This window comes from Enterobacter sp. V87_3, assembly GCF_029967835.1.
GTDB classification, from domain to species: Bacteria; Pseudomonadota; Gammaproteobacteria; order Enterobacterales; family Enterobacteriaceae; genus Enterobacter; species Enterobacter cancerogenus.
This window is the reverse complement of record NZ_JASCAM010000016.1, coordinates 1-57,671: the sequence shown is the minus strand read 5'-3', so window position 1 is coordinate 57,671 and position 57,671 is coordinate 1. Positions and strand designations below refer to the sequence as shown.

Below are 57,671 nucleotides of genomic sequence, written 5' to 3'. Positions count from 1 at the left end.
TCAGCGATCTGGAACAACGCCTTGGCTTTCGTCTGTTTGTGCGTAAGAGCCAGCCGCTGCGCTTTACGCCGCAGGGTGAAATTCTGCTCCAGCTCGCGAATCAGGTGCTGCCGCAGATTGCGAGCGCCCTGCAGTCCTGCAACGAGCCGCAGCAGACCCGGCTGCGTATCGCCATTGAGTGCCATAGCTGTATTCAGTGGCTGACCCCCGCGCTTGAGAACTTCCGCCAGAAGTGGCCGCAGGTGGAGATGGACTTTACCTCCGGCGTGACGTTTGATCCTCAGCCTTCGCTCCAGCAGGGCGAGCTGGATCTGGTGATGACCTCGGACATACTGCCGCGCAGCGGGCTACATTATTCCCCGATGTTTGATTTCGAAGTGCGTCTGGTGCTGGCCCCGGACCATCCGCTGGCCGCCAAAACGCGCATCAGCCCTGAAGACCTGGCCACGGAAACGCTGCTGATTTACCCGGTTCAGCGCAGCCGACTGGATATCTGGCGTCATTTCCTCCAGCCAGCGGGCATCAGCCCACAGCTGAAAAGCGTGGATAACACCCTGCTGTTGATTCAGATGGTTGCCGCCAGAATGGGCATCGCGGCGCTGCCGCACTGGGTGGTGGAGAGTTTTGAACGCCAGGGCCTGGTGGTGACCAAAACCCTGGGTGAAGGACTGTGGAGCCGGCTGTACGCCGCCGTGCGCGATGGCGAGCAGCGTCAGCCGATTACGGAAGCGTTTATTCGCTCAACGCGGAACCACGCGTGCGACCATCTTCCGTTTGTGCGGAGCGCGGAGCGACCCAACGGCGATGCACCCACAGCGAAGCCAGGATCACTGCTCCCCCAATAATGAAGCTCGGCCAGTGCGGCTGCTCCTGCCAGATCGCCAGGTTGACCAGCAGCCCGGCAGGCACATGAACGTTATTCATGATCCCCAGCGTACCGGCGTCGACCTGGGTCGCGCCGTAGTTCCACATGAAGTAACCCAGCCCGGACGCGACCACGCCCAGCCATACCAGAACGCCCCACTGTAGCGACGTGGTCGGCAGCTTCTGCGGATTGCCGAGCATAAACCACGCCGCTACCGCAACGATTGCCGCGCCCATATAGAACCAGGCAAAGGCGTTGTGCTGCGGCATCGGGCGGGTCTCCATCAGGCGCTTGTAGCCCACCATGCCGATGGCAAAGCTGATATTGGCAAGCTGGACGAACATCAGTCCGGTCCAGAAGTGATCGCTTACTTTGTCATAACGAATAATCGCCGCCCCCACGACCGCCAGCGCAGCGCTTAGCAGATATCCCCAGCGCAGACGACGCCTGCTGAGCAGATCGTAGATCAGCGTGATGTACAGCGGCGTAAGCACGGTAAAGAGCAGGAATTCCGAGACGGACAGGTAAACGTAGGCCCGGAAGCTGAACAGATACATGATGCCGAGTTGCATCGCGCCCACCAGCATGTATAGCAGGAGAGTTTTCAGCGTTTGCCCGCGCGTGCGCAGAAACGGCAGGAACACCAGCGCCGCCAGCCCCACGCGCATCAGCACCGAGAAGTAGCTGTCGACCGAACCGGCAAGGTATTCGCCAATCAGGCTAAAGGAGAAGGCCCACAGGATGGTGGTGATAATGAGTAGCGCCACAATGCTTGTCTCTCAGAAAGAAGGACAGGCATTGTAGCGAACTCTTTAGTTGACGACTGAGCAATAAACAACCGAATGAAGATTATTCAAGAAACAGTTTGCGCAGGTACTTCGGCACCGCGTTGTCACCGTTGGTACCGATGACTTCCAGCTCAGGATGCAGATCTTTCAGACGCTGGTGCGCGTTCTCCATGATGCAGCCTTTGCCCGCCATAGAGAGCATCTCAGCATCGTTCATGCCGTCGCCAAAGGCGATACAGTCTTTCAGCCCGAAGCCCAGACGTTTGGCTACCGCTTCCAGCGCATGGCCTTTAGAGACCCCGCCCGCCATCACTTCCAGACAGGTCAGCGTTGAGAAGCTGACGTTCACCCGGTCGCCCCAGCGCGCGTTAATCGCCTGCTCCAGCGGCAGCAGCTCTTCGTGGTTTTCGCAGGTAAAGAACACTTTGCTGATCCCTTCCGGATCCAGCAGCCCCGGTTCGTACAGGGAGTAGTTAAACACGGCTTCCTTGAAGAAACGCATCTCGTCCGGGCGGTGGCGGTTCATAAACCACTCGTCGTCACGGTACACGTTGGTGACGATATTCGGGTTGTTGTTCACCACGCCGAAGAGATCGGTGGCGATGTCGCGGTCGAGGTTATGGGTAAAGATCAGGTTGCCATCGGTGTCGTGCACGCGCGCACCGTTGGAGGTGATCATGTAGGCTTTGATCTCCAGGTTATCGCGGATCTGCCCCACGTCTACGTGGTGGCGGCCAGTGGCGAACACAAAGTTCACGCCACGGGCGGTCAGGAGTTTTAAGGTCTCTTTCGCGTAAGGCGACAGGGTGTGGTCGGGCGAAAGCAGCGTGCCATCTAAATCAGATGCGACAACCTGGTACATAGGGATTTCAACCTCTGGTAAAAAAACAAGAATCAGTTATGCCTGTTGAAAAATTCAACGATGGCGTTAAGCGCGACTGAGCGCATGTCGTCCTTTTCGAAAAGGATCTCATGGTACGCGCCGTTTATGACCAGCGGTTTACCCCCTTCACAAGGGTGTCCGGCGGCGGCGCGCAGTTCACAAAAGCGGTCATGCATGCGGTTATCGACCACACGCTCCTCTTCCGCCTGGATTAACAATGTCGGGGTGGCGTCATTCGCCACGCCTGCCAGCACCTGTTCACCCGCAAGGATACCTTCCCGCACCCAGTGCCAGGTAGGGCCACCGACGCGCAGGCGTGGTTCATCGGCATAAAAACGCAGATTACGGCGATAGCGCTGCCGGCTGTGGGTCAGCACGTTGATGGCAAACGGCAGCGCGCGCCACCGTCCTGTGCCGATGGCATACCCCTCGCGAATGCGCTGATGGCCCTCAGCCCAGTCGAGAATGTGGCGCACCATCCAGTCAGGAAAACGAATGACAATGCCATACATCGGCGCGGTCAGCGCAATGGCATCGCACTGGTGTTCATGGCGTTGCAAAAAGAGCGTAGAGATAGCGCCACCCATAGAGTGCGCCAGGATATAGCGCTTACGCCACGGGCCCGGCTCCACTTCCTGCTGCCAGAAGGCGGCCAAATCGTCGACATAATCGCTGAAATTATCCACGTGGCCGCGATGGGTGTCCGGCAACATGCGCCCGGAAAGCCCCTGCCCGCGGTGATCGATGATCAGAACATCAAAACCGGTGTGAACCAGGTCATAGGCCAGTTCCGCATATTTAACATAGCTCTCGATGCGTCCGGGACAGACGACAACCACACGATCGTTTTTCTCGTTGCGAAAACGCACGAAGCGTACCGGAACATCACCCACGCCCGTAAACTCATCTTCCTCACGCTGACGCCAGAAGTCGGTCAGCGGCCCCATAGAGAAAGCAGCAAATGCGTTTTCTCGAGTTTCCCAGTCCTTTTTCTGCTGAAACATCGGGTTTCCACCCCCGTAAGCCAAGGAATATCGTTTTTTCGTAACCGGTCACAAAATGACTCAACAATAGCGTATTGTGGCATAAAAACAGACGATTCGGGAGCTTCAAATGACCTTCGAGTGGTGGTTCGCGTACCTGCTGACATCCATCATCCTCAGCCTTTCCCCTGGCTCTGGCGCCATCAACACCATGACCACCTCTATTAACCACGGGTATCGCGGCGCGGTTGCCTCTATTGCCGGTTTACAAACCGGGCTGGGCATCCACATCGTACTGGTGGGGATTGGTTTGGGAACGCTGTTCTCCCGCTCGGTGCTGGCATTTGAGGTGCTGAAATGGGCCGGTGCGGCATATCTGATTTGGCTGGGTATTCAGCAGTGGCGCACGGCAGGTTCGATTGACCTGAACATGCTCGCCCAGACGCAAACCCGTGGCCGTCTGTTTAAACGGGCGGTTTTTGTGAACCTGACTAACCCGAAAAGCATCGTTTTTCTTGCCGCCCTGTTCCCGCAGTTTATCGTGCCGCATCAGCCGCAGGTGATGCAGTATGTGGTGCTCGGCGCGACGACCATCATTGTCGATATCATCGTGATGATTGGCTACGCGACGCTGGCCCAGCGGATTGCGGCGTGGATTAAAGGGCCTAAACAGATGAAGGCCCTGAACAAGGTGTTTGGTTCGCTGTTTATGCTGGTGGGCGCGCTGCTTGCGTCAGCGCGTCATGCTTAGCGAGAAATGATAAGGTGGATGCCAAAGCCGGCGAACAGCGCGCCGGCAAAGCCGTCGATCCACTTCGCGATGCGCTGGTAGCCGCGGCGCATGGCCGGTAACGCAAACAGGCTGGCGACCACGGTAAACCACGCAAAAGTTTCTACCACGATCAGCAGGAAGATCCCCCAGCGCGCGCCTGCGCCGACGTTATCGCCCACGAACAGCGAGAACACAGAGCCGAAATAGATAATCGCCTTCGGGTTCGCCAGGTTGGTCAGCAGCCCTTTCACAAAGCTGCGGCCGCCGGTGGCCAGTTCTACCTTCGGCTCTTCCGGCTTTTTCTCTTCTTTCTTCAGCGCACCGCGCAGCATCTGGTAGCCCATCCAGCACAGATACAGGCCGCCGCCGACCATGATGATGTTATGCAGCCAGGCCATTTTCGCCAGAATCAGGTTCAGGCCAAGCAGCGCCACCGCTGCCCACACCATGACACCCATGGTAATGCCGAGTACGCCCATCATCGCCTCTTTGCGGGAGCGGCTGACGGCAGTTTGCGATACGAAGAAAAAGTCAGGGCCGGGGCTCATCAGCGCAACGATGTGCACTAATGCCACGGTGAGAAATAGCATTAACATAATTAGCTCGCGGGGAAATAATACAGTGAGTCATCATACTGGCACTTTTTTGGCCGGCTGACTACTCCTCATCATCACCATCGGCATGAGAGCGAATAAGCGCCATAAACTCCTTGCCGAATCGCTCGAGCTTGCGCGTGCCGACACCGTTAACGCTGAGCATTTCACCGGCGCTGAGCGGCATCTGCTCGGCCATCTCTATCAGCGTTGCGTCGTTAAAGACCACATAAGGCGGAATGTTCTCTTCGTCGGCAATGGCTTTACGCAGCTTACGCAGCTTGGCGAACAGCTTGCGGTCATAGTTGCCGCCGTAGGATTTCTGCATCACACGCGGCTTCAGGGCAATAACGCGCGGCACGGCGAGCTTGAGTTCAATTTCACCGCGCAGCACCGGACGCGCCGCTTCGGTAAGCTGAAGCGCGGAGTGTTGAGCAATGTTTTGCGTGGCGAACCCCATGTGGATCAGCTGGCGGATAATGCTGACCCAGTGCTCGTGGCTCTGGTCTTTGCCAATACCGTAGACAGGCAACTTGTCGTGGCCCATATCACGGATACGCTGGTTATTCGCGCCACGCAGCACTTCCACCACGTAGCCCATCCCGAAGCGCTGATTCACGCGGTAGATGGTTGAGAGCGCCTTGCGCGCGTCCATCAGGCCATCGTACTGCTTCGGCGGATCGAGGCAGATATCGCAGTTGCCGCACGGCTCCTGTCGCCCTTCGCCAAAGTAGTTGAGCAGCACCAGACGACGGCAGGTTTGCGCTTCGGCAAACGCGCCCATCGCATTGAGCTTGTGGCGCTCGATATCCTGCAGCTGGCCCTGGGGCTTCTCTTCCAGACAGCGGCGCAGCCACGCCATATCCGCCGGATCGTAAAACAGCATCGCTTCCGCAGGCAGGCCGTCACGCCCGGCGCGGCCCGTTTCCTGATAGTAGGATTCGATATTGCGCGGAATGTCGAAATGCACCACAAAGCGCACGTTGGGCTTGTTAATCCCCATGCCGAACGCCACCGTGGCAACGACGATTTGCAGATCGTCGCGCTGGAATTTTTCCTGCACGTCGGCGCGGATGTGGTTTTCTAACCCGGCATGATAGGCCGCGGCGCTAAAGCCACGGTTTTGCAGACGCGCGGCGGTGTCTTCCACCTTCGCACGGCTGTTGCAGTAGATGATGCCCGACTTGCCGCGCTGCTCCTGGACGTAGCGTAAGAGCTGATCCAACGGTTTGAACTTCTCCATCAGCATGTAGCGGATGTTCGGGCGGTCGAAGCTGCTGACCTGAATAAACGGATCGTTAAGGCCCAGCAGCCGAACGATATCAAGGCGGGTGGTGTCGTCGGCGGTGGCGGTGAGCGCCATAAACGGCAGCTCGGGGAAGCGCTGACGCAGCTGGCCAAGCGCGGCATATTCCGGACGGAAATCGTGACCCCACTGGGAGATACAGTGCGCTTCATCCACCGCCAGCAGCACCGGATTCCAGTGCGCCAGGTGATCGAGGAAGTTATCCAGCATCAGGCGTTCCGGCGCGATGTACAGCAGGCGGATCTGCCCGTTACGGCAGCCAGCCATGACGTCCTGCTGCTGTTCGCGGGTCTGCGTGGAGTTAAGACAGGCCGCCGCCACGCCGTTGGCAAGCAGCTGGTCAACCTGGTCTTTCATCAGCGAGATAAGGGGCGATACCACCACCGTCAGGCCGTTAAGCACCAGCGCGGGTACCTGATAGCAGAGCGATTTACCGCCGCCGGTCGGCATGACCACCAGACAATCGCGGCCTTCCAGCACGGTTTCAATGATGGTTTCCTGGCCGGGGCGGAACTGCTGGTAGCCAAAGGTTTCATGCAAAACCTGTTTAGCCAGCGACTCCTGATTCAATACTTCCGCCTGCGCCACATTAACCCCATATGCCAGAAATAAAACAGGCGCTATTTTCAGCGCCTGAGAGAGAAACTTCAACGTTTAACGCAAAAACATTCGTGCTGCTTAGAAAATATCGTTCAACATCACGCCCACACCGACGCGGGTCTGGTTGAAGTTGTAATCGATAAGCGACTCGCCGTAACCGCTGTAAACCTGGGTGTAGAGGCGCACGTGTTTGGTCATAGGATAGCTTAAGCCTAGTTCTGCGCCACCGTAGCCGGTGTTCCAGTTGTACTGGCCTTTGGCGCTCAGCACTGCGTCACCGATTTGATAGCCAACTTTAAGCTGATAGTAACCCATATATTTGGTGATATCCGGGTTATCGTCGGTATCGCCCACGACGTACCATGGTTTGACTTCCACCATGAAATTGCCGTTCTGCGCCATCAGGCGCGTATAGGCGCGGTTCCAGCTGCGTGAGGTGGGATCGGAACGGCCGTTGGAATCATGGTTGAAACCGAATTCAACGTCACGCAGGGTCCAGCCGGCAAACTCATAATCGGTTGCGAAGCCGAGGAACAGCTGCGGCTCGTAGTTGGTTTCACGAAACGGCGACGATTCTCCACGGTTAGAGAGCTGCCACCAGGATTTCTGGGTATAAGAGGCACCGAGCACCGAGTTAGGCCCGGCGATGCCGCGCCAGAACGGAAACGCGAGGCTTAGCTGGAACTTCACTTCGTCTTTACGCGCATTATCCGACCAGTTGTAAGAACTTATCGCCTCTTTGTTGAGATCGTTGGTCTGGGTGTAAATGACGTAGTTGGTGTCATACGGATAAAGGGTGAACGGATTATCATGCTCCTGAAGCAGGTTGGCGATGATACTGCCGCGAACGGCTGGCGCATCGTGCACCTTTTTAACCGTGGCTTCCTGCGCATAGGCTGTGAGGGGCAGCGAAACCGCCGCAATTAACCAACCCAGATACGTCCGCATCGGTGGTGTTCTCCTGCAAAGATATAGAATGAGTGAATAGTTATGTGCCGGACATTCTACATACTTCCGCGCCAACTTCCGCCTGTTCGTTTCTGAAAGTGGAATTCCTTATTGCAGAAGCATAAAATCAACATTTTATTAACAATAAGGATGCCGCTTCTCATGTCTGCCACGCTTACCGCCGACGAAGCTTTGAAACTTGTGGGCGAGATTTTTGTTTACCACATGCCGTTTAACCGTGCGCTTGGACTGGAGCTGGAGCGTTATGAGAAAGCCTTTGCCCAGCTGAGCTTCAATAATCAGCCGATGATGGTGGGCAACTGGGCGCAAAGCATATTGCACGGCGGCGTGATTGCTTCCGCGCTGGACGTCGCGGCAGGCCTGGTCTGCGTGGGCAGTACGCTGACGCGCCATGACACCATTAACGAGGATGAACTGCGCCAGCGTTTATCGCGCATGGGAACCATCGATTTACGCGTCGACTACCTGCGTCCGGGGCGCGGAAACCGCTTCACCTGCACCAGCAGCCTGCTCCGTGCGGGCAACAAAGTGGCCGTCGCCCGCGTCGAGTTACATAACGAAGAACAAGTGTATATCGCCAGCGCAACGGCCACTTATATGGTGGGTTGAAACGGCAAAATCGCGTAAAATCGCCTCACTACTTTGTAACGGATTATCCTGATGGATGCTAAACAGACGCGGCAGGGCGTTTTACTCGCCCTTGCCGCTTATTTTATTTGGGGCATCGCGCCTGCTTATTTCAAATTTATCCACTATGTGCCCGCCGATGAGATCCTCACTCACCGCGTGATCTGGTCGTTTTTCTTTATGATCGCGCTGATGAGCGTTAGCCGTCAGTGGTCAGGCGTTAAAACGCTCCTGAAAACGCCGAAGAAGGTCTTTCTGCTGGCGCTGTCTGCCGTACTGATTGGCGGCAACTGGCTGCTGTTTATCTGGGCGGTGAATAACCATCACATGCTCGAAGCCAGCCTCGGCTACTTTATTAACCCGCTGGTGAATATTGTGCTGGGGATGATTTTCCTCGGCGAGCGCTTCCGCCGGATGCAGTGGGTGGCCGTGATTCTGGCCTTCTGCGGCGTGCTGGTTCAACTCTGGACCTTCGGCTCGCTGCCGGTTATCGCCTTAGGCCTGGCGTTCAGCTTTGCGTTCTACGGACTGGTACGTAAGAAAATCGCCGTTGAAGCGCAAACCGGTATGCTGTTCGAAACCCTGTGGCTGCTGCCGGTGGCCGCGATTTACCTGTTTGGCATTGCCGACAGCGCCACCAGCCACATGGGCAATAACCCCTGGACGCTGAACGTGCTGCTGATGGCGGCGGGCGTAGTCACCACGATTCCGCTTCTGTGCTTCACCGGCGCAGCAACGCGCCTGCGCCTCTCGACGCTCGGCTTCTTCCAGTACATCGGCCCGACGCTGATGTTCCTGCTGGCGGTGGTGTTTTACGGCGAAGTGCCGGGTGCGGATAAGATGGTGACGTTCGCCTTCATCTGGGTCGCACTGGCGATTTTCGTGGCGGATGCAATTTATACCCAGCGCAGGGTGCGTAAAGGGTTGTAGCGCCTTTTTGCCGGATGGCAGCTGCGCCTTATCCGGCCTACACGTTCTGTAGGCCCGGTAAGCGTAGCGCCACCGGGCGGATCCTCAAAGCCAGTTCTTCCGTTTAAAGTACAGATACGGCGCCAGCCCGGCGAGGATCATAAAGATAATCGCCCCCGGGTAGCCAAAGCTCCACTTGAGCTCCGGCATAAACTCAAAGTTCATCCCATAACTTGAGGCCACAAGCGTAGGCGGCAGGAACACCACGGATACCACCGAGAAGATCTTGATGATGCGGTTCTGCTCGATGTTGATAAAGCCCATCGCCGCCTGCATCAGGAAGTTGACCTTCTGGAACAGGGATTCGTTGTGCGGCAGAAGGGATTCGATATCGCGCAGGATCTCACGCGCCTGTTCCAGCTGGCCACCCGGCAGGCGCGCTTTACGCACCAAAAAGTTCAGGGCGCGCTGGGTATCCATCAGACACAGGCGCACCTTCCAGCCGATATCCTCCAGCTCCGCGAGCGTTGACAGCGCTTCGTCATATTCATCGCCCTGATGGCCTTCCATGATCACGCGGCTCAGCTTTTCCAGGTCGCTGTAGATGTTTTCAATCTCATCCGCCAGCTGTTCTATTTTGGTTTCGAACAGGTCGAGCAGCAGCTCGTAAGCGTTACCGTCGACCATCGCCTGGCTGCGGGCGCGCATACGGTAAAGACGAAACGCAGGCAGTTCACGCTCGCGCAGGGTAAACAGGCGACCATCGCGGATGGTAAACGCCACGGTGGAGTTCCCCGCGTGATCGTCGGCGTCTTCAAAGAAGAAGAAGGAGTGAATGTGCAGACCGTCTTCGTCTTCAAAAAAACGCGCAGATGCTTCGATATCTTCCAGTTCCGGACGGGTCGCGAGGCTTTGCCCCAGCTCAGATTGTACGCGAAGGCGTTCATCGTCGTCCGGCTCGACCAGATCCACCCATACGGCATCAATGAGGGGCTGTGACTCTTCGGCTTCAAGCCGAGTCAGTCGGTTTTTTTCGAGTTGAAATGCGCTCAACATGACCGGGACTCCCAATGCAAAAAATATCGGACAGTTCGGTGGGCACACAGAAACGATTTGGGTTTCAGACCATTAAACAGCCTGACTCAGCGCGACGGGAATAATGCAGGTCGCTGACAACCACTAAGGCCATCAGCATGAGGAGATAGCCTTAGGAGTTGTTCCTGGATGACAGGGAATTGAGCCAGTATCTACTGGGTGTGTCCAAGGCGAATGTCCTCTTAGCGTAATCGTGCGCGCATGTTACGCCAGCAATAACTGCGGCGTCAACACGCAACGGAACGCGGAAGGGCATTAATTGACCTCCAGCGTATAAGGCTAGCAGATTATTACAAAATAGTGATATTTTTCTGAAAGTTACACAGTTTCCAGCTTCGCATACGCGGCCACCAGCCATTTGATCCCCTGCCCCTGGAACGCCACCTGCAGGCGACTGTGTTCACCGCTGCCTTCAAGATTCACAATAGTGCCTTCCCCGAATTTCGAGTGGCGCACGCGCTGGCCCAGCTTGTACCCGGTGTCGTTTTCGGAGATTGGTGCACCCATACGCTGATGGCTGACCGGACGGCTGATGCTGGCGCGCAGGCGTACCTCCTCCACGCACTCTTCCGGCAGTTCACCGATAAAGCGCGAAGGACGGTGATACACCTCTTTACCGTACAGGCGGCGGGTTTCGGCGTAGGTGAGCGTGAGCTTCTGCATTGCACGCGTCACGCCCACGTAGGCCAGACGACGCTCTTCTTCCAGGCGTCCGCCTTCATCCAGCGACATCTGGCTCGGGAACATCCCCTCTTCCATCCCGACGATAAACACCTGCGGGAACTCCAGGCCTTTCGCGGAGTGCAGGGTCATCAGCTGAACCGCATCCTGCCAGGTGTCCGCCTGCCCTTCGCCTGCTTCCAGCGCGGCGTGGGAGAGGAATGCCTGCAGCGGCATCAGATCTTCGTCTTCTTCGTTGTAGCTGAACTGGCGCGTTGCCGTCACCAGTTCCTCTAAGTTCTCAATACGGGTCTGGCCCTTCTCGCCCTTCTCCTGCTCGTACATCGTTCTCAGGCCGGAGTCTTTAATGACGCGGTCGGTCTGCACGTGCAGCGGCATATCGGCGGTTTCCTGCGCAAGAGCGTCTATCAGCTCAAGGAAGCGTTGCAGCGCGCTGGCCGCACGACCGGCGAGGGCTTTTTCCTGCAGCAGCTCGCGGCACGCCTGCCACAGCGTAAGCTGACGATCGCGCGATGCCTGACGCACCACGTCCAGCGTGCGATCGCCGATGCCGCGCGTTGGCGTATTGACCACGCGTTCAAACGCTGCGTCGTCGTTACGGTTGGCGATCAGGCGCAGATACGACAGCGCATCTTTAATTTCCTGACGTTCGAAGAATCGCATCCCGCCGTAAATACGGTACGGCATACTCACCTGCAATAGCGCCTCTTCCAGCACGCGCGACTGGGCGTTGCTGCGGTAGAGAATGGCGCACTGCTCCAGCGCGCCGCCGTTGTCCTGCCAGGTCTTGATGCGGTTCACCACGAACCGTGCTTCGTCGAGTTCGTTGAACGCACAGTAAAGTGAGATCGGCTCGCCGTCGACGCCGTCGGTCCACAGCTTTTTGCCCAGACGCCCGTTGTTGTTCTCAATCAGGGCGTTAGCCGCGCTCAGAATGTTGCTGGTTGAACGGTAGTTTTGCTCCAGACGAATGGTTTGCGCACCGGGGAAGTCGTTGAGGAAGCGCTGGATGTTTTCCACCTGCGCCCCACGCCAGCCGTAGATAGACTGGTCATCATCGCCGACGATCATTACTTTGCCGGTATCGCCCGCCAGCAGGCGGATCCACGCGTACTGAATGTTGTTGGTATCCTGGAATTCATCCACCAGGATATTGGTGAAGCGCTCGCGGTAGTGCTGGAGAATATGCGGCTTGTTAAGCCACAGCTCGTGCGCGCGCAGCAGCAGCTCGGCAAAATCCACCAGACCGGCGCGATCGCACGCTTCCTGATAGGCCTTGTAAACGTTCTGCCAGGTCTGCTCGACCGGGTTGCCAAAGCTCTGGATATGGTGCGGGCGCAGGCCTTCGTCCTTCTGACCGTTGATGTACCACATTGCCTGACGCGGCGGCCACTGCTTCTCGTCAAGGTTCATCGCCTTGATCAGGCGCTTCAGCAGGCGCAGTTGGTCTTCACTGTCGAGGATCTGAAAATCCTGCGGCAGGTTAGCGTCCATATGGTGTGCGCGCAGCAGACGGTGAGCCAGGCCGTGGAAGGTCCCGACCCACATGCCGCCCTGGCTGGTGCCCATCAGCTGTGCGATACGGTGGCGCATCTCCGCTGCCGCTTTGTTGGTGAACGTCACCGCCATAATGGAGTATGGCGAACAGTTTTCCACGCTCTGCAGCCAGGCGATGCGGTGAACCAGCACGCGCGTCTTACCACTGCCCGCTCCAGCCAGAACCAGCATATTGGTGCGCGTTGCGGCTACCGCATCACGCTGTTTGTCATTAAGGCTGTCGAGCAGGTAAGAAACGTCCATTGGCACCGTCACATAATATTCAGGAACAGAGCAAAACGCCCGGTGGCGCTTCGCTTACCGGGCCTCCAACTGCAAAACCCTGGTAATTTATACAGAACAATTGATGATTATATCAGCGTCGTGAGGGATGCCAACCGCGAAATTTCGATGTGCGGCAGAAGACGACCGTCGGACGCGGTCATCAGATCGGCATTTTCCGGCTTGATCCAGCAGGCCTGCATGCCACAGCGGATCGCCCCCGCCACGTCCGTGGTCAGGTCATCGCCAACGTGCAGGATTTCGCCGAGCGGCAGGTTCAGCTTTTCCGCCGCCAGGTGATACATGTCGTTGAACGGCTTCGAGCGCCCGTGCGGGCCGGCGCGCAGCACGAACTGAAAATACTCTCCAAGCCCAAAGAGTTCGGGCTGGGCATTGCCGTTGGTGATGGCCACCAGCGGCCACTTTTCGGCCAGTTTTGCCAGCGTGTCGTGGGTCTCCTGCGGCACGTCGATGCGGCTGCGCCATTTGGCGAAGTTTGCCATCGAAGCGTCAGCGCCAATCGCCGCGTCGCGCGCGCTCAGCCCGGCGTTGAGCATTGCCTGCTCAACCGCACGGCGTCGCCACTCGGTCACGTCGTGGTAAATATCCGGCTCGGTTTCGCGCAGGGACTGGCGCAGCTGCTGGAAGTCTTTGTTCTGCATCGTTTTCAATGCGGGATGGTAGTTTTGCACAAACGCCAGCGACTCCTGCTCGGTGCGCAAAATCACCGGACGGTTGTCATACAGGGTGTCATCAAGGTCGAACGTGAGTGCTGAAATCTGGCCGAGTGGGCGGTAAAAACGCATTATTTCCCCCGTTTGGCGCGTGGATGCGCCGCGTCATACACCGAGGCAAGGTGCTGAAAGTCTAAGTGGGTATAGATTTGTGTGGTCGATAAATTGGCGTGGCCGAGAAGCTCCTGCACGCCGCGCAGATCGCCGCTCGACTCCAGCATGTGGGTCGCAAACGAGTGGCGCAGCTTGTGTGGATGAACGTGGCTGTTCAACCCCTGTTTGATGCCCCACTCGGCAAAACGCTTCTGCACGTTACGCGCTGAGATGCGCTTGCCGAGCTTCGACAGGAATAGCGCATTTTCTTCCGCGCCAAACAGCCCACGCAGATCCAGCCAGTGTTCAATCCACGAAACCGCGTTGCGGCCAATCGGCAGGCGGCGCTCTTTGCTGCCTTTGCCCATCACCCACACTTCGCCGGATTCAAGATCGAGGTGTTTCAGGTCGAGGTTAACCAGTTCGGACAAACGTAGCCCGGCACCGTACATCACCTCCAGCATCGCGCGGTCACGCACGGCCAGCGGATCGTTAAGATCGATATCCAGCAGACGATTCACATCATCCACATCGATATTTTTAGGCAGATGGCGCGGGGCTTTTGGCGTGGCAATGCCTTTTGCCGGATTGGCTTTTAAGATCCCTTGGCTGACCAGCCAGTCGAAAAAGCTGCGTAACGCAGAGAGGCGCAGCGCCAGGCTCGCAGGGCTTAACTTTTTTTTACGGCTACGCACCACAAACCCGCGCACCGTCGCGGCGTCACATTGTTGCCAGCTTTTCAGGCCGATTTCATCGGCAATCTGCATGATGGCATCAAGCTGACGCTGATAGTTCAGCAGCGTAACAGGGCTAAGCTGGCGTTCTACACCGAGATAGCGCAAAAAGCGCGTGACGTCGGTGGCAAGCAGGGCATCCGTCATATGCGTTCAATCCAGCGCTCCAGCAGCTCGGGCAGCATGAGCGCAATTTCCTGCAGCAGGTGCGTGCCCTGGCCTTGCTCATAGTGATGGGCATCGCGGCTGGTAAACAGGATGACGCCCAGGTCGCCTTCACGGCCCATCAGGGACATCGCCACCGAGCCAATGGCTTTCGCTTCCGGCAGCACCACCAGCAGTTCGGGTCCGTTTAGCGGCCCGAGATAGTGATGTTCATGCCCGAGGCGCTGAATACGTAGCGGTTCAAATGCCTGGCGGCTCAGCGCCAGATGGGTAAACCCGGACGGCGCGCCGATACGCCAGCGGTCGGGGAAAAGACGAATCGTTGCGCCCGCCAGACCCAGCTCGCGCGCCCAGCGATGAAAGCGGCTCAGGAACTCATCAAGGCTGTGCGCCGAGGCCAGACGCGCCTGCAGGTTCAACAGCCGATAGAACAGGCTCTCGTTGTTGTTGGCCTGCTCCATGAGCATCGTCATGTTCTCTTCGAGCTGATGGATGTGGTTGCGCGCACGTGCCATGTGCCATTCGACCAACGACACCGTACCCCGTACCGGATGTGGCACGCGCATCTGTTCGACGACGCGTGCATTGCGAATAAAGAACTCAGGATTGTTCAGCAGATAATCAACAACAGCGCTGTCGTCCAGCTCCGTCACCGTTTCCTGCAGTTCTTCCCCTGGTTGTTTCATAGATGGATAAACCCGTCATAGACATGTGCCGCCGGGCCTGTCATATACAGTGGCTGACCCGGTCCTTTCCAGGCGATATCAAGACGACCGCCCGGTAATTCCACGCGAACCTCTTCTGCCAGTAACCCCTGGGAGATGCCGACGGCAACCGCCGCACAGGCACCGCTTCCGCAGGCCTGGGTTTCGCCCGCGCCGCGTTCGTAAACCCGCAAACGGATGTGCTCGCGCTTCACCACCTGCATAAAACCGATATTGGCCCGCTCAGGAAAACGGTCGTGGCTCTCAAGCACCGGGCCGAGCGTTTCAACCGCAGCGGTTTCAACATCATCCACCTGAATCACGCAGTGCGGGTTACCCATCGAGACGACGCCGCACAATACTGTCTGCTCGGCAGCCCGCATGATATAGGTCTTTTCCGCTTTGTTCGCGCGAAACGGCACGGCGGAAGGCTCGAAGTTTGGCTCGCCCATATTCACGCGCACCAGCTCGTCGTCGGTGACGCTTAACACCATTCGACCGTTTGCCGTGCTGACGCGAATATCGCGTTTGTTGGTCAACCCTTTCAGGCGGACAAAGCGGGCAAAGCAGCGTGCGCCGTTGCCGCACTGTGACACTTCGCTGCCGTCCGCGTTGAAAATGCGATAGTGAAAATCGAGGTCGGGATCGTACGGCGGCTCGACCACCAGCAGCTGATCAAACCCCACGCCCAGATGCCGATCTGCCAGGCGGCGGATCAGCTCCGGGGAGAAAAAGACATTCTGCGTTACCGCGTCGACGACCATAAAATCGTTGCCAAGGCCATGCATTTTAGAGAACTGCATCATCATGCTCCACTGCGCGGGTACAGAACGAAATTGTCAGATATTGACCTGAGTCGGACCGCCATTGTCGCCACGATCGTTCGTATTAGGCGTTGAAGACTCGATGCCACTTTGCACAGGTTTGGTCGGCGGCGGTGCGGTTTTATCCGCAGGCGGGAAGTAAAGCGGCCCTTTCAGCCCGCAGCCGGTCAGGCTGAACAGCGTGATGAGAACAGCAAGCGTTCGGAAGACGTTTTTCATTATAAAGTTGCCCGTAAATTCAAATCTGTTTCTATCATCGCAGGAGAAGACACAAAAGCAAGAGTTTGCCGCTTTCCTGCAACGGGAATTATTTAGCGTTATACTGCCGCCATCACGAAAAACAGGAACAACACCATGAACGACAGTGAATTCCATCGCCTTGCCGACACCCTGTGGATGACCATCGAAGAGCGTCTTGACGACTGGGATGGCGACAGCGATATCGATTGTGAAATCAACGGCGGCATCCTGACCCTAAGCTTTGAGAACGGCAGCAAAATCATTATTAACCGCCAGGAGCCGCTTCACCAGGTCTGGCTGGCGGCCAAACAGGGCGGCTACCATTTCGATCTGAAAGGTGACGAGTGGGTGTGCGACCGCAGCGGCGAAACGTTCTGGGATCTGCTGGAGCAGGCGGCGACGGCGCAGGCGGGTGAGACCGTCAGTTTCAGGTAGTTTTTTTTCGCCGGGTGGCGCTGCGCTTACCCGGCCTACGGGTTCGGGCTGTTGTAGGCCCGGTAAGGCGTAGCCGCCACCGGGCTCACGAAATCAGGAGAAATACTGCTGCAACAGCGGCGCGGTATCCTGATTTGCCGGCACCGGTGTAATAGCCTGGGTGCGGAACGGAATCACCTGCGCGCGCCCGTCCACGTTCACAATCTGGTAGAACTGCGGCAGGTTGAAGTTGATAAAGCTCGAGCCGTAGGTAAAGCGGTCGTGCGAGGATGAATAGAAGCGGCTAACGTCGCGCACCAGCTCCTCTTTACTGCCTTCGCAGTGGTGATACACCTCTGCGCGGTTGGTTTCATCCAGAATATAGATATTGAAACCGGCATCCTCACCTGACTCTTCAAAGAAGAACTGAATAATCCCTTCGCTGGCGAAGCCGTCCACCACCTGCGGCAGTTTGACGTGGTTGGTTTCCACCTGCACCGACAGGCCGTGCAGCTTGTTGTGCGAAATCGCGCCGTAAAACTCAATGGCGTTTTCCAGCTTCTGCACCGACACGTTCAGGCGTTCGAAGAACAGCCCCCACGTCTGGCCCGAAACGCGCAGCGCCTTAAAGCGGCCCGTTTCATGGCGGGTACTGGAGAGGCGCAGTTCGATACATTCAGACACCAGCTGCTGCACCCGGGTACGGATCAAGCCGCGCAGGTGCTGGCTATAGCAGAACACCTCAACGCTGTCCGGCGGCGCGGCGTCCTGGTGCATCTTACCGAGGATCGTTTTCAGCGCTTCAATCATCGCCTGTTCGCCGTTGAAATGCAGGGTACGCACTTCATTCCACGAGTTGCGGTAAAGCAGGTCGACGCTGCCGACCAGGCAGTTTTGCTGCTCGCCAAAGCTAAAGACGTCCAGCTTGCGGAAGTCAAAATGCACCACCTGATTGCGGAAGGCCGCCGTCGGGTCGTATTCCAGATTGACGATGATCGCCAGATGGCGAATCTCACACGGGCTGTAGAGCGCTTTTGGCGTCGGCGCAGGCAGGCGTAGCGGGAAGTGGTGCGAAACATCCGCCACCATCTCCTGCAGCTTGGCGAGATCAACCACCTCGTTGCCTTTGATGAACAAGCGGGTGCGCGAGGTCAGCAGGCCGTTAAACCAGGCCCACGCCACCAGCTTGTTCAGGTAACGGTTATATTCCAGCGGCTGATGGCTGATGATGGAGTCCATGCTTGGCGCACGGTTGTACAGATACCACCCGGTACGGTTCGCGCGGCCCGGCGGCACATAGATAAAGGTCAGGTTAGGTTCTGACAGGTCCGGTGAAATTTGCGGGTTCACCAGGGTGACTTTCCCCGGCAGTGCTTCAAACGCGGCGTACAGTTTACGGGTCAACACCCCGATATCCTGCGGGCTGGCGGAAACGCTGAGGTTGTTACGGCGCGCAAAGCGGATCAGGTTACGGTAGCTTTGCATCATGGCATCGAGCAGTTCGTTGTGCGCTTCACGCACCTGGTCGATTTTCCAGTTGGCGCGGTTGTCGAGCATCGACAGACGCTCTTCGTCCCATCCCCACTCTTTGACTAACTGACTGACCACTTCACGACGCCAGCCAACGCATGCGCGTTCGCGGCTGAGTTTTTCACAGACTTTGAGATAGAAACATCGACGTACCAGGTCAAGGCGCGTGTGGTCGTCGATGGCTTTCAGGTATTCGGTGACGCGTTCGAGCATCATGCAATAAGCATCCAGCCCGTAGGAGACGATTTCTCCGTCGTGCAGACGCTGTTTGATGTCTTTCGCCAGCAGACGCGGCGTAGGGTATTCCCAGGAATAGGCTTCCAGCAGCAGGGTTTTCAGCACGGCTTTATACGGCGAGTCGATGCTTTTATAAAGCTGCCAGAGGCTTGCGCCGAAGTACTCTTCTGCAGAAAGGGAGCTCAGGCCGCCCAGGTCCAGCCACTCGTTTGGCGTCAGGACGCCCTGCGAGTAGAGCGACATCACGTAATCGTCGTAATGCTCTTCTTCATTGCACGGCACCATATTCCACAGAATACGCTTACCGGCCAGGCGAACGGCGGTACGGTAGAACTCATCCAGCAATAAGATGTGCTGCGTGGAGCCGCAGTCTTCACCACCCAGACTGCCGCTTTCATTATGGCGGAAACGGTTTTCATCAATCAGGAAGAAGCTAACTTCCACGCCGAGCGAGGCCGCCCAGCTCTCGAGCAGGCTGCATTTACGCTGCAACAGCTGGCGTTCGTCGTTATCGAGCCAGGCCTGATGACAAACCCAAATATCGAGATCAGACGAACAGCTTTGCCCTACCGATGAGGTACTTCCCATGGAGTAAACGCCGGTAATCGGCAGTTCACCTTTCGGCGATTCCTGGGGCGGCATACCGCGGTAGAGTTCGAGTTCGGTCAGGTAATGCTGTTGGGTTTCATCAGGCGTGAAGAGGCAAATGCCCTGGGGAACGTTACCATCGAGGTAGCCCGGCATCAGCGGATGGTGATAGTGCAATAATGTCGGCAGCAGACTGTAAACCTGTTGGAAAGCAGGTCCCATGGCAGCAAGCGCGCGATCCACACGCAGTTGATTTATGGCATCCAGTCTCTGTTTAAGAGTCTCAATATAGAGGTACAAGACGTATCGCCTGATGTTCCCGGGCGTCACTGGCTATTCCAGAATCGAATAACCGCGGGCCCGCAGTATTTCAAAAAGATAACCGTTACCCTTTTTCGCCCTTATCTTTATGGTGGTACAGACGAAAAAATGGTCTAAAACGTGATCAATTTAACACCTTGCCGGTTGACCGTAAAGAAAGATGCGCTACATACAAGTGTAGCACCGTTCTGTACGTGTAAATTCCTGAATACGGCTGTGGCTGACGCATGCGCAGCCCTGTCCCTCTTCTTACGTCGTCACCGTAAAACTGCCATCCGAGTGTCAACAATGTTAGGATGGTTAGTGATTGATAATGACGGTAACAAGCATGTTAGACAATGTTTTGAGAATTGCCACACGCCAAAGCCCCCTTGCGCTCTGGCAGGCACATTATGTTAAGCAGCGCCTTGAAGCCTGCCATTCCGGATTACGCGTCGAACTGGTGCCAATGGTCACGCGCGGCGACGTTATCCTTGATACACCGCTGGCCAAGGTCGGTGGGAAAGGCTTGTTCGTCAAAGAGCTGGAACTGGCATTGCTTGAAAACCGCGCCGATATCGCCGTGCATTCGATGAAGGATGTGCCCGTTGAGTTCCCGCAAGGGCTGGGGCTGGTGACCATCTGCGAGCGTGACGATCCGCGCGACGCGTTTGTCTCTAACCACTATGATTCGCTTGATGCAATGCCGGTAGGCAGCGTGGTTGGCACGTCCAGTTTACGTCGCCAGTGTCAGCTGGCTGAACGCCGACCGGACCTGGTCATCCGTTCGCTGCGCGGCAACGTTGGCACGCGCCTCGGCAAGCTGGATAACGGCGAATATGATGCGATTATCCTCGCCGTGGCGGGGCTTAAGCGCCTTGACCTGGAATCACGTATCCGCGTGGCGCTGCCGCCCGAGTTTTCCCTTCCGGCCGTGGGCCAGGGTGCCGTGGGCATTGAGTGCCGCCTGGACGATGATCGCACGCGTGCGCTGCTCGCGCCGCTGAACCACGACGACACCGCGATCCGCGTAAAAGCCGAACGCGCAATGAACACCCGCCTCGAAGGGGGATGTCAGGTGCCCATTGGCAGCTATGCTGAATTAAGCAATGGCGAGCTGTGGCTGCGCGCGCTGGTTGGCGCGCCGGACGGCTCGCAGATGGTTCGCGGTGAACGCCGCGGCAAGCCGCAGGACGCCGAGGCGCTTGGCGTGTCGCTGGCAGAAGAGTTGCTCAATAACGGCGCGCGTGAAATTCTGGCCGAGGTCTATAACGGAGAACCCCCAGCATGAGTATTCTTGTCACCCGCCCTTCTCCCGCAGGGGAACAGTTAGTGAGCCGTTTGCGCGCACTGGGGCGGGTGGCGTGGAGTTTTCCGCTGATTGAGTTCTCTCCTGGCCGGCAGCTTTCGATGCTTGCCGACCAGTTACATACCCTTCGGGAAGGCGATTTGCTCTTTGCCTTGTCGCAACACGCCGTGGATTTTGCCCATGCGCAGCTGCAACAGCAGCAGCGCGACTGGCCTGCCGCACCGCGCTATTTCGCCATCGGGCGCACCACCGCCCTGGCCCTGCATACCGTTAGTGGAAGCGAAATTCTCTACCCGTTAGATCGGGAGATCAGCGAAGTCTTGCTACAATTACCTGAATTACAAACTATTGTCGGGAAACGTGCGCTGATACTGCGCGGTAATGGCGGGCGTGAACTGCTGGGTGAAACGCTGCGCGCGCGCGGGGCTGACGTAACGTTTTGCGAATGCTATCAGCGCTGCGCAAAACATTATGACGGCGCGGAAGAGGCCATGCGCTGGCATACGCGCGGCATTAATACCCTGGTGGTGACGAGTGGTGAAATGCTGCAACAGCTTTGGGCACTTATTCCACAATGGTATCGTGAAAACTGGTTACTCCGCTGTCGGCTTCTGGTCGTCAGTGAGCGTCTGGCGAACCAGGCCCGGGAACTGGGCTGGCAAGATATTCGGATCGCTGATAACGCCGACAACGATGCGCTGCTGCGCGCATTACAACAACTCTCATAATGGGAAGCCATAATGACGGAACACGAAAAATCATCCGCCGTGGTTGAAGAGACCAGGGAAACTGTGGATCTGACCCCACAGCCAGAGACGACTGAAAAGGCCGCTGAGAAGAAAACCGGCAGCAACAAAACCAGCCTCGCGCTGAGCGCCATTGCCATCGCGATAGCACTTGCCGCAGGCGTAGGCCTGTATGGACTGGTGAAGCAACAAGGCACTAACCAGACGGCGACCAGCGATGCGCTCGTCAGCCAGTTGACCGCGCTGCAAAAAGCACAGGAAGCGCAAAAAACCGAGCTGGAAGGCGTGATCAAACAGCAGGCCACCGCGCTGGCTGATGCCAATAGCAAGCAACAGGCGTTGACTAAACAGCTGGATGAAGTGCAGCAGAAAGTCGCCACCATCTCCGGTACCGATGCGAAAACCTGGCTGCTTTCACAGGCCGATTTCCTGGTGAAGCTGGCCGGGCGTAAGCTCTGGAGCGATCAGGACGTCACCACCGCAGCCGCGCTGCTGAAAAGCGCCGATGCGAGCCTGGCAGACATGAACGACCCAAGCCTTATTACCGCGCGTCGTGCGATTACCGAAGATATCGCCAGCCTCTCCGCCGTTTCACAGGTGGATTATGACGGCATCATCCTGAAGGTTAATCAGCTCTCCAACCAGATTGATAACCTGCAGCTGGCCGATAACAACGACGACGACTCCCCGATGGACTCCGACGGCACCGAGCTGTCCAGCTCGCTCAGCGAATGGCGCGTGAACCTGCAAAAAAGCTGGCAGAACTTTATGGATAGCTTCATTACTATCCGCCGCCGCGATGAAACTGCCGTCCCGCTGCTTGCGCCGAATCAGGATATCTACCTGCGCGAGAACATTCGCTCCCGCCTGCTGGTTGCCGCACAGGCCGTGCCGCGCCATCAGGAAGAGACCTACAAGCAGGCGCTGGACAACGTCTCCACGTGGGTGCGCGCTTACTACAATACTGACGATGCTACCACCACCGCGTTCCTGGAAGACATCGACACGCTGAGCCAGCAGAACATCACCATGAACGTGCCGGACAAACTGTCCAGCCAGCCGATTCTGGAAAAGCTGATGCAAACGCGCGTGCGCAACCTGCTGGCACAGCCAGGCGTTGCGGCTGAACCGAATACCGCCGCGCCAGCGCCTGAAAGCGCACCACAAGGAGAGTGATCATGTTAAAAGTCCTCTTGCTCTTCTTACTGTTGATCGCCGGGATCGTCCTTGGGCCTATGCTGGCGGGACATCAGGGTTACGTCCTGATCCAGACCGATAACTACAACGTTGAAACCAGTGTGACCGGGTTAGTGATCATCCTGATCCTCGGCGTTGTGGTGCTGTTTGCCGTCGAGTGGATCCTGCGCCGTATTTTCCGCACCGGCGCGCATACGCGCGGCTGGTTCGTTGGCCGCAAGCGTCGTCGTGCGCGTAAGCAAACCGAGCAGGCACTGCTTAAGCTCGCCGAAGGCGATTATCAGCAGGTTGAAAAGCTGATGTCGAAAAACGCCGACCACGCCGAGCAGCCGGTGGTTAACTACCTGCTGGCCGCAGAAGCTGCGCAGCAGCGTGGAGATGAAGCGCGCGCCAACCAGCATCTGGAGCGCGCGTCTGAGCTGTCCACTAAAGACCCTATTCCGGTTGAGATCACCCGCGTTCGCCTGCAGCTGGCCCGTAATGAAAACCATGCGGCACGCCACGGCGTTGACCGACTGCTGGAAATTACGCCGCGCCACCCGGAAGTGCTGCGCCTTGCTGAACAGGCCTACATCCGTACCGGCGCGTGGGGCTCGCTGCTGGATATTATTCCGTCGATGGCGAAAGCCGACGTCGGCGACGATGAGCATCGTGACGAACTTCAGCGTCTGGCGTGGATTGGCCTGATGGATCAGGCGCGTGCCGACCTGGGCAGCGACGGTCTGAAAACCTGGTGGAAGAATCAGAGCCGCAAAACGCGCCAGCAGATCCCTCTGCAGGTGGCGATGGCGGAACACCTGATTGAGTGTGACGACCACGACACCGCTCAGGAGATCCTCCTCGACGGCCTGAAGCGCCAGTACGACGATCGTCTGGTGATGGTGATCCCGCGCCTGAGAACCAATAACCCAGAGCAAATCGAAAAAGTGTTGCGCCAGCAGATCAAAACCGTGGGCGACCGCCCGCTGCTGTGGAGCACGCTGGGTCAATCGCTGATGAAGCACGGTGAATGGCAGGAAGCGAGCCTGGCCTTCCGCGCGGCGCTGAAACAGCGTCCGGACGCGTTTGACTACGCCTGGCTTGCCGATTCGCTGGATAAACAGCATAAGCCGGAAGAGGCCGCAGCCATGCGGCGCGACGGGCTGCTGCTAACGCTGCAGAATAACGGTATACAACCGTAATGAAAAAGGAGGCCAGACGGCCTCCTTTTTTTTGCCCATAAAAAAACGCCTGCTATAAAAGCAGGCGTTAAAACAGGTCTGTAAGACAACATATTTGGTGCTTCACTCAACGTTGTGTCCATGGTGTTTGATGAGGCCGAAGCGACATCTGTCAGTGGACGATAAGCACCGTAAACGGCTCTGCGTCATTCCTGAGTTTATGAGGCACTAAGGCGAACATAAGAGATGGAATGAGCATCTACACGTATATTATTGCACGTAACGTGCCAACGTTACACGAAGAACTTTTACATTGCGCAACATTTTAAGATAAAAGGAATTTTCGGCGATAAGGACCATCTTATCGTGCATCCCACACCTGAAAATGAGCTGAAGTGTCGCTCAAAAACGACAGTAATAGCGTCTAAAAAAATTATTCAGTTATTTCATGAGGTTAGTTGTCGCTGAAACGCGACATTCAGACACGGCGCTGTCGGGAAATGGCTACAGGGGAGAATAAACTGCAGAAAACAAAAAACCCCGCCGAAGCGGGGTTCAAAATTGGTCGGCGAGAGAGGATTCGAACCTCCGACCCACTGGTCCCAAACCAGTTGCGCTACCAAGCTGCGCTACTCGCCGATGTACTGCTTTTTTTGAATTTTTAGTTCAATTCATTTTAAAAGTCGTGGTGCGAGGGGGGGGACTCGAACCCCCACATCCAAAGGACACTAACACCTGAAGCTAGCGCGTCTACCAATTCCGCCACCTTCGCAATTCACAACTCTTTCAAATAATGGGGTGGCTAATGGGATTCGAACCCACGACAACTGGAATCACAATCCAGGGCTCTACCAACTGAGCTATAGCCACCACTGTATTCTTTCACGCGGTACTGACTACTTCTCAGACCACCGCAGCTCCAGCACCGGGTTAATGGTGCGCCCGACAGGATTCGAACCTGAGACCTCTGCCTCCGGAGGGCAGCGCTCTATCCAGCTGAGCTACGGGCGCTTAGCGCCGTTGCGGGGCTGGATATTACGTACCTCCGTCCCCGCTGTCTAGTGCTTTTTTGAAAAATATGCGCGTTTGGTTATGGTTTGCACATTTTGCCGCTTAATCCTCCACTTTCTGCGTGGTCGCGCGGCGTCCCAGGCCAAAAAGCTTATAAGCAACCGTCACGGCGGCAAGGAAGATAATCCCGACAAACAGCGACATGCGGGTATCTTCATTAAAGTACATCCCGATTAATACGCAAATCAGGAAGGCCATCGTCAAATAGTTCGCATACGGGAACAGAATGGAGCGGAACGGATGGCTGGCGATCGCCTTTTTATGCGCCTGACGGAAACGCAGCTGGCTGATCAGAATAACAAACCAAGGTATCATTCCCGGCAGCACGCTGGCGCTGTAGACGTAAACGAACACGCGCTGCGGGTTAGGAATAATGTAGTTCAGGCATGAGCCAATCAGCAGGATACCAATCGAGACTGCCACGCCCGCCACCGGAACGCCCACACGCGACACTTTGGCCATTGCTGCCGGCAGCTGGTTATTTTTAGCCAGCGCGTAAAGCATGCGGCCACAGCTGTACATTCCGCTGTTACAGCCGGACAGCGCCGCGGTCAGAACCACGAAGTTGATGATGCCTGCTGCCGCCGTGATGCCAATCTTCGCGAAGGTTAAGACAAACGGGCTGCCGGTGGTGCCGATTTCATTCCACGGGAAGATGGTCACGATAACGAAAATCGCGCCCACGTAGAAAATGAGAATACGCCATAACACTTTACCGACCGCGCTACGCAGCGTGACCTGCGGGTTTTTCGCTTCACCCGCGGTGATACCGATAAGCTCAACGCCCTGATACGACGCCACAACGATACACAGCGCCGTCAGGAAGCCTTTCCAGCCCCCGGCGAAGAAACCGCCATGCTCGGTCAGGTTGCTAAAGCCGATGGCGTGTCCGCCGTTGCCAAATCCGAAGAAGATCACCCCGAGGCCGACCACAATCATGACGATAATGGTGGTGACTTTGATCATCGCGAACCAAAACTCAATTTCACCGTAAAGCCGCACGGCGGCAAGGTTCGCCAGCGCCACCAGCCCCACGGCGATGAGCGCAGGTATCCACTGCACCATGTCCGGGAACCAGAACTGGACGTAGACCCCTATCGCGGTGATCTCCGAAATACCCACCGCCATCCACATAAACCAGTACGACCACGCCGTCAGGTAGCCGAAGAACGGGCTCATATAACGGTGCGCATAAACGGCGAATGAACCGGTTACCGGCTCCAGAAAGAGCATTTCGCCCATGGAACGCATGATGAAGAAGACGAACAGCCCGGCGATGATGTACGCCAGCAGTACGGAAGGGCCAGCCCATTTGAGCGTACTCGCGGAGCCCATAAAGAGGCCGACGCCGATCGTCCCGCCCAGGGCGATCAATTCAATATGTCGAGCTTCCAGCCCACGCTGTAGCTCCGGTTTTTTCTCTGCCATAAATCCTCGGTTGTGTTTGCTGTTTCCCGGCTTTTTGCCGGTTATTCTTTTTTAGGGGTACTGAAATACGGGCGAATGGTTTCTCAAAATCGGGCAAATGGCAAACGATGCATTAAAAAAATGAATGCATTGCACATAAACGCAGCAGTTTTGCAGGGGAGTTGCAGCGCGACCAGCATATCGCGCTACATTTTGATTACATTTTCCCGGTGTAGTGCCAGGAGAGGTAGCGCAGCAGGCGAATCTGTCGCTTGATGCGCGTCGGCTGTGAGAGCAGGCGATACAGCCACTCCAGCCCGAGGTTTTGCCAGACCTTCGGTGCACGCTTAACGTGGCCGGTAAAGACGTCATAGGTGCCGCCAACGCCCATGTACAACGCATTCGGGCAGACCAGACGACAATCGCGCATCAGGATCTCCTGACGCGGAGAGCCCATCGCCACGGTGACGATTTTCGCCCCGCTGTCCCGCACGCGCTCGAACAGCGCCTGCCGATCGTCCGGTTTGAAGTAACCGTCCTGAAGACCCACAATATTAACATTCCACTGGCTGCGCAGCTTCTGCGCCGTCTGGGCGAGCACCTCTGGCTTACCACCAATCAGGAATACCGGCGTGCCCTCTGCGCCCGCGCGCGCCATCAGCTCTTCCCACAGGTCTGCACCCGCCACGCGCGATACATTAGCACCAGGAAACTTTTTGCGGATGGAGCGCACCACGCTAATACCGTCGGCATATTTAAACTCGGCAGCCTCAATCAGGCTTTTCACTTCCGGGTTATCTTCGACCGCCAGCATTTTTTCTGCGTTAATCGCCACCAGCGTGCCCGATTTCATCTGCCCGTCCGCGAACAGAAAATCCAGCGCATGCTGCATATCGCGCCAGCCAATAAGCTGCAGACCGCGCAGCGCGTAGCGTGGCGCGGAGGTTGTATCCGTCATGACAATCCCTACTCAGACTTCCGACAGCGTTGTGCTGCCCCGTGGCTCGCGTCTGTGTACCAGCCCTGCACTGTCAAACAACCAGTACAGCAGTTTGGCCAGCAGCAGACAGATACCGAAAACGACCATAAAAAAGACGACGCGTGAGACAAACGAATCCAGCCCCTCACGCGCCAGAACGATCATATTGAAAATGGCACCAAAACAGAAACTGTGCAAAATCGCCGCTTTGTAGCGGTTCGTCTCCTCCAGGCCGCGCACATAGAGCCAGTCAAACCATTTGATTATCAGCCCTACCGCAACCGCCCCTGGCAGAATAAACCAGGTTCCCCCCATCACCACCAGCGAACCAATCAGCGTGGGTGAAATAGCCAGCCCGGAATGGTTATTCAGCACTTCCCAGGTAAAGTAGTTCGCCGTGTTAAGCACTACGCCAGGCCGATCCGGCCACAGCCAGGTCGGAATAAAGACGTAGAAGTCACGGACAATGGGCGCTAAGCCCTGGAAATCGATTTTGTCGTAGTTCTGCAGCAGCAGCGCCAGGTTTTCCCATGGCGAGAACGTATCGCGCGTCAGGTACAGGAAGGTGTAGAACGCCTCGTCACCGGCCACGTTCAGGCCGTAGCGTTTAAGCGCCAGCCAGAACATCCCGACAATACCGAACACCCCTGCCGCTGCCAGCATCCATAAGGAGATCCAGCCGCGAATGATGCCGATAAACAGGAAGATGGCGAAGGCGATAATGATATTGGCGCGCGTTCCGCCGACGATCATGTAGGTCAAAATGCCGAACGCCACGGTGCTCACGAGGAAGAAAAGCCAGGCTTTGCTGTCCTGGCGGAGAAAAAAGACCACCAGCATCGCCGGGATGAAGAAGTAGAAGAAGCGCTTAAGCGCAACGCCTGACACTTCTGCCGAAAATATCTGGCTGTAGGATTGCAGCTTGAACAGCAGAAAACCGTTGTGCATGAAGAATATGCCCACGCTCACCAGCGCAATGGTCATCAGCATCACCCACGTCAGGTGCGTCTCTACCCGGTTCATGGTGAATAACGCCCGACGGGGTGCAGTCGCTTTGACCGGGCGCAGGCGCGTTTTATACGTGACGTAATACACCGCGTAGAAACAGGTTGCTGATAACAGCGCCTGAAGCAGGATTTCCGGGGGCGCGACGCCCACATCAAAACGGAAGACCAGAATGCTGGTCAGCGGGAAACCGAAATAGAAGGTCAGCAGAAACAGCAGCGAGAAAAAGACGTTGAAGTTAAAGCGTACGCGACGGAACTCAAACCAGGTCAGCGTGGCGATAAACAGCGTGCTCAGCAGCCAGACCACCAACAAGCCGCTAAATTGCAACTGGCTCATGCGTTATCTCCTGACGCGATACGCAGCGCGCGATGCCACGGCGTGAGGTAGTTCGGGCTGAAGAAGTCGATGGCATTTTTATCCACCAGCGCCAGCTGACGCTGGGCTTCCCGCACCACCTTTTCATTAAGAGTGTCTGTCGTAAACAGTACCGGGATATCTTGTTCCGCCATGTCCTGCCAGAACGGATTCTCGCGGTTGAGCACACACGGGATGCCAGCCTGAATCAGCAGACACAGCGTACCAATCCCCTGCTGACGGGCAAAGATGAAATAGCCTAAATCGCACTTTCTCAACAGCGCAAGATAGTCATCAAACGCCAGCTTATCGCGCAGAATAGTCAGGTTTTCAGCGCTAAAGAGCGCGAGACCCTGCTGGCTCACTTCGTCAATATAAGCATCGTTATTGGCCGGGTAGCCCATCGGCACCACGACGTTGACCGTATCACCAAACTGCTGATGTACCGCCCTGAGCGCCGCCACGTGTTCGTTACTGCGATCGCCGGAGTTACCCACCAGGATGGTCAGCTTGCCGTCGCGCACCGTATCGTTAGCCATCGTGTTGAGCGCCGGGTTCATCCGCGTCGGAAAATAGAGCAGTTCACCGCGCACGCCAGGGTGCTGTTTGGCAAAGTAATTGAGATCGCCGCGGGTAGCGAATACGCAGCCTACGCGCCCTTGCGCCATGCGGCGTAGCGGATAGAAAAGGCGGAATTTCAACCCACGGGACACTTCGTAGAGATCTGCACCCCAGATATGCCAGCTGCACTGAGAGGGCTTGATCCCACCGCTCAGCAGCGCCAGCCACAGACCAGTATTAAACTGTCCGTGAAAGAAGAAGCGCTGCTCGCGATCCGCTTTGGCTTTGGCAACCACCGCCTTCGCCAGCGCCGCTTTGTTCGGCCAGAAGGTCATGTTGAGTGCCGGACACGCCGCGCTCAGGCCGCTATCCTGGCCTGCAACCATAAACTCGCGTGCATCAGGCGTGCCGGGTGCCAGTTCATCATTAAAGAACCGCAGAACGGTCTGGTTATGGTGTGGGATATCTGACCCCAGTATGTGAATCAGTGCAGTCATGCGCGTCTACGCCAAAGTAAAAATACGCCGCAACAGGCAGCGAAATAAACGATATAGGTTGCCATATAGGCCTGAGCGGCGCCCAGCGCACCCTGGGTTGGGATCAGCCAGTGAGAGAACGCCGTCAGGAGCGCAAACTGGCTAATCTCTGCCAGGATATACAGCCGCAACGAGGCTTTCGCAATCACCAGATAACCGAAAACGTAAGCACCCACTTTCAGTACATCACCGATCAGCTGCCACGCGAACAGGTCGCGCATGGCGGCAAACTTCGCGGAGAAGAGCAGCCAGATGGCGACATCACGCAAGAGCCAGACGGTGAAACTGGCGGCCGCGACGGCGGGTAACACAAAACGCAGGGAGCGGACAATCTCGCGGGTAATGTCTCTCTTTTCGGTCAGGCGCGATAAGGTTGGCAGCAAATAGACGCTAAAGGAAGCCGTTATAAATTGGAGGTATGCGTCGGAAATACTGCTTACGCCCTGCCAGATACCCACTTCATCCCAGCTGTAGTGCGCTGCGAGGAGGTTTCGCATCATCACGTAGGCCACGGGCAGCGTGACGGACGTAATGAGCACCATCAGGGTAAATTTCCCAAGCTGACCAGCCAGTACCTTGTCCCACTGCGGCTTGAGGTAACGAAGAGGAATATCGCCTCTGCGTATCAGCATAAATGCGGCCGGGATAACCACCAGCGCAGGCACAAGCGCCAGCCCCAGCAGCGCCCCTTCATAGCCACCCAGGCGATAGCAGAAGTAGTAGGCAATCACGCCGATGATGCTGCCGAGGATTAGCGCCAGCGCGTTTCCGGCGGCATCACGGAAGCCCTTCATTAGCGCCAGCAGCAGGTTCGCCCAGGCGATACCCATCTGCACCAGCGCAACCAGGCGAATCAGCCCCTGGAAGTGGGTATGTCCAAACAGGCCCTGACTGATGGGCGCCGCAGCCAGCAAAAATACCGCAGCCAGCAGCGTTGAAAAGCCCAGTACCATGGCGGACGAGGTGCCCACGACGGTGCGCAATTTATCGGCATCATCATGGTACTGTGCGACGTATTTGGTCACGCCGTTGAATATCCCGGCCCCCGCCAGCACACCCAGCACCGTCACCAGCTGGCGGAAGTTACCCGCCAGACCGACCCCGGAAGGGCCAAAGGAGACGGCCAGCAGCTTGACGACCAGTAACCCGGCACCAATTTTGACGAGTGTGGACGCAGCGGTCCACATCGATGCTTTTGCCAGAGACATATCAGCCGAAATAACTCAGAAGGGTGTTGATGACCGTACGTTGATTAACTGGCTCAAGATTGTAAAAGAGCGGCAAGCGAAGCAAACGCTCACTTTCTTTGGTGGTGTAACGGTCTTCACCGGCAAACACGCCAAACGCTTCACCGGCAGGGCTGGAGTGCAGCGGAATGTAGTGGAACACTGCCAGAATTTCAGCCTCTTTCAGCCAGGCAATCAGGCCGCTGCGATCGTCGTTATCGCGCAGCTTGATGTAGAACATATGGGCATTGTGGACACAATCCGCCGGGATGGTCGGCAGCTCAATGCGCCCCGCTTTAGCCAGTGGCTCCAGCGCGTCGTAATAGGTTTGCCACAGGGAGAGGCGTTTCAGGTTAATGCGCTCTGCCGCCTCGAGCTGCGCCCAAAGATAGGCAGCCTGAAGGTCAGCCATCAGGTAGCTGGAGCCGATATCGCGCCAGGTGTATTTGTCTACCTGCCCGCGGAAGAACTGGCTGCGGTTGGTGCCTTTTTCGCGGATCACTTCTGCGCGTTCAACCAGGGCGCGATCGTTAATCAGCGTCGCTCCCCCTTCGCCACCGGCGGTGTAGTTTTTGGTTTCGTGGAAGCTAAAGCAGCCGATATGGCCGATAGTGCCCAACGCACGCCCTTTGTAGGTGGACATCACGCCCTGAGCGGCATCTTCCACCACGAACAGATTATGCTTTTTGGCAATCGCCATGATCGTGTCCATTTCGCAGGCCACGCCCGCGTAGTGAACCGGCACAATCACCCGCGTTTTGTCGGTGATCGCCGCTTCGATCAGCGATTCGTCGATGTTCATGGTGTCCGGGCGGACATCGACAAACACAATTTTGGCGCCGCGCAGGACAAACGCGTTCGCCGTGGAGACGAAGGTGTAGCTCGGCATGATCACTTCATCACCGGGCTGGATATCCAGCAGCAGAGCCGCCATTTCCAGGGAGGCGGTACAGGACGGCGTCAGCAGCACCTTGGCGCTGTGGAAACGCTGTTCCATCCACTGCTGGCAGCGACGGGTAAAGCCTCCGTCACCGCAGAGCTTGCCGCTGCCCATAGCAGACTGCATGTAGTCGAGTTCCGTACCGACGACGGGGGGGGCGTTAAATGGGATCATCATGTCACCTGTATAGCCAGTAAGCGGTGGCGTCAACGTTGGCCCCACTCGCAATATAACGTTTCAGCGCGGCGGTGTTGCCCATCTGGGTCGCCACCCGCAGCGTCGAGCATTCCTGTTGCTGCGCCCAGTACAGCGCGGCCTGCATCAGTTTTTCTCCCATGCCGCGCCCGGCAAGCAGCCCGATACGCGCGTCATGTTCATTCAACTTACGCAGCGAGACAAAGCCCTGAATCTGGCCGCCCGCCGCGCGAAAAACCAGACAAACGTGGTCGAATGTGCCTCGGACGGCATTCTCGATCCACTGGGCGTAAAAGCGTCCGCTGTCCTGGGGCGCATACCAGGGCGCACGAAAGCGGCTCCGGGCAAACGCCTGCTCAGCCAGCTGGCGCAGCGCCGGGATATCCCGCTCTGTCGCCACTTCTGCGCCTGGCGAAGCGTGGCGGGCGATCGTCAGGGAGAGATCAACCTCGCCTTCGACCAGCCGGAAACCGCGCTGCTGAAGCGCGTCCAGCAGGTCGGCGCGGTCCGCCGGGATTTTAGCCTGTACCCGTTCCCAGGCGGCGAAATCCATCTCGGTGAGCGCAGGGGCATTTTCACTCAGACGGACAATCGCCGTAGGAAGCGCAAAAAAGGTGCTTTCCCACTGAAGAGACTCAAGCGCGCCGTAGAGTTCACTCAACGCCAGACACCTTTGGTATCAACCACATACTGCTGGCGCACGGCATCGCCAGCGATCGCTTTAAAGTCTTTGTGATCGACCAGCAGCACCAGCACATCCGCCGTTGCCAGCGCGGCGTCTAAGGCGGTCAGCGTACAGTGTCCTGCCAGTTTTGCCGGCAGCTCATGGATGTTTGGCTCCACCACCAGCGTTTCACCGCTGTGCCATCCGGCAATCATTTCGGCAATTTCCATTGCCGGGCTTTCGCGCAGATCGTCGATGTTTGGCTTGAAGGCCAGGCCGAAGCAGGCGATTTTCAGTTCGCTGGCGCGTTTACCGCTCTCTGCCAGACAGTCTGCCACGGTGGCTTTAACCTGGTTCAGTACCCAGTGCGGTTTACTGTCGTTCACTTCGCGCGCGGTACGGATCAGGCGCGCCTGGTCCGGGTTTTGCGCGACGATAAACCATGGGTCTACCGCGATACAGTGGCCGCCCACGCCCGGACCCGGCTGGAGGATATTCACGCGCGGGTGACGGTTCGCCAGGCTAATCAACTCCCACACGTTAATGCCCTGAACGGCACAAATCAGCGACAGTTCGTTGGCAAAGGCGATGTTGACGTCGCGGAAGCTGTTTTCCGTTAACTTGCACATCTCGGCGGTGCGGGAGTTGGTCACCACGCATTCGCCTTCAAGGAAAATCTTGTACAGCTCGCTGGCGCGTGCAGAACAGGCGGACGTCATGCCGCCAATTACGCGGTCGTTTTTAATCAGTTCAACCATGACCTGGCCCGGCAACACGCGCTCCGGGCAGTAGGCGATATTGATATCGGCCTGTTCACCGGCCTGCTGCGGGAAGCTCAGATCGGGGCGGGCGTCCGCCAGCCACTGCGCCATTTGTTCGGTTGCGCCTACCGGCGAGGTGGATTCCAGAATCACCAGCGCGCCTTTTTTCAGCACGGGCGCAATCGATTTGGCCGCGGCCTCGACGTACGCCATATCAGGCTCATGGTCGCCTTTGAAAGGCGTTGGAACCGCAATCAGATACGCATCTGCCGCAACGGGGGTGGTGCTGGCACGCAGGAAGCCGCCATCGACGGCCTCTTTCACCACGCGGTCAAGATCCGGCTCCACGATATGAATTTCGCCACGGTTGATGGTTTCCACCGCGCGCGCATTGATATCCACGCCGACAACCTGCTTTTGACGAGAGGCAAAGGCCGCCGCCGTGGGCAGCCCAATATAACCAAGACCCACGACAGAGATGGTAGTAAAACTCATAGTGATACCCGATTGTGTTTAAGTGCATGCAAAATACGACCACAGGCCTGCCCATCGCCGTACGGGTTATGGGCTTTGCTCATCGCCTGGTACGCTTCTTCATCGTGTAACAGGCGTGTGACCTCTTCGACGATACGCTGCGGATCTGTGCCGACCAGACGTACCGTCCCCGCTTTCACCGCCTCCGGACGCTCCGTGGTTTCTCGCATCACCAGCACCGGTTTGCCAAGCGAAGGCGCTTCTTCCTGAATGCCGCCGGAATCGGTCAGGATCAGCCAGGCGTGGTTCATCAGCCAGACGAACGGCATGTAGTCCTGTGGTTCAATCAGTAAGACATTCTCGACATGGCCCAGAATGCGGTTTACCGGCTCGCTGACGTTAGGGTTGAGGTGCACCGGATAGACAATCTGCACATCTTCATTCTGCGCGGCAATTTCGGCCAGCGCATGGCAGATTTGCTCAAAACCCTGACCAAAGCTTTCGCGACGGTGGCCCGTCACCAGAATGGTCTTTTTACCGTTATGTAAAAACGGATAGCGCGCGGCGAGCTCGCTCTGGAGGTCTTTGTTCTCCAGCACCCGATCGCGCACCCAAATCAGCGCATCAATGACCGTATTCCCGGTCACGAAGATTTTGTTATCAGTAATGTTTTCACGCAGCAGATTCTGGCGCGAGTTTTCGGTTGGCGCGAAGTGATACATCGCCAGGTGGCCCGTTAGCGTGCGGTTGGCCTCTTCCGGCCACGGTGAATAGAGATTGCCCGTCCGCAGGCCCGCTTCAACATGCCCGACCGGAATGCGTTGGTAGAATGCCGCCAGGCTGGTCGCCACGGTTGTCGTGGTGTCACCATGCACGAGGACGACGTCAGGCTTATATGACTCCAGAATCGGTTTCAATCCCTCCAGAATCCGGCAGGTGATCTCCGTCAGTCCTTGCCCCGGTTTCATAATATTGAGGTCGTAATCCGGGACAATAGAAAAGAGAGATAAAACCTGATCGAGCATCTCACGGTGCTGGGCAGTCACGCACACTTTCACTTCTATATCAGGATCCCTGGCCAGCGCATGGACCAGAGGCGCCATCTTGATGGCCTCCGGTCTGGTGCCAAATACGGTAAGTACTTTCACATCGATTCTCTTCGATTAGGCGTTCTTATAATTAGTGCGACGACGCGTTAACGCCACGCCAGCGCCAGTCAATGCGCCCACAATCCCCCACATGATCATCAGGAATGCGCGACGCGGACTATCGCGTTTTACAGGTTCTTCAGGCGTTCTTAAGTAACGATAGGTCTGAAAACGCGGATCCAGCGTCGGGCCCACGTTCAGGGTATTGAGCATGGCGCGGTTCTGGTCGTAGTCGAGGTCAAAATCAGGGCCAACGGCCTGGAGATTTTCAAGACGCGCCTGGAGCATTGGACGCCCCAGCAGGAACATTTCGGAATCAGGCAGCTCGTCAGCCGGCACATCGGTCTCGCTGCGGGAAATATTGCGCTGTTCGGCAATTTTCAGCGCCTGCTCAAGGTTATGGACGCGACGGGTGAAAATGGCTTTTGACACCTCTTCCTGACGTTTAACCTGCGCTTTCATCTGGATGGTGCGCGCCGCCCATGCGCCTTTCAGCTCATCGTTAAGGTGGCTCGCCGCACGCTGGCTGGCGAAAGCGACGTACTGACGAAGCAGGTTATTGGCATCCGGCGCGGTTTCCGCAATCAGTTTCACGCTGTCGTTAACGTTACGCAGGATATCGCCCGGCATAAACTGAATGTTGTTGATCATGTCATCCAGCAGCGCGGCATCGGCCTTGCTGTTGCCCACCATGCGTTGCTTGTAGTAATCGGTCTGGGACCAGAAATCACGACGCGTATCCCATGAGGCCAGCTGCATGACAAACTCTTTGTAGGCTTCATCCATAACGGACGTCTGATCCGGCGTGGCCAGGTTCGCTTTGATATCCAGATTGCGCAGGAACTGCTGCTGGGAATAGAACCCACCTAGCATGTTAACTGTTGGTCTATCTGTTATCGCCGTGGCGCTCCACTCCTGTTTTGCGAAGAAAGTGTACGCAAGCGCAATTAGCGCAAAACCTAATGCTGTTCCAACAATCCACAGTTTGCCCGCCCATAAAACGCGAAACAAGCCACGAATATCCAGCTCATTCTCGTTCATCTCTGATTTTGCTCCTGCCAACGGTTGAGTCATCACAATCCCAGTTTATTTAGTTAAAGTTGGATTATTGCCACTATTTCGACGCATCCTGCGTTTAATACGCTTAATGAAACGCGCAACCCTCCATGCACGTTTAATGCAGTAGCCATACAAAGAAAACGCTAGCAAGAACAATACCAACATTACCCATTCAGGAATAAAGTGGGCGTATTCCGCTGCAACGCCAATGCTCGCAAGGATAGCAGCCGCCAGAGTAATAAGCATGAAAGCCTGACGAGAAGTAAATCCCGCGCGCATGATCAGATGATGAATATGTTGCCTGTCGGCAGAGAAGGGACTCATTCCTTTGCGCAGGCGGCGATACATAATTGCCACCATGTCCATCAGCGGAATGGCAATAATCCACAGCGCGGTGACAGGGCTAATCGGGTGAGTTTTACCCTGCGTAGTTTCCAGCAAAACCCATATGATCGTAAAACCGATGAACGTGCTGCCCGCATCGCCCATAAAGACTTTATAGCGACGGCCCAATGCGCCGAGATTTAAAAGGATATAAGGCAGAATGGCTGCAATCATGGCAAAGCACCACATCGCAAGGCTGTATTGACCATCGAACCATAAAATCATCCCTATAGCTGCAAACGAGACACAGGATAGCCCTCCCAGAAGACCATCTATCCCATCGACCATATTGAAGGCATTAATGGCTACCCACACGGCAAAGAGCGTGAGGAAGTAACCGAACGGGCCCAGCACCAACTCCCAGGATCCAAAAATGTAGCCCAGACTGCCTAAATGAAGTTTAGCCACAACCATCATAGCGATACCCACGGCAGCCTGAACGAAGGCCCGAATTTTTACGCTGATATCATATCGATCGTCGAGCGCCCCCACGACAACCAGAACCGTCGCGCAGATGAGATAAAGTCTGGCATGAGGAATGTAGTAATCGGTAACAGCGAAAGCGAAGCAGATACCTGCAAAAACGGAGATACCACCCACCAACGGGATCATCCCTTGATGGCGTTTGCGGAAGTTGGGTTTATCCACTAACCCCAGGTATTTTGCCACCTTGCGCGCAAGAAACAAAAAGCAGGTGGTGAACAAAAAAATACTGGTTAGTTCAGTAAACGTATCGAGTAGGTTCACAATGGATTTTCTCAACAAATGTCAGTCAAGGGAGTATAACCATGATGGCGCCGGGCCAGAAGGCATAAAGCACATCTCTTGCAACTCCATTTGTTTATTATTCAGTCTATTAATGTTTTTACTGTGCGAATTATCTTATTGTCGCACCGACAGGTCAAAATTGGGAGTCATTGGTAATAGCGTATAGTCCATAAAAGAAAAACGCCACGTAAAAACGTGGCGTTTGCTGGGAATATTTACGTTACGAGCGTTTCATCATATCGAAGAAATCGTCGTTAGTTTTGGTCATCGCCAGCTTATTAATGAGGAATTCCATTGCGTCGATTTCGCCCATTGGGTGAATGATTTTGCGCAGGATCCACATTTTCTGCAGCTCTTCCTGAGTGGTGAGCAGCTCTTCTTTACGGGTACCGGAACGGTTGTAGTCGATAGCCGGGAAGACGCGTTTTTCCGCGATTTTACGAGAAAGGTGCAGTTCCATGTTACCTGTACCTTTAAATTCTTCGTAAATCACTTCATCCATCTTTGAACCGGTGTCGATCAGCGCGGTTGCGATGATGGTCAGGCTGCCGCCCTCTTCCACGTTACGTGCCGCCCCGAAGAAACGCTTCGGACGGTGCAGGGCGTTCGCATCCACACCACCGGTCAGCACTTTACCGGAAGCCGGTACGACGGTGTTGTACGCACGCGCCAGACGGGTGATGGAGTCGAGCAGGATGATCACGTCTTTCTTGTGCTCAACCAGGCGTTTCGCCTTCTCGATAACCATTTCTGCAACCTGAACGTGGCGAGATGCTGGTTCGTCAAAGGTAGAAGCCACAACTTCGCCTTTCACCAGACGCTGCATCTCGGTCACTTCTTCCGGACGTTCGTCAATCAGCAGCACCATCAGCACGCAGTCCGGGTGATTGTAAGCAATGCTCTGCGCAATGTTCTGCAGCAGCATAGTTTTACCCGCTTTAGGCGGCGCGACAATCAGGCCACGCTGGCCACGGCCAATTGGAGAGGCCAGATCCAGTACACGCGCCGTTAAGTCTTCGGTTGAACCGTTACCACGTTCCATGCGCAGGCGAGAGTTCGCGTGCAGCGGCGTTAAGTTCTCGAAGAGGATCTTGTTACGCGAGTTTTCAGGTTTGTCGTAGTTAACTTCATTCACTTTCAACAGCGCAAAGTAACGTTCACCCTCTTTTGGAGGACGAATCTTACCTGAAATGGTGTCACCAGTGCGGAGGTTGAAACGGCGGATTTGGCTAGGGGATACGTAGATGTCGTCAGGGCCGGCGAGGTAGGAGCTGTCTGCAGAACGGAGGAAACCAAATCCGTCTTGCAATATCTCCAGCACACCGTCGCCAAAGATATCTTCGCCACTCTTAGCGTGCTGCTTCAGGATGGCGAAAATGATGTCCTGCTTGCGCATACGAGCCTGGTTTTCCAGCCCCATATTTTCGCCGAGAGTGATCAGCTCAGAAACCGGCGTGTTCTTTAATTCGGTAAGATTCATAATGGTGTGGGTTCTTAAACTCGGGGTGATTCTCGAACTTAATAATGTGAATGGTATGGCAGGGTCATCCATGCCTGTTTAGCGGCCATCAACTCATGTCTGTACGCTGTCTGGTCACAGGGAAAGAACGCAGAACTGAAACGACAAGACGGATTGAGTGACAAGCCCGGAATTTAGCAACTTCACGCACTGTTTGTGTCAACAACGGGAAGTATCGGGTAAAACAAGATTCAAACAACAGATATGTTTAAAACGAAGTCATAGCTAACTTAGCACGACTAAAGCCGGGCGTCCAGAGATCCACACAATATTAGGATTAGGCGCTCTGGACGCGCAGCCGAGAAACCTTACGCCAGGTTGGCGTCCAGGAACTCTTTCAGCTGACCTTTGGACAGTGCGCCCACTTTGGTCGCCGCCACTTCACCGTTTTTGAACAGCAGCAGGGTTGGAATGCCGCGGATGCCGTATTTCGGCGCGGTACCCGGGTTCTGGTCGATGTTCAGCTTGGCAACGGTCAGTTTGCCCTGATACTCGTCAGCGATCTCATCCAGAATCGGGGCGATCATTTTGCAAGGACCACACCATTCAGCCCAGAAATCGACGAGGATCAGCCCGTCAGCCTTAAGTACGTCCGTGTCAAAACTGTCGTCAGTCAGGTGAATAATTTTATCGCTCATATATAACTCCACAGGAATAAGCCTGGTACGTTGGTTTCGCCCGCATCAACGACGTGTTGATGTCGCAATAACCAACTAAAGGTTGACTTTATTTCACCGGATACGCTTTCGTAAAGCAATAGTAAGCTGATATTCTACCACACTATGAGCAAAACACATTTAACAGAACAGAAGTTTTCCGACTTCGCCCTGCACCCAAAGGTGATCGAAGCCCTTGAAACTAAAGGCTTTCATAACTGCACGCCTATTCAGGCTCTCGCCCTGCCGCTGACGCTGGCCGGTCGCGATGTTGCGGGGCAGGCGCAAACCGGTACTGGCAAAACGATGGCGTTCTTAACGTCAACGTTTCATTATTTACTTTCTCATCCCGCAATTGCAGACCGCAAAGTTAACCAGCCGCGCGCGCTCATTATGGCTCCGACGCGAGAACTGGCGGTACAGATCCACGCAGATGCGGAACCGCTGGCGCAGTCTACCGGCCTGAAGCTTGGCCTTGCCTACGGCGGCGACGGCTACGATAAACAGCTGAAAGTGCTGGAAAGCGGCGTAGATATCCTCATTGGTACTACCGGTCGTCTTATCGACTATGCCAAACAGAACCACATCAACCTCGGCGCAATTCAGGTTGTGGTGCTGGATGAAGCGGACCGTATGTACGATCTGGGCTTCATTAAAGATATCCGTTGGTTGTTCCGTCGCATGCCTGCGGCAAACCAGCGCCTGAACATGCTGTTCTCCGCGACCCTTTCTTACCGCGTACGCGAGCTGGCGTTCGAGCAAATGAACAACGCCGAATATGTCGAAGTGGAACCGGAACAGAAAACGGGCCACCGTATTAAAGAAGAGCTTTTCTATCCTTCTAATGAAGAGAAAATGCGTCTGCTGCAAACGCTGATTGAAGAAGAGTGGCCAGATCGCGCCATTATCTTCGCCAATACCAAGCACCGCTGTGAAGATATCTGGGGCCACCTGGCTGCAGACGGTCACCGCGTTGGCCTGTTGACCGGCGACGTTGCGCAGAAAAAACGTCTGCGTATTCTCGAAGAATTTACCCGTGGCGATCTCGATATTCTGGTCGCTACCGACGTTGCCGCACGCGGCCTGCACATCCCAGCCGTGACGCACGTCTTTAACTATGACCTGCCGGACGATTGTGAAGATTACGTTCACCGTATCGGTCGTACCGGTCGTGCTGGCGCAAGCGGTCACTCCATTAGCCTGGCGTGCGAAGAGTATGCGCTGAATCTCCCGGCGATTGAGACCTATATCGGTCACTCTATCCCGCAGAGCAAGTACAACCCGGATGCGCTGTTAAGCGAATTGCCGCCGCCGAAGCGCCTGACCCGCGCCCGTCCAGGCAACGGTCCGCGTCGTTCCGGCGCACCGCGTAATCGTCGTCGTTCAGGTTAAGAAATTATGCCATACACAAAATCATTCATGATGCATCAAGGCGGCAAGTCTGCGGATCTCCTGGCGCTTACTTCAGTAAGTGACAGGTGTGAGCTGGCGCAGCCAACGATGAGGCAGCGTGAAGGATGAAGTGTATGAGTTCTACCTCGCTCTATGCAGCAATAGATCTCGGTTCGAATAGTTTTCATATGCTGGTTGTGCGCGAGGTAGCGGGAAGCATACAAACGCTCACCCGCATCAAGCGCAAGGTCCGTCTCGCGGCGGGCCTGAGCAGCGATAACCATCTCTCTGCTGAAGCCATGGAACGTGGCTGGCAGTGTCTGCGTCTCTTTGCTGAACGTCTGCAGGATATCCCGCACGCGCAAATCCGCGTTGTCGCGACGGCAACGCTTCGCCTGGCGGTGAACGCCGTGGATTTTATTGCCAAAGCGCAGGAGATCCTCGGCTGTCCGGTGCAGGTTATTAGCGGTGAGGAAGAAGCCCGTCTGATTTATCAGGGAGTGGCCCATACGACCGGCGGCGACGATCGCCGTCTGGTGGTGGATATCGGCGGTGCCAGTACCGAACTGGTCACCGGCACGGGCGCGCAGGCCACCTCGCTTTTCAGCCTGTCGATGGGTTGCGTCACCTGGCTTGAACGCTACTTTACCGATCGCAATCTCGCAAAAGAGAACTTCGACGAGGCTGAAAACGCCGCCCGTGAAGTGCTGCGCCCGGTGATGGAAGAGCTGCGCTATCACGGCTGGAAAGTCTGCGTGGGTGCCTCGGGTACCGTGCAGGCGCTGCAGGAAATCATGATGGCTCAGGGGATGGACGAGCGGATCACGCTTGCCAAACTCCAGCAGCTCAAACAGCGAGCTATCCAGTGCGGTCGCCTTGAAGAGCTCGAAATTGAAGGTCTGACGCTCGAACGCGCGCTGGTCTTCCCGAGCGGGCTGGCTATTCTGATCGCCATTTTCACCGAGCTGAATATCCAGTGTATGACGCTGGCCGGCGGCGCACTGCGTGAAGGGCTGGTTTACGGGATGCTGCACCTGTCCGTCGATCAGGATATTCGCAGCCGTACGCTTCGCAACGTGCAGCGCCGCTTTATCGTTGATGCCGAGCAGGCCGGTCGCGTGGCGCAGCTGGCCTCGCTTTTTGCCGATCGAGTAAATCAGAGCTGGGATATTGAACCGTTAAGCCGCGAACTGCTGCTCAGCGCCTGCGCGCTGCATGAGATTGGGCTGAGCGTTGAGTACAAGCAGGCACCGCTGCATGCTGCCTGGCTGGTGCGTAACCTGGATTTGCCGGGCTTTACCCCCGCGCAGAAAAAACTCCTGGCGACGCTGCTCCTGAACCAGACAAACGCCGTCGATCTCTCCTCGCTCCACCAGCAAAACGCCGTTCCGCCGCGCGTGGCAGAACATCTTTGCCGCTTGCTGCGTCTGGCGATCCTGTTTGCCAGCCGCCGTCGTGATGATGTGCTTCCCGCCACTACGCTTGACGTCGAAGATGAAAAACTGATCCTGACGCTGCCGGAAAAATGGCTGGATAATCATCCGCTGGGTGCAGAGCTGATTGAACAGGAGTGCCAGTGGCAGAGCTACGTTCACTGGGTGCTTGAGGTTAAGTAAGGTTATCGAACATCGCCGGGCGGCGCTGCGCTTGCCCGGCCTACCATTCTCCCGGCTTCATCCCTTCTCTTTGGCTTTCGCCAGCATGGCGCGGATATTCGCCACGTTAGCCTGACCTTTATGCATTCGCTCTTCAGCCGTGATGACCTTGCGCTCCTGCTCCCAGATCAGGTCATCCTGCGGCAGCTCCAGCAGGAAACGGCTCGGCTCCGGGCGGACAAGCTCGCCGTACTGTCGGCGCTCTTTGCAAAGCGTAAAGACCAGCTCTTTCTGAGCACGCGTAATGCCCACGTAGGCCAGACGACGTTCTTCATCGACGTTGTCTTCGTCAATGCTGCTCTGGTGCGGCAGTAACCCCTCTTCCATCCCCACCAGATAAACATACGGGAACTCCAGCCCTTTAGAGGCGTGCAGCGTCATCAGCTGAACCTGATCGGCCTCCTCTTCGCTCTCGCCGCGCTCCATCATATCGCGCAGCGTAAAGCGGGTGACCACCTGCGTCAGGGTCATCGGCTCGTCAATCTCCGAGCCTTCCAGCATTTCCGTCATCCAGCTGAACAGCTGGTTAACGTTTTTCATCCGCATCTCTGCTGCCTTCGGGCTGGCGGACGTTTCATAGAGCCAGGATTCGTAATCAATACCGTGGATCAGATCGCGCACCGCGGCGACGGGTTCGCGTTCCGCCAGCCGCTGCACCTCGCCAAGCCAGTGGGTAAAGCGGGTTAAGTTGTCGTAGCCGCGCCCGGTGAGCGTCTGGCTCAGGCCCATATCGAAGCTGGCGGTAAACATACTTTTACTGCGCGTCATCGCCCATTCGCCGAGTTTTTGCAGCGTTGCCGGGCCGATTTCGCGCTTCGGCGTGTTCACGATACGCAGGAAGGCGCTGTCGTCATCCGGGTTGGTCAGTACACGTAGATAGGCCAGCAGGTCTTTGATTTCCGGGCGGGAGAAGAACGAGGTACCGCCCGAGATTTTGTACGGAATGCGGTTCTGCATCAGCATCTTTTCAAAGACGCGGGACTGGTGGTTGCCGCGATAGAGGATCGCGTAATCCTTATATTCGGTTTTATTCACGAAGTGATGGGCGATCAGCTCGCCGGTGACGCGCTCCGCTTCATGCTCTTCATTGTTGGCACTAAGCACCTTCAGCTCCGTGCCGTAGCCCAGCTCGGAGAAGAGACGCTTTTCAAACACGTGCGGGTTATTGGCGATCAGAATGTTTGCCGCCTTCAGGATGCGCCCGGACGAACGGTAGTTCTGCTCCAGCTTAATCACCTGCAGCGCCGGAAAATCTTTGCTCAGCAGCACCAGGTTTTGCGGACGTGCGCCGCGCCAGGAGTAGATAGACTGATCGTCATCGCCCACGACGGTAAAACGCGCCCGCTGCCCGACCAACAGCTTCACCAGTTCGTACTGGCTGGTGTTGGTATCCTGATATTCATCCACCAGCAGGTAGCGGATTTTATTCTGCCAGCGCTCGCGTACCTCTTCATTGCGCTGCAACAGCAGCGTAGGCAGCAGGATCAGATCGTCGAAATCCAGTACGTTACAGGCTTTCATGTGCGCATCGTACAGACCGTAGCAGTGCGCGAAGATGCGATCCCGTTCGCCTTTGGCGATCGCCGCTGCCTGCGACGGCGTCATCAGATCGTTTTTCCAGTTGGAGATCGTCGAGATCAGCTGCTGGAGAACGGTTTTGTCATCCTCGATCAGCCCTTCGGTCAGCTCTTTGAGCAAGGCCACCTGATCGGTGTCATCGAAGAGCGAGAAATTAGACTTCATCCCCAGCGCCGCATACTCGCGCTTGATGATGTCCAGCCCCAGCGTGTGGAAGGTGGAGATCATCAGGCCGCGCGCCTCTTTGCGCCCCAGCGTCTGGCCCACGCGCTCTTTCATCTCGCGTGCCGCTTTATTGGTAAAGGTCACCGCCGCGATATGCCGCGCCTGATAGCCACAGCCACGGATAAGATGGGCAATTTTATTGGTAATGACGCGGGTTTTACCGGATCCCGCCCCCGCCAGCACCAGGCAGGGTCCGGTGACAAATTCGACGGCTTGTTGTTGTCCGGGGTTTAAACGCATAAGGATCGCTCAATGAAAGTCGGGAGAGGAGGAAAAACGCGTGGTAGTATACCGAGCGTAAACTCGTTGACTCAAGGCACGATCATGGCAAAAACAGCAGCAGCACTGCATATCCTTGTTAAAGAAGAGAAACTGGCACAGGATCTTCTTGAACAGCTTAAAAACGGCGCCGACTTCGGCAAGCTGGCAAAGAAACACTCGATTTGTCCGTCAGGCAAACGCGGCGGCGACCTGGGTGAATTCCGTCAGGGCCAGATGGTTCCGGCGTTCGATAAAGTGGTTTTCTCCTGCCCGGTGCTGGAGCCTACGGGTCCACTGCACACGCAGTTTGGCTACCACGTCATTAAAGTGTTGTATCGCAAATAAAAAGCCGGGTGGCGACTGCGCCTTACCCGGCCTGCATTTACGTTTTTGTAGGTCGGGTAAGCGAAGCGCCACCCGACAAGAGGGTTAACTCGCTACCGCAATACGCTTCATATCGGTCATGTAGCCGCGCAGCTTCTGGCCCACTTTCTCGATCTCGTGGCTACGAATGGCTTCGTTCACGTCACGCAGCTGTGCGTTATCTACCGCACCTTCCGCAATCGCTTTGCCCAGATCGCCCGCCTGCAGGGTGGTCATGAACTCTTTCAGCAGCGGTACGCAGGCGTAAGAGAACAGGTAGTTACCGTATTCAGCGGTATCCGAGATAACCACGTTCATTTCATACAGACGCTTACGGGCGATGGTGTTCGCGATCAGCGGCAGTTCGTGCAGTGATTCGTAGTACGCAGACTCTTCGATGATGCCGGAATCCACCATGGTTTCAAACGCCAGCTCAACGCCCGCTTTCACCATCGCGATCATCAGAACGCCTTTATCGAAGTACTCCTGCTCGCTGATTTTGCCGTCAAACTGCGGGGCGGTTTCAAAGGCGGTTTTACCGGTCTCTTCACGCCAGGTCAGCAGGTTTTTATCGTCGTTCGCCCAGTCGGCCATCATACCGGAAGAGAACTCACCGGAGATGATGTCGTCCATATGTTTCTGGAACAGCGGAGCCATGATGGTTTTCAGCTGTTCAGACAGCGCATAAGCACGCAGTTTTGCCGGGTTGGACAGACGATCCATCATCAGCGTGATACCGCCCTGCTTCAGCGCTTCGGTGATGGTTTCCCAGCCGAACTGAATCAGTTTTTCGGCGTATGCCGGGTCCGTACCCTCTTCCACCAGCTTGTCGAAGCACAGCAGAGAACCGGCCTGCAGCATACCGCACAGAATGGTTTGCTCACCCATCAGGTCAGATTTCACTTCTGCAACGAAGGAGGATTCCAGCACGCCCGCACGGTGGCCGCCAGTGGCCGCTGCCCATGCCTTGGCAATCGCCATGCCTTCGCCTTTCGGATCGTTTTCCGGGTGAACCGCGATCAGCGTCGGTACGCCGAAGCCACGTTTGTACTCTTCACGCACTTCGGTACCCGGGCACTTCGGTGCCACCATCACGACGGTGATGTCTTTGCGGATCTGCTCGCCCACTTCCACGATGTTGAAGCCATGGGAGTAACCCAGCGCCGCGCCATCTTTCATCAGCGGCTGTACGGCACGCACCACGTCAGAGTGCTGTTTGTCTGGCGTCAGGTTAACCACCAGATCCGCCTGCGGGATCAGATCTTCATACGTGCCCACTTTGAAGCCGTTTTCGGTTGCTTTACGCCAGGACGCGCGCTTTTCGGCAATCGCTTCTTTGCGCAGGGCGTAGGAGATATCCAGACCGGAGTCACGCATGTTCAGCCCCTGGTTCAGGCCCTGTGCGCCACAGCCGACGATGACCACTTTTTTACCCTGAAGGTAGCTCGCGCCATCGGCAAATTCTTCGCGCCCCATAAAGCGGCATTTGCCCAGCTGCGCCAGCTGCTGGCGCAAGTTCAGTGTATTAAAGTAGTTAGCCATGGGTGATACCTCGTGATGTTGTGTGTCTTATTGTTCGGTTCGCCTTTCAGCGAGAATGTACCCACATTACAACAGGAAATTTATTGCGGAAATTGATATATTCACAACGTCACGTTGCAGTATTTGCAATGTAAATCGGGGGATGGGTATTCATGGATTTACGCGATCTGAAAATGTTCCTGCACCTGGCGGAAAGCCGTCACTTTGGCCGCAGTGCCCGCGCGATGCACGTCAGTCCTTCCACGCTGTCGCGCCAGATCCAGCGGCTTGAGGAAGACCTCGGCCAGCCCCTGTTTGTCCGCGATAACCGCACCGTCACTCTCACCGAAGCCGGGGAAGAGCTGCGCGTGTTTGCCCAGCAAACGCTGCTGCAGTACCAACAGCTGCGGCACACTATCGACCAGCAGGGGCCGTCTCTTTCCGGGGAGCTTCACATATTCTGTTCGGTAACCGCCGCCTATAGCCACCTGCCGCCGATCCTTGACCGTTTCCGCGCGGAACATCCGTCGGTGGAAATTAAGCTCACGACGGGTGATGCTGCCGACGCAATGGAAAAAGTGGTGACGGGCGAAGCCGATCTGGCCATTGCGGGCAAACCGGAAACCCTGCCGGGCGCGGTGGCGTTCTCTATGCTCGAGAACCTGGCCGTGGTGTTGATTGCCCCCGCGCTGCCCTGCCCGGTGCGTAATCAGGTGTCGGTGGAAAAACCGGACTGGTCAACGGTGCCGTTTATCATGGCCGATCAGGGGCCGGTGCGCCGCCGCATAGAGCTGTGGTTCCGTCGCCAGAAGATCAGCAACCCGTCAATCTACGCGACGGTTGGCGGGCATGAGGCGATGGTTTCGATGGTGGCGCTGGGCTGCGGCGTGGCGCTGCTCCCGGAGGTGGTGCTGGAGAACAGCCCGGAACCGGTGCGCAACCGCGTGATGATTCTGGAGCGCAGCGACGAGAAAACGCCGTTCGAGCTTGGCGTGTGCGCACAAAAAAAGCGGCTGCATGAGCCGCTTATTGATGCGTTCTGGAAGATACTGCCCAATCACTAAAGCCGGGTGGCGCTACGCTGACCCGACCTACGCTCCGCTTACCCTGCGAGGAAGAACCTGAACGCCGGGTTGTGCGTTTCGTCGTGACACTCATAGCCCAGCTCGTTCAGCCGCGTTTCGAAATCCGGCTCGTGCTCGCCCAGCTCGAACGCCGCCAGCACGCGACCGTAGTCGGTGCCGTGGCTGCGGTAGTGGAACAGGGAGATGTTCCAGTGCGTGCCCAGCGTGTGCAGGAACTTGAGCAATGCGCCCGGCGATTCCGGAAACTCGAAGCTGAACAGGCGTTCCCGCAGCGGCTTGGACGGACGTCCGCCGACCATGTAGCGCACGTGCAGCTTCGCCATTTCATCGTCGGACAGATCCACCACGCTATATCCCCCCTCGTGCAGCAGGCTGAGGATCTCTTTTCGTTCTTCCAGGCCACGGCTCAGGCGCACGCCAACAAAAATACAGGCGTCTTTGGCATCGGCGAAACGGTAGTTGAACTCCGTCACCGCCCGGCCGCCCAGCAGCTGGCAAAACTTCAGGAAGCTGCCCTTCTCCTCCGGAATGGTCACCGCCAGCAACGCTTCACGCTGCTCGCCCAGCTCGCAGCGCTCGGATACGTAGCGCAGACCGTGGAAGTTCACGTTGGCTCCGGAAAGCACGTGCGCCAGACGCTCGCCGCGAATGGTGTGCTGGACGATGTATTTTTTCATTCCCGCCAGCGCCAGCGCGCCGGAAGGCTCCGCCACGGCGCGAACGTCCTCAAAGAGATCTTTCATCGCCGCGCAGATAGCATCGCTATCAACCGTAACGATATCGTCGAGATATTCCTGGCAGAGACGGAATGTTTCATCGCCAATGCGTTTGACGGCCACGCCCTCGGCAAACAGCCCGACGCGCGGCAGATCCACCGGATGCCCGGCGTCCAGCGCCGCCTTCAGGCAGGCTGAGTCTTCCGCTTCAACGGCGATGACTTTGATCTGCGGCATCAGCTGTTTGATCAGCACGGCCACGCCCGCCGCCAGACCGCCGCCGCCCACCGGCACGAACACGCGGTCAAGATGGGCATCCTGCTGGAGCAACTCCAGCGCCAGCGTGCCCTGCCCGGCGATGACCATCGGGTGATCGAACGGCGGCACCCAGGTAAACCCCTGCTGCTGCGCCAGCTCAATCGCTTTGGCCTTGGCTTCGTCAAAATTAGCGCCGTGGAGCAGCACCTCGCCGCCGAAACCGCGCACCGCGTCGACTTTGATATCGGCTGTGGCAACCGGCATCACGATCAGCGCTTTCAGCCCCAGACGGGCCGAGGAGAACGCCACGCCCTGCGCGTGGTTACCTGCCGACGCGGTGATCACGCCGCGCGCTTTTTGCTCGTCTGTCAGCCCGGCCATCATCGCGTAGGCACCGCGCAGCTTGAAGCTGTGCACCGGCTGCCGATCTTCGCGTTTCACCAGAATCACGTTATCCAGGCGCGAAGAGAGTTTTTCCATTTTCTGCAAAGGCGTAACCTGCACGGCCTCATAGACCGGCGCGCGCAGCACCGCCCTCAGATATTCCGCCCCCTCGGGGGCGGCAGATAAGGGTTGTGACTCGGCCATTATTAGCCCCCAAGTTTCGATTTATCGCGTACCGCGCCTTTGTCTGCACTAGTGGCAAGGCTCGCATAAGCACGCAGGGCGAAGGAGACTTCACGCTGGCGATCTTTCGGCGTCCAGGCTTTGTCGCCGCGTGCATCCTGCGCTTCACGACGCGCGGCAATCTCCTGGTCGCTGAGCTTGAGCTGAATGCCGCGGTTTGGAATGTCGATCTCAATCAGATCGCCATCTTCGATGATCGCAATGTTGCCGCCGCTTGCCGCTTCCGGCGATACGTGGCCAATGGAGAGACCGGATGTCCCGCCGGAGAAACGGCCGTCGGTGATCAGCGCGCAGGCTTTACCGAGGCCCATGGATTTCAGGAAGGTGGTTGGGTAAAGCATCTCCTGCATGCCCGGGCCGCCTTTTGGCCCTTCGTAGCGGATCACCACCACGTCGCCGGCAACCACTTTGCCACCGAGAATGGCTTCCACCGCATCGTCCTGGCTTTCGTACACTTTTGCCGGACCGGTGAATTTCAGGATGCTGTCATCCACGCCTGCGGTTTTCACGATGCAGCCGTTTTCCGCGAAGTTACCGTACAGCACGGCCAGCCCGCCGTCTTTGCTGTAGGCGTGCTCCAGCGAGCGAATGCAGCCTTCGGCGCGATCGTCATCCAGCGTATCCCAGCGGCAATCCTGCGAGAACGCCTGCGTGGTACGAATGCCTGCCGGACCGGCGCGGAACATGTTCTTCACCGCGTCGTCTTTGGTCAGCATCACGTCGTATTGCTCCAGCGACTGCGGCAGCGTCAGGCCAAGCACGTTTTTCACGTCGCGGTTAAGCAGCCCGGCGCGATCCAGCTCGCCCAGAATACCCAGCACGCCACCGGCACGATGAACGTCCTCCATGTGGTACTTCTGGGTGCTTGGCGCAACTTTGCACAACTGCGGCACCTTGCGCGACAGCTTGTCGATATCGCTCATGGTGAAGTCAATCTCGGCTTCCTGCGCGGCGGCCAGCAGGTGCAGAACGGTGTTGGTGGAACCGCCCATGGCGATATCCAGGGTCATGGCATTCTCAAACGCGGCTTTGCTGGCGATGTTGCGCGGCAGCGCGCTGGCGTCGTCCTGCTCGTAGTAGCGTTTGGTCAGCTCCACGATGCGCTTGCCCGCATTGAGGAACAGCTGTTTGCGGTCGGCGTGGGTTGCCAGCAGCGAGCCGTTGCCCGGCTGGGACAGGCCCAGCGCTTCGGTCAGGCAGTTCATGGAGTTAGCGGTGAACATCCCGGAACACGAGCCGCAGGTCGGACATGCGGAACGTTCCACCTGATCGCTCTGCTCGTCAGACACTTTCGGGTCCGCGCCCTGAATCATCGCGTCGACCAGGTCGAGCTTGATGATTTTATCGGACAGCTTGGTTTTTCCCGCTTCCATCGGCCCGCCGGAGACGAAGATCACCGGAATGTTCAGGCGCAGGGAGGCCATCAGCATCCCCGGGGTGATTTTGTCGCAGTTGGAGATACAAACCATCGCATCGGCGCAGTGGGCGTTAACCATGTACTCCACCGAGTCGGCGATCAGCTCGCGCGACGGCAGTGAATAAAGCATGCCCCCGTGACCCATCGCGATGCCATCATCCACCGCAATGGTGTTGAACTCTTTCGCCACGCCGCCAGAGGCTTCAATTTGCTCGGCAACCAGTTTACCGAGATCGCGCAGGTGTACGTGGCCCGGCACAAACTGGGTGAAGGAGTTAACCACGGCGATAATGGGCTTGCCGAAATCGGCGTCGGTCATCCCGGTGGCGCGCCACAGCGCGCGGGCACCGGCCATATTACGGCCGTGGGTGGTGGTGGCGGAACGATACTTAGGCATGCTTAATTTACTCCCGTCTGACTCGTAAAGGGGACGGTGCGTGCCGCCCCACAGTTATATTTAGTGATTAACCTGATCCAACCAGCCGTATTTATCGTCTGTTTCACCGGTGAACAGGCCAAAGAAGGCTTGCTGAATGCGTTTGGTGACCGGGCCACAGCGGCCTTCGCCCACCTGAATGCCGTCGACGCTACGAACCGGCGTGATTTCAGCCGCCGTACCGGACATGAACACTTCATCGGCGAGGTACAGGGATTCGCGGGAGAGCACCTGCTCGCGCACTTCGATACCCAGATCTTTCGCCAGCTTGATGATGGCATCGCGGGTGATGCCCGGCAGCGCAGAAGAGGTAAACGGCGGCGTGAACAGAATGCCGTCTTTGACTTCAAACAGGTTTTCGCCCGCACCTTCCGAGATGTAGCCATTCACATCCAGCGCGATACCTTCCTGATAGCCGTGGCGGCGTGCTTCGCTACCCACCAGCAGAGAAGAGAGGTAGTTACCGCCCGCTTTGGCGGCGGTTGGGATGGTGTTGGGCGCCACGCGGTTCCAGGAAGAAACCATTGCGTCGATCCCCTGATCCAGCGCTTCGGCACCCAGGTAGGCGCCCCACGGGAACGCAGCAATGATCACATCGGTGGTATAACCCTCTGGCGGGTTAACGCCCATCCCCACATCACCCACAAACACCAGCGGACGAATATAGGCGCTGGTCAGGTTGTTCTTGCGGATCACCTCGCGGCAGGCTTCCATCAGTTCATCCACGCTCTGAGAGACCGGGAAACGATAAATTTTGGCTGAGTCATGCAGACGCTGCATGTGTTCGCGATGGCGGAACACCACTGGCCCTTTGTGAGAGTCGTAGCAACGGATACCTTCAAACACGGAGGTGCCGTAGTGCAGCGCGTGGGACATCACGTGAACTTTCGCGTCTTCCCAACGAACCATCTCACCGTTGAACCAAATGTAATCAGCTTTTTTTGTCGTCATTTTTTCGTCCTGTCACGCTCAAGCGCGGATTTGTTGTGATGTGGTTGTGCTCTGGCAGATGGCAACATGGGCAACGTCTACCAGCTTTGATAACTGACTAAACAGTAAGTCGACCGACCGCGGGCTGGCAACGGTTAATTCGATACTGATGTTCTGAGCGTCGGTGGCCGTCTCCATGTTCATGGAGCAGATCTGAAAGCCACGGTGACGCACCACGCGCAAAACGCGTTCTAATGTTTCCGGATTGAAGCGAGCCTGCACGGCGACCTGATGTTGCATCATGATAATTTCTCCAGCATTTGTGAGTTACTGGCACCGGGCGGTACCAACGGCCAGACGTTCTCAAGTTCGTCGATTGAGACATGAAGCAGGTACGGCCCTTCGCTTGACAGCATGGTGTCGAGTGCCGCTTCAACCTGGTCTTTACGGGTGATGTGCTGGCCGGGAATGCCAAAGGCGCTGGCCAGAGTGAGGAAGTCAGGGTTATCGGTCAGGGTGGTTTCGCTGTAACGCTCCTGGAAGAACAGCTGTTGCCACTGACGCACCATGCCTAAACGCTGGTTATCGAGCAACACGATTTTCAGCGGCAACTGCTTGCGCTTCACGGTGCCGAGTTCCTGAACGTTCATCATGAAGGAGCCGTCACCGGAGATACAGATAACCGTGTCGTTCGGACGGGCAACCTGAGCACCCACAGCGGCAGGCAGACCAAAGCCCATGGTGCCTAACCCGCTGGAGGTGATGAAGTTTTCCGGTCGCGTATAGGTCATGTGCTGGGCCGACCACATCTGATGCTGGCCAACGTCGGTGGTGACCACGCTGTCTGCGGGTTTACGGTCGGACAACTGTTTCAACAGCAGCGGCGCGTAGATGGCGTCGCCTGGGTGATCGTAACGCCACGCGTGTTCAGTACGCATATCAGCGGTGTGCTGGCGCCATGCGTTAATATCCAGCGGCTGCTGCAAAGCGGGTAACAGTGCGTTCAGATCGCTCTGCAGCGCAACGTGCGCCTGACGCAGCTTGTTCATCTCCGCCGGGTCGATATCCATATGGATCACCCTGGCGTTCGGCGCGAAGGTGTTCAGTTTGCCGGTGACGCGATCATCAAAACGCGCGCCCACGGCGATGAGCAGGTCGCACTCTTGCACCGCCAGGTTCGCTGCTTTGGTGCCGTGCATCCCCAACATGCCCAGATAGTACGGGTAGTCTGCGTCAACCGCGCCCAGACCTTTCAGCGTGCAGGCGGCGGGTATTTGCGTCACCGCGATGAACTCACGCAGGGCGGGAACGGCCTGCGCCATGCCTACGCCACCACCAACGTACAGCATCGGCTGCTGGGCCTGAGCCAGCATTTCACAAGCCTCGCCCATGGCGGCATGTGGGAACGTATCGGCACTTTCAACCGTGGAGAAGTGTGGCTCCAGTTCACCCTGAGCGACCTGGATGTCTTTCGGGATATCAACCAGCACCGGACCCGGGCGACCGGAGTTTGCCACCTCGAATGCTTCCGCCATCACGCGCGGCAGCTCGTCCAGCGACTGAACCAGAAAGCTGTGTTTGGTGCAGGCCAGCGACAGACCGAGCACATCCACTTCCTGGAAGGCATCGGTACCGATGAACGGCGAAGCCACCTGGCCGGTGATCGCCACAACGGGAACAGAATCGAGCAGTGCGTCGGCCAGGCCGGTGATCAGGTTGGTGGCACCCGGGCCGGATGTCGCCATGCAGACGCCGGTTTTACCCGTAGCGCGTGCATAGCCAATGGCCGCCATTGCCGCGCCCTGCTCATGGCGACACAGCAGGTGTTCCACGCCGCCGTCATACAATGCATCGTAAATCGGCATAATTGCGCCACCCGGATATCCGAATATCGTTTCGACTCCCTGCGCGCGCAACGCATGTACCACCCACTGTGCCCCGTTCATAGTTAGTTCCCCGTCATAAATCGGGAGAAACAGAATTTTGTGCTAATTCTCATTGTCTGCTCCTCGTTAACGTTTTTTAGTCATAAAAAAACCCCCGGACCTTTCGGTGCGGGGGTCTTAGTTCGTTAAGGCTTGATTTCTAAGCCTTTCCTCGTCCAAGTGCAGCCCCGCACGGTGGGATAATAATCACCACCACGCTAATCACGACCAGGCTAATCACTCGTAGAAGGGCTGTCATTTTCAGTTCTTTTGGCTTCTTGTTCGAAGGAATACCTAAAGAGTTACCACAGTTATTTAAATAAGCACAAGATTTATTTATGGCTGATTTAGATAGCGCGCAAATTATTTTTTTATTAATCGTTGTTTTATATAAGGAAAATACAAAATGAATTTTTTTCATTTTTTTTAGGCGGTTTTTAGAGCCGAAGCGCATGAGCAACCATTTCTACGATGCGCATTCCAGATTGATGCAATGCTTACAACAAGAGGGCAAAAAGGCGGAACACGCGCCGAAAAGTCGGGAAAGAACGCTAAAAAGCGGCGCATGATGCGTGCATAGTAACGGACAGGAGGTAGGGTCATGTCACTGTCAGTTGTCTATACGCGCGCGGCGCTCGGCGTGAAAGCTCCGCTCATTTCCGTTGAGGTGCATTTGAGCAACGGTTTACCCGGGCTAACGCTCGTGGGCCTGCCGGAAACGACGGTCAAAGAGGCACGGGATCGGGTGCGCAGTGCAATTATCAATAGCGGTTATAACTTCCCGGCGAAGAAGATCACTATCAACCTCGCCCCAGCCGATTTGCCAAAGGAGGGCGGACGATATGATTTACCTATTGCTATCGCGCTTCTCGCCGCCTCTGAGCAGCTTAATGCCTCAAGGTTAGGCTCGTATGAGTTCATCGGTGAACTGGCGCTTACAGGCGCGCTAAGAGGCGTTCCCGGTGCGATCTCGGGTGCGCTTGAAGCCATCCGTGCAGGACGGCAAATCATTGTGGCGAATGAGAATGCGGCAGAAGTTAGCCTCATTGCTGAGAAAGGCTGCCTGGTCGCCGGGCATTTACAGGAGGTTTGTGCGTATCTGGAAGGACGACACGAGCTGGCTGAGCCGGAAGAGTGTCACGACGCGCTGCCGGCACCCGTAGACGATCTGAGCGACATCCTGGGCCAGGAGCAGGGGAAGCGAGCATTAGAGATTACCGCTGCAGGTGGACATAATCTTTTGCTCGTCGGCCCGCCCGGGACGGGTAAAACCATGCTGGCAAGCAGGCTGAGCGGTTTGCTGCCTCCGCTCAACAACCATGAAGCCCTCGAAAGCGCGGCTATTTTGAGTCTGGTCAATGCGACATCCCTGCACAAACAGTGGCGACGCCGCCCTTTCCGATCGCCGCACCATAGCGCCTCTCTCACGGCGATGGTGGGAGGCGGGTCAATCCCGGGGCCAGGTGAAATTTCGCTGGCACACAATGGCATTTTGTTTCTGGATGAACTGCCGGAATTTGAGCGGCGCGTGCTGGATGCGCTGCGCGAGCCGATAGAGTCGGGAGAGATTCATATCTCCCGCACGCGAGCCAAAATTAGCTATCCCGCTAAATTTCAGCTGGTTGCGGCAATGAACCCCAGCCCGACAGGGCATTACCAGGGCAACCACAACCGTTCGACGCCCGAGCAGACGCTGCGCTATCTGGGAAAACTCTCCGGCCCTTTTCTCGACCGGTTTGATTTATCTCTTGAGATCCCTCTTCCTCCGCCTGGGCTACTTCGACACCCCGATGCCAGAGGTGAAAGTACAACGCAGGTACGCGAACGGGTTATTGCTGCACAGGAGCGGCAGTACGCGCGTCAGGGCAGGCTCAACGCGCGTCTTGATAACACGGGTATACGCCAGTGTTGCCCCCTTAAAACCGAAGACGCAGGCTGGCTGGAAGAGACGTTGCAAAGGTTTGGGCTTTCCATTCGCGCATGGCAGCGCCTGTTAAAAGTGGCAAGAACTGTCGCCGATATGGAGGGATGCCCCGATATTGAAAGGCAGCATTTGCAGGAGGCACTGAGCTATCGGGCGATCGATCGCCTGCTTCTTCATCTGCAAAAACTGCTGGCATAAAAAAGGGGCCGTAGCCCCTTTTCTCTTCAGATTAATCGTCAGACTCGGTGTAATCCTCAGCACCTTCAACCTGAGGCTTACCGCCTGATAGCGTATGGAAACGTTTAGGACGCTTGATGCGAGCCATATACTTGCTCCATACACGTTCTACCTCAGACTGCGGCTCACGCTCGCCGCGGCAAACAGCCACAAACAGTTTTTCATCTTCAGTCACAGGCTCACGTTTACCGAGGTCCAGCTCGTTAAAGGCATAACCATGACGCTCAAGCAGCTGCGCCTCTTTGATGGTGAAATCGCCGTGACGAGAGAACCCGCGCGGATAATGTTTATTGTCGAAAAAACGATTAGTCGTCGTAAAGCTTTCCGCCATCCTACACGCTCCTAATTCTTTGGCCGAGCTATTTATGGCGCGGAGTATTAGTTACGCTTGACAGAGTGTAAAACAAAACATTTAAATCATAACGACAAATAATTTTGCGGAGAAAGATGTGGATACGGAATTGCTAAAAACTTTCCTTGAAGTGAGCAGAACACGCCACTTTGGGCGAGCAGCTGAAGCCCTTTACCTGACGCAGTCAGCGGTCAGTTTTCGTATTCGACAGCTGGAAAATCAATTGGGTGTGAATCTTTTTACCCGCCACCGCAATAATATCCGCTTAACACCGGCGGGGGAGAAACTGCTGCCCTACGCAGAAACGTTGATGAACACCTGGCAGGCAGCCAGAAAGGAGGTGGCGAATACCTCAAGGCACAATGAATTCTCCATTGGCGCAAGTGCATCGTTGTGGGAATGCATGCTCAGCCAGTGGCTTACCCGCCTGTATCGTTCACACAATCATCTGCAATTTGAGGCTCGTATTGCACAACGCCAGTCGCTGGTGAAACAACTCCATGAACGACAACTGGATCTCCTGATCACGACAGAAGCCCCCAAAATGGACGAATTTAGCAGCCAGATCGTCGGGCAGTTTGCTCTTGCACTTTATGCCTCTGCCCCGTCGATGATGAAAGCCGATCTTAACTACCTTCGTCTTGAGTGGGGGCCGGATTTTCAACAGCATGAGTCCGGGTTACTTGCGAGCGATGACGTGCCGCAGTTAACCACCAGTTCAGCGGAGGTCGTCTGTCAGCAACTTCCTTCATTGAAGGGGTGTACATGGTTACCGACACGCTGGGCGGAGGGTAAACCGGGTCTCCATACCGTTACGGATTCCACCACGCTTTCCAGACCGCTGTATGCTATTTGGCTGCAAAACAGCGACAAACAGTCGCAGATAAAAGATCTGCTAAAAATCAATATCATGGAATGATACTTCAGCCTGCAGGGATGCAGGCTCGGTAAGAAATGGGGAGATTTTGCTGAATTTGAGGCAAAAAAAAATCCTTTGCCGAAGCAAAGGATTCTATATGGCAGGGGCGGAGAGACTCGAACTCGCGACACCCGGTTTTGGAGACCGGTGCTCTACCAACTGAGCTACGCCCCTAAATCTTCTTGCCATTAAGCCTGCCAAAAAGGCAGGCTTAATGTCTTAATAAGTGGCGGAACGGACGGGACTCGAACCCGCGACCCCCTGCGTGACAGGCAG

General features: G+C 56.4%; 53 protein-coding genes and 5 tRNA genes (1 of these 58 running past the window's edge). 15 read left to right on the top strand and 43 right to left on the bottom strand.

The annotated features are described in order from the left end of the window. Positions 1–845, top strand: the 3' portion of a protein-coding gene (metR, locus tag QLG21_RS07955; RefSeq protein WP_006179262.1) for an HTH-type transcriptional regulator MetR. The gene continues 109 nt to the left of window position 1, outside the view; 845 of the gene's 954 nt are visible here — the last part of the coding sequence; its start codon lies off the left edge, out of view; its stop codon occupies positions 843–845. On the opposite strand, the gene QLG21_RS07950 is transcribed toward metR, so the two are convergent. From QLG21_RS07950 to pldB, 3 genes are all read right to left on the bottom strand, one after another. Further along, on the bottom strand, positions 733–1,632 hold the full coding sequence (locus QLG21_RS07950) for a carboxylate/amino acid/amine transporter (protein ID WP_006179261.1): 900 nt from the start codon (positions 1,630–1,632) through the stop codon (positions 733–735). The genes metR and QLG21_RS07950 overlap by 113 nt on opposite strands. Positions 1,633–1,714: 82 nt before the next feature. After that, entirely contained in the window at positions 1,715–2,515 is an 801-nt protein-coding gene (gene yigL, locus QLG21_RS07945) for a sugar/pyridoxal phosphate phosphatase YigL (protein ID WP_141113605.1), read from the bottom strand. A gap of 32 nt (positions 2,516–2,547) precedes the next feature. After that, positions 2,548–3,540 (bottom strand): lysophospholipase L2, encoded by a 993-nt coding sequence (gene pldB / locus QLG21_RS07940; RefSeq protein ID WP_006179259.1) that lies wholly within the window; start codon positions 3,538–3,540, stop codon positions 2,548–2,550. A gap of 109 nt (positions 3,541–3,649) precedes the next feature. Between pldB and rhtB the strand changes: the two genes are divergently transcribed. Next, positions 3,650–4,270: a homoserine/homoserine lactone efflux protein gene (gene rhtB / locus QLG21_RS07935; protein ID WP_137903829.1), complete on the top strand. Its 621-nt coding sequence runs from the start codon at positions 3,650–3,652 to the stop codon at positions 4,268–4,270. Here rhtB and rhtC read toward each other — a convergent pair. The 3 genes from rhtC to pldA form a co-directional block, all read right to left on the bottom strand. Beyond that, positions 4,267–4,887 (bottom strand): threonine export protein RhtC, encoded by a 621-nt coding sequence (gene rhtC, locus QLG21_RS07930; RefSeq protein ID WP_006179256.1) that lies wholly within the window; start codon positions 4,885–4,887, stop codon positions 4,267–4,269. The two genes, rhtB and rhtC, sit on opposite strands and share 4 nt — an antisense overlap. A gap of 61 nt (positions 4,888–4,948) precedes the next feature. After that, a complete protein-coding gene (recQ, locus tag QLG21_RS07925) occupies positions 4,949–6,778 on the bottom strand; it encodes an ATP-dependent DNA helicase RecQ (RefSeq protein WP_058610829.1) in 1,830 nt (609 codons plus the stop codon). 90 nt (positions 6,779–6,868) lie between these two features. Then, on the bottom strand, positions 6,869–7,738 hold the full coding sequence (pldA, locus tag QLG21_RS07920; RefSeq protein ID WP_006179246.1) for a phospholipase A: 870 nt from the start codon (positions 7,736–7,738) through the stop codon (positions 6,869–6,871). Between the two features lie 162 nt (positions 7,739–7,900). Here pldA and yigI point away from each other — a divergent pair, with 162 nt between their 5' ends. Further along, a complete protein-coding gene (gene yigI, locus QLG21_RS07915) occupies positions 7,901–8,368 on the top strand; it encodes an acyl-CoA thioesterase YigI (protein WP_042322734.1) in 468 nt (155 codons plus the stop codon). Positions 8,369–8,419: 51 nt separating this feature from the next. Next, positions 8,420–9,316: an EamA family transporter RarD gene (rarD, locus tag QLG21_RS07910; protein ID WP_006179244.1), complete on the top strand. Its 897-nt coding sequence runs from the start codon at positions 8,420–8,422 to the stop codon at positions 9,314–9,316. An 84-nt stretch (positions 9,317–9,400) separates the two neighbouring features. Here the strand turns inward: rarD and corA are convergent, their stop codons facing one another. From corA to QLG21_RS07870, 8 genes are all read right to left on the bottom strand, one after another. After that, positions 9,401–10,351 carry a magnesium/cobalt transporter CorA gene (corA, locus tag QLG21_RS07905; RefSeq protein ID WP_006179243.1) on the bottom strand — a complete coding sequence of 317 codons (951 nt, stop codon included), beginning with the start codon at positions 10,349–10,351 and terminating at the stop codon, positions 9,401–9,403. 151 nt (positions 10,352–10,502) lie between these two features. Beyond that, positions 10,503–10,559 (bottom strand): YsgD/CorL family protein, encoded by a 57-nt coding sequence (gene ysgD, locus QLG21_RS07900; RefSeq protein ID WP_212743980.1) that lies wholly within the window; start codon positions 10,557–10,559, stop codon positions 10,503–10,505. Positions 10,560–10,708: 149 nt separating this feature from the next. Next, positions 10,709–12,871, bottom strand: coding sequence for a DNA helicase II (gene uvrD, locus QLG21_RS07895; RefSeq protein WP_006179241.1), 2,163 nt, complete (start codon positions 12,869–12,871; stop codon positions 10,709–10,711). A gap of 107 nt (positions 12,872–12,978) precedes the next feature. Then, on the bottom strand, positions 12,979–13,695 hold the full coding sequence (gene yigB, locus QLG21_RS07890; protein ID WP_006179240.1) for a 5-amino-6-(5-phospho-D-ribitylamino)uracil phosphatase YigB: 717 nt from the start codon (positions 13,693–13,695) through the stop codon (positions 12,979–12,981). Further along, positions 13,695–14,597 (bottom strand): tyrosine recombinase XerC, encoded by a 903-nt coding sequence (xerC, locus tag QLG21_RS07885; RefSeq protein ID WP_153689242.1) that lies wholly within the window; start codon positions 14,595–14,597, stop codon positions 13,695–13,697. The genes yigB and xerC overlap by 1 nt, the downstream gene beginning before the upstream one ends. Continuing rightward, positions 14,594–15,301 carry a DUF484 domain-containing protein gene (locus QLG21_RS07880; protein ID WP_101738475.1) on the bottom strand — a complete coding sequence of 236 codons (708 nt, stop codon included), beginning with the start codon at positions 15,299–15,301 and terminating at the stop codon, positions 14,594–14,596. The genes xerC and QLG21_RS07880 overlap by 4 nt, the downstream gene beginning before the upstream one ends. Then, a complete protein-coding gene (gene dapF, locus QLG21_RS07875; RefSeq protein ID WP_042322730.1) occupies positions 15,298–16,122 on the bottom strand; it encodes a diaminopimelate epimerase in 825 nt (274 codons plus the stop codon). The genes QLG21_RS07880 and dapF overlap by 4 nt, the downstream gene beginning before the upstream one ends. 36 nt (positions 16,123–16,158) lie before the next feature. After that, positions 16,159–16,362, bottom strand: a complete 204-nt coding sequence (locus QLG21_RS07870) for a lipoprotein (RefSeq protein WP_042322724.1) — start codon at positions 16,360–16,362, stop codon at positions 16,159–16,161. A 135-nt stretch (positions 16,363–16,497) separates the two neighbouring features. On the opposite strand from QLG21_RS07870, the gene cyaY reads away from it, so the two are divergent. Beyond that, positions 16,498–16,818: an iron donor protein CyaY gene (cyaY, locus tag QLG21_RS07865; RefSeq protein WP_006179235.1), complete on the top strand. Its 321-nt coding sequence runs from the start codon at positions 16,498–16,500 to the stop codon at positions 16,816–16,818. Between the two features lie 93 nt (positions 16,819–16,911). Here the strand turns inward: cyaY and cyaA are convergent, their stop codons facing one another. Continuing rightward, the gene (cyaA, locus tag QLG21_RS07860; RefSeq protein WP_102890026.1) at positions 16,912–19,452 is read right to left on the bottom strand and encodes a class I adenylate cyclase; all 2,541 of its coding nucleotides are present in this window, start codon (positions 19,450–19,452) and stop codon (positions 16,912–16,914) included. A gap of 349 nt (positions 19,453–19,801) precedes the next feature. Here cyaA and hemC point away from each other — a divergent pair, with 349 nt between their 5' ends. The 4 genes from hemC to hemY are packed head-to-tail and all read left to right on the top strand — an operon-like array spanning position 19,802 to position 23,885. Further along, positions 19,802–20,743: a hydroxymethylbilane synthase gene (hemC, locus tag QLG21_RS07855; protein ID WP_042322718.1), complete on the top strand. Its 942-nt coding sequence runs from the start codon at positions 19,802–19,804 to the stop codon at positions 20,741–20,743. Further along, positions 20,740–21,489 (top strand): uroporphyrinogen-III synthase, encoded by a 750-nt coding sequence (hemD, locus tag QLG21_RS07850; protein ID WP_137903832.1) that lies wholly within the window; start codon positions 20,740–20,742, stop codon positions 21,487–21,489. The genes hemC and hemD overlap by 4 nt, the downstream gene beginning before the upstream one ends. Before the next feature lie 12 nt (positions 21,490–21,501). Next, complete coding sequence (hemX, locus tag QLG21_RS07845) at positions 21,502–22,683, top strand: uroporphyrinogen-III C-methyltransferase (RefSeq protein WP_282484190.1); 1,182 nt, start codon at positions 21,502–21,504, stop codon at positions 22,681–22,683. A gap of 2 nt (positions 22,684–22,685) precedes the next feature. After that, positions 22,686–23,885: a protoheme IX biogenesis protein HemY gene (gene hemY, locus QLG21_RS07840; protein WP_282484189.1), complete on the top strand. Its 1,200-nt coding sequence runs from the start codon at positions 22,686–22,688 to the stop codon at positions 23,883–23,885. 541 nt (positions 23,886–24,426) lie between these two features. On the opposite strand, the gene QLG21_RS07835 is transcribed toward hemY, so the two are convergent. The 17 genes from QLG21_RS07835 to trxA form a co-directional block, all read right to left on the bottom strand. Further along, a tRNA-Pro gene (locus QLG21_RS07835) sits at positions 24,427–24,503 on the bottom strand. A 47-nt stretch (positions 24,504–24,550) separates the two neighbouring features. Then, positions 24,551–24,636, bottom strand: a tRNA-Leu gene (locus tag QLG21_RS07830). Between the two features lie 22 nt (positions 24,637–24,658). Continuing rightward, positions 24,659–24,734 (bottom strand) — tRNA-His (locus QLG21_RS07825). Positions 24,735–24,798: 64 nt separating this feature from the next. Then, positions 24,799–24,875: transfer RNA gene (locus QLG21_RS07820), tRNA-Arg, on the bottom strand. Positions 24,876–24,977: 102 nt separating this feature from the next. Then, complete coding sequence (locus QLG21_RS07815; protein WP_282484188.1) at positions 24,978–26,363, bottom strand: amino acid permease; 1,386 nt, start codon at positions 26,361–26,363, stop codon at positions 24,978–24,980. Between the two features lie 196 nt (positions 26,364–26,559). Further along, entirely contained in the window at positions 26,560–27,300 is a 741-nt protein-coding gene (gene wecG / locus QLG21_RS07810; RefSeq protein WP_058610836.1) for a lipopolysaccharide N-acetylmannosaminouronosyltransferase, read from the bottom strand. Between the two features lie 12 nt (positions 27,301–27,312). Further along, the gene (wzyE, locus tag QLG21_RS07805) at positions 27,313–28,665 is read right to left on the bottom strand and encodes an ECA oligosaccharide polymerase (protein WP_088209476.1); all 1,353 of its coding nucleotides are present in this window, start codon (positions 28,663–28,665) and stop codon (positions 27,313–27,315) included. Then, positions 28,662–29,741, bottom strand: a complete 1,080-nt coding sequence (locus QLG21_RS07800) for a TDP-N-acetylfucosamine:lipid II N-acetylfucosaminyltransferase (protein WP_282484187.1) — start codon at positions 29,739–29,741, stop codon at positions 28,662–28,664. The genes wzyE and QLG21_RS07800 overlap by 4 nt, the downstream gene beginning before the upstream one ends. Continuing rightward, complete coding sequence (gene wzxE / locus QLG21_RS07795) at positions 29,738–30,988, bottom strand: lipid III flippase WzxE (protein ID WP_282484186.1); 1,251 nt, start codon at positions 30,986–30,988, stop codon at positions 29,738–29,740. Before wzxE ends, QLG21_RS07800 begins: the two co-directional genes overlap by 4 nt. Before the next feature lies 1 nt (position 30,989). Continuing rightward, positions 30,990–32,120: a dTDP-4-amino-4,6-dideoxygalactose transaminase gene (gene rffA / locus QLG21_RS07790; RefSeq protein ID WP_236348464.1), complete on the bottom strand. Its 1,131-nt coding sequence runs from the start codon at positions 32,118–32,120 to the stop codon at positions 30,990–30,992. A gap of 4 nt (positions 32,121–32,124) precedes the next feature. Next, complete coding sequence (gene rffC, locus QLG21_RS07785) at positions 32,125–32,802, bottom strand: dTDP-4-amino-4,6-dideoxy-D-galactose acyltransferase (protein ID WP_137903837.1); 678 nt, start codon at positions 32,800–32,802, stop codon at positions 32,125–32,127. Further along, complete coding sequence (gene wecC / locus QLG21_RS07780) at positions 32,799–34,061, bottom strand: UDP-N-acetyl-D-mannosamine dehydrogenase (protein WP_137903838.1); 1,263 nt, start codon at positions 34,059–34,061, stop codon at positions 32,799–32,801. The genes rffC and wecC overlap by 4 nt, the downstream gene beginning before the upstream one ends. Then, positions 34,058–35,188 (bottom strand): UDP-N-acetylglucosamine 2-epimerase (non-hydrolyzing), encoded by a 1,131-nt coding sequence (wecB, locus tag QLG21_RS07775; protein WP_102890019.1) that lies wholly within the window; start codon positions 35,186–35,188, stop codon positions 34,058–34,060. The genes wecC and wecB overlap by 4 nt, the downstream gene beginning before the upstream one ends. Before the next feature lie 15 nt (positions 35,189–35,203). Continuing rightward, positions 35,204–36,262, bottom strand: a complete 1,059-nt coding sequence (wzzE, locus tag QLG21_RS07770) for an ECA polysaccharide chain length modulation protein (protein WP_088209473.1) — start codon at positions 36,260–36,262, stop codon at positions 35,204–35,206. 12 nt (positions 36,263–36,274) lie between these two features. Further along, positions 36,275–37,378 (bottom strand): UDP-N-acetylglucosamine--undecaprenyl-phosphate N-acetylglucosaminephosphotransferase, encoded by a 1,104-nt coding sequence (gene wecA, locus QLG21_RS07765; RefSeq protein WP_088209472.1) that lies wholly within the window; start codon positions 37,376–37,378, stop codon positions 36,275–36,277. Between the two features lie 241 nt (positions 37,379–37,619). After that, positions 37,620–38,879 carry a transcription termination factor Rho gene (gene rho / locus QLG21_RS07760; RefSeq protein WP_001054528.1) on the bottom strand — a complete coding sequence of 420 codons (1,260 nt, stop codon included), beginning with the start codon at positions 38,877–38,879 and terminating at the stop codon, positions 37,620–37,622. A 347-nt stretch (positions 38,880–39,226) separates the two neighbouring features. Beyond that, positions 39,227–39,556: a thioredoxin TrxA gene (gene trxA / locus QLG21_RS07755; protein WP_006179218.1), complete on the bottom strand. Its 330-nt coding sequence runs from the start codon at positions 39,554–39,556 to the stop codon at positions 39,227–39,229. A gap of 144 nt (positions 39,557–39,700) precedes the next feature. Here trxA and rhlB point away from each other — a divergent pair, with 144 nt between their 5' ends. Next, on the top strand, positions 39,701–40,966 hold the full coding sequence (rhlB, locus tag QLG21_RS07750; protein ID WP_137903839.1) for an ATP-dependent RNA helicase RhlB: 1,266 nt from the start codon (positions 39,701–39,703) through the stop codon (positions 40,964–40,966). A 134-nt stretch (positions 40,967–41,100) separates the two neighbouring features. Further along, positions 41,101–42,582: a guanosine-5'-triphosphate,3'-diphosphate diphosphatase gene (gene gppA, locus QLG21_RS07745; protein WP_072208937.1), complete on the top strand. Its 1,482-nt coding sequence runs from the start codon at positions 41,101–41,103 to the stop codon at positions 42,580–42,582. A 57-nt stretch (positions 42,583–42,639) separates the two neighbouring features. Here the strand turns inward: gppA and rep are convergent, their stop codons facing one another. Continuing rightward, positions 42,640–44,664 carry a DNA helicase Rep gene (rep, locus tag QLG21_RS07740; protein ID WP_102890018.1) on the bottom strand — a complete coding sequence of 675 codons (2,025 nt, stop codon included), beginning with the start codon at positions 44,662–44,664 and terminating at the stop codon, positions 42,640–42,642. A gap of 84 nt (positions 44,665–44,748) precedes the next feature. Here rep and ppiC point away from each other — a divergent pair, with 84 nt between their 5' ends. Continuing rightward, positions 44,749–45,030: a peptidylprolyl isomerase PpiC gene (gene ppiC, locus QLG21_RS07735; protein WP_006179212.1), complete on the top strand. Its 282-nt coding sequence runs from the start codon at positions 44,749–44,751 to the stop codon at positions 45,028–45,030. An 84-nt stretch (positions 45,031–45,114) separates the two neighbouring features. Here the strand turns inward: ppiC and ilvC are convergent, their stop codons facing one another. Further along, the gene (ilvC, locus tag QLG21_RS07730; protein WP_137903840.1) at positions 45,115–46,590 is read right to left on the bottom strand and encodes a ketol-acid reductoisomerase; all 1,476 of its coding nucleotides are present in this window, start codon (positions 46,588–46,590) and stop codon (positions 45,115–45,117) included. Positions 46,591–46,742: 152 nt separating this feature from the next. On the opposite strand from ilvC, the gene ilvY reads away from it, so the two are divergent. Further along, a complete protein-coding gene (ilvY, locus tag QLG21_RS07725) occupies positions 46,743–47,633 on the top strand; it encodes an HTH-type transcriptional activator IlvY (protein ID WP_006179210.1) in 891 nt (296 codons plus the stop codon). Positions 47,634–47,671: 38 nt separating this feature from the next. Here the strand turns inward: ilvY and ilvA are convergent, their stop codons facing one another. The 7 genes from ilvA to ilvL all read right to left on the bottom strand — a co-directional run bounded on the left by ilvA (position 47,672) and on the right by ilvL (position 54,222). Continuing rightward, on the bottom strand, positions 47,672–49,216 hold the full coding sequence (gene ilvA / locus QLG21_RS07720; RefSeq protein ID WP_137903841.1) for a threonine ammonia-lyase, biosynthetic: 1,545 nt from the start codon (positions 49,214–49,216) through the stop codon (positions 47,672–47,674). A gap of 2 nt (positions 49,217–49,218) precedes the next feature. Beyond that, positions 49,219–51,069 (bottom strand): dihydroxy-acid dehydratase, encoded by a 1,851-nt coding sequence (gene ilvD / locus QLG21_RS07715; RefSeq protein ID WP_282484185.1) that lies wholly within the window; start codon positions 51,067–51,069, stop codon positions 49,219–49,221. A 60-nt stretch (positions 51,070–51,129) separates the two neighbouring features. Continuing rightward, positions 51,130–52,059, bottom strand: coding sequence for a branched-chain amino acid transaminase (locus QLG21_RS07710; protein WP_006179207.1), 930 nt, complete (start codon positions 52,057–52,059; stop codon positions 51,130–51,132). Between the two features lie 18 nt (positions 52,060–52,077). Further along, positions 52,078–52,341 carry an acetolactate synthase 2 small subunit gene (ilvM, locus tag QLG21_RS07705; protein ID WP_006179206.1) on the bottom strand — a complete coding sequence of 88 codons (264 nt, stop codon included), beginning with the start codon at positions 52,339–52,341 and terminating at the stop codon, positions 52,078–52,080. Continuing rightward, entirely contained in the window at positions 52,338–53,984 is a 1,647-nt protein-coding gene (gene ilvG / locus QLG21_RS07700; RefSeq protein ID WP_282484184.1) for an acetolactate synthase 2 catalytic subunit, read from the bottom strand. The genes ilvM and ilvG overlap by 4 nt, the downstream gene beginning before the upstream one ends. A 2-nt stretch (positions 53,985–53,986) precedes the next feature. Then, positions 53,987–54,037: a peptide IlvX gene (gene ilvX / locus QLG21_RS07695; RefSeq protein WP_212743981.1), complete on the bottom strand. Its 51-nt coding sequence runs from the start codon at positions 54,035–54,037 to the stop codon at positions 53,987–53,989. A gap of 86 nt (positions 54,038–54,123) precedes the next feature. Next, complete coding sequence (ilvL, locus tag QLG21_RS07690) at positions 54,124–54,222, bottom strand: ilv operon leader peptide (RefSeq protein ID WP_001311244.1); 99 nt, start codon at positions 54,220–54,222, stop codon at positions 54,124–54,126. A gap of 342 nt (positions 54,223–54,564) precedes the next feature. Here ilvL and QLG21_RS07685 point away from each other — a divergent pair, with 342 nt between their 5' ends. Then, positions 54,565–56,085 carry a YifB family Mg chelatase-like AAA ATPase gene (locus QLG21_RS07685; protein WP_282484183.1) on the top strand — a complete coding sequence of 507 codons (1,521 nt, stop codon included), beginning with the start codon at positions 54,565–54,567 and terminating at the stop codon, positions 56,083–56,085. Positions 56,086–56,116: 31 nt separating this feature from the next. On the opposite strand, the gene QLG21_RS07680 is transcribed toward QLG21_RS07685, so the two are convergent. Beyond that, positions 56,117–56,455: a DUF413 domain-containing protein gene (locus tag QLG21_RS07680; protein ID WP_137903846.1), complete on the bottom strand. Its 339-nt coding sequence runs from the start codon at positions 56,453–56,455 to the stop codon at positions 56,117–56,119. Between the two features lie 118 nt (positions 56,456–56,573). On the opposite strand from QLG21_RS07680, the gene hdfR reads away from it, so the two are divergent. Beyond that, positions 56,574–57,395, top strand: a complete 822-nt coding sequence (hdfR, locus tag QLG21_RS07675) for an HTH-type transcriptional regulator HdfR (protein ID WP_006179201.1) — start codon at positions 56,574–56,576, stop codon at positions 57,393–57,395. A gap of 98 nt (positions 57,396–57,493) precedes the next feature. On the opposite strand, the gene QLG21_RS07670 is transcribed toward hdfR, so the two are convergent. Beyond that, a tRNA-Trp gene (locus QLG21_RS07670) sits at positions 57,494–57,569 on the bottom strand. Positions 57,570–57,671 lie beyond the last annotated feature (102 nt).

Coding starts and splice junctions, on each gene's coding strand:
- dapF (WP_042322730.1), bottom strand. CDS start 16,122: ATGCAGTTCTCTAAAATGCATGGCCTTGGCAACGATTTTATGGTCGTC.
- uvrD (WP_006179241.1), bottom strand. CDS start 12,871: ATGGACGTTTCTTACCTGCTCGACAGCCTTAATGACAAACAGCGTGAT.
- rhlB (WP_137903839.1), top strand. CDS start 39,701: ATGAGCAAAACACATTTAACAGAACAGAAGTTTTCCGACTTCGCCCTG.
- trxA (WP_006179218.1), bottom strand. CDS start 39,556: ATGAGCGATAAAATTATTCACCTGACTGACGACAGTTTTGACACGGAC.
- QLG21_RS07815 (WP_282484188.1), bottom strand. CDS start 26,363: ATGGCAGAGAAAAAACCGGAGCTACAGCGTGGGCTGGAAGCTCGACAT.
- rhtC (WP_006179256.1), bottom strand. CDS start 4,887: ATGTTAATGCTATTTCTCACCGTGGCATTAGTGCACATCGTTGCGCTG.
- yigI (WP_042322734.1), top strand. CDS start 7,901: ATGTCTGCCACGCTTACCGCCGACGAAGCTTTGAAACTTGTGGGCGAG.
- ilvY (WP_006179210.1), top strand. CDS start 46,743: ATGGATTTACGCGATCTGAAAATGTTCCTGCACCTGGCGGAAAGCCGT.
- QLG21_RS07680 (WP_137903846.1), bottom strand. CDS start 56,455: ATGGCGGAAAGCTTTACGACGACTAATCGTTTTTTCGACAATAAACAT.
- corA (WP_006179243.1), bottom strand. CDS start 10,351: ATGTTGAGCGCATTTCAACTCGAAAAAAACCGACTGACTCGGCTTGAA.
- hemD (WP_137903832.1), top strand. CDS start 20,740: ATGAGTATTCTTGTCACCCGCCCTTCTCCCGCAGGGGAACAGTTAGTG.
- QLG21_RS07800 (WP_282484187.1), bottom strand. CDS start 29,741: ATGACTGCACTGATTCACATACTGGGGTCAGATATCCCACACCATAAC.
- rarD (WP_006179244.1), top strand. CDS start 8,420: ATGGATGCTAAACAGACGCGGCAGGGCGTTTTACTCGCCCTTGCCGCT.
- ilvG (WP_282484184.1), bottom strand. CDS start 53,984: ATGAACGGGGCACAGTGGGTGGTACATGCGTTGCGCGCGCAGGGAGTC.
- xerC (WP_153689242.1), bottom strand. CDS start 14,597: ATGACGGATGCCCTGCTTGCCACCGACGTCACGCGCTTTTTGCGCTAT.
- yigL (WP_141113605.1), bottom strand. CDS start 2,515: ATGTACCAGGTTGTCGCATCTGATTTAGATGGCACGCTGCTTTCGCCC.
- QLG21_RS07710 (WP_006179207.1), bottom strand. CDS start 52,059: ATGACGACAAAAAAAGCTGATTACATTTGGTTCAACGGTGAGATGGTT.
- hemX (WP_282484190.1), top strand. CDS start 21,502: ATGACGGAACACGAAAAATCATCCGCCGTGGTTGAAGAGACCAGGGAA.
- wecC (WP_137903838.1), bottom strand. CDS start 34,061: ATGAGTTTTACTACCATCTCTGTCGTGGGTCTTGGTTATATTGGGCTG.
- ilvA (WP_137903841.1), bottom strand. CDS start 49,216: ATGGCCGAGTCACAACCCTTATCTGCCGCCCCCGAGGGGGCGGAATAT.
- ilvC (WP_137903840.1), bottom strand. CDS start 46,590: ATGGCTAACTACTTTAATACACTGAACTTGCGCCAGCAGCTGGCGCAG.
- wzyE (WP_088209476.1), bottom strand. CDS start 28,665: ATGAGCCAGTTGCAATTTAGCGGCTTGTTGGTGGTCTGGCTGCTGAGC.
- cyaY (WP_006179235.1), top strand. CDS start 16,498: ATGAACGACAGTGAATTCCATCGCCTTGCCGACACCCTGTGGATGACC.
- QLG21_RS07870 (WP_042322724.1), bottom strand. CDS start 16,362: ATGAAAAACGTCTTCCGAACGCTTGCTGTTCTCATCACGCTGTTCAGC.
- ppiC (WP_006179212.1), top strand. CDS start 44,749: ATGGCAAAAACAGCAGCAGCACTGCATATCCTTGTTAAAGAAGAGAAA.
- wzzE (WP_088209473.1), bottom strand. CDS start 36,262: ATGACTCAACCGTTGGCAGGAGCAAAATCAGAGATGAACGAGAATGAG.
- rhtB (WP_137903829.1), top strand. CDS start 3,650: ATGACCTTCGAGTGGTGGTTCGCGTACCTGCTGACATCCATCATCCTC.
- wecG (WP_058610836.1), bottom strand. CDS start 27,300: ATGACGGATACAACCTCCGCGCCACGCTACGCGCTGCGCGGTCTGCAG.
- yigB (WP_006179240.1), bottom strand. CDS start 13,695: ATGCGTTTTTACCGCCCACTCGGCCAGATTTCAGCACTCACGTTCGAC.
- QLG21_RS07685 (WP_282484183.1), top strand. CDS start 54,565: ATGTCACTGTCAGTTGTCTATACGCGCGCGGCGCTCGGCGTGAAAGCT.
- gppA (WP_072208937.1), top strand. CDS start 41,101: ATGAGTTCTACCTCGCTCTATGCAGCAATAGATCTCGGTTCGAATAGT.
- rep (WP_102890018.1), bottom strand. CDS start 44,664: ATGCGTTTAAACCCCGGACAACAACAAGCCGTCGAATTTGTCACCGGA.
- rho (WP_001054528.1), bottom strand. CDS start 38,879: ATGAATCTTACCGAATTAAAGAACACGCCGGTTTCTGAGCTGATCACT.
- ilvL (WP_001311244.1), bottom strand. CDS start 54,222: ATGACAGCCCTTCTACGAGTGATTAGCCTGGTCGTGATTAGCGTGGTG.
- rffA (WP_236348464.1), bottom strand. CDS start 32,120: ATGATCCCATTTAACGCCCCCCCCGTCGTCGGTACGGAACTCGACTAC.
- wzxE (WP_282484186.1), bottom strand. CDS start 30,988: ATGTCTCTGGCAAAAGCATCGATGTGGACCGCTGCGTCCACACTCGTC.
- ilvD (WP_282484185.1), bottom strand. CDS start 51,069: ATGCCTAAGTATCGTTCCGCCACCACCACCCACGGCCGTAATATGGCC.
- pldA (WP_006179246.1), bottom strand. CDS start 7,738: ATGCGGACGTATCTGGGTTGGTTAATTGCGGCGGTTTCGCTGCCCCTC.
- hemY (WP_282484189.1), top strand. CDS start 22,686: ATGTTAAAAGTCCTCTTGCTCTTCTTACTGTTGATCGCCGGGATCGTC.
- QLG21_RS07880 (WP_101738475.1), bottom strand. CDS start 15,301: ATGAAACAACCAGGGGAAGAACTGCAGGAAACGGTGACGGAGCTGGAC.
- hemC (WP_042322718.1), top strand. CDS start 19,802: ATGTTAGACAATGTTTTGAGAATTGCCACACGCCAAAGCCCCCTTGCG.
- ilvM (WP_006179206.1), bottom strand. CDS start 52,341: ATGATGCAACATCAGGTCGCCGTGCAGGCTCGCTTCAATCCGGAAACA.
- pldB (WP_006179259.1), bottom strand. CDS start 3,540: ATGTTTCAGCAGAAAAAGGACTGGGAAACTCGAGAAAACGCATTTGCT.